Raw genomic sequence first — 56,883 nt, 5'->3', positions numbered from 1 at the left:
CTGAAAATGTAATTACAACATCTCATTTCCCAGGAACAACACTGGATTTAATTGATATTCCATTAGACAAAGAATCTTCTTTATATGATACGCCAGGTATTATTAACCACCACCAAATGGCTCATTATGTTGGGAAGCAAAGCTTAAAGCTTATTACACCAACAAAAGAAATTAAGCCGATGGTATTCCAATTAAATGAAGAACAAACGTTATTCTTTAGTGGATTGGCACGTTTTGATTATGTAAGTGGTGGTCGTCGTGCGTTTACTTGTCACTTCTCGAATCGTTTAACAATCCATCGTACAAAGCTTGAGAAAGCAGATGAATTATATAAAAATCATGCTGGAGATTTACTAAGCCCGCCAACGCCAGAAGAATTAGCAAATATGCCTGAGTTAGTGAAATACGAATTTAATATTCGTGAACCAAAGACGGATGTTGTATTCTCTGGATTAGGATGGGTTACTGTGAACGAACCAGGCGCAAAAATTGTTGCACACGTACCAAAAGGAGTAAGTGTTTCACTACGTAAATCTTTAATTTAATATGGAGAGGGATTTATGAAACAATTATATGGTGTAATCGGAAATCCAATTGGACATTCATTATCACCCGTTATGCATAACGATGCATTTGAACACTTGAATATGGATGCCCATTATCATGCATTCCTTGTTGAAGAGGAAGCGCTAGGGGAAGCAGTAAGAGGTTTAAAAGCATTAGGTATTTCAGGATTTAATGTAACAACTCCGCACAAGGTTGCTATCATGGAGTATTTGGATGAGATTGATCCATTGGCAAGGAAAATCGGTGCAGTAAATACAGTGGTTCATAAGAATGGAAGGTTAATTGGCTACAACACAGATGGAATTGGTTTTGTTCGAGCGCTGCAGTCAATTAGTAATGAACCACTTCAAGGGAAACGTATTTTGTTACTTGGTGCAGGTGGTGCTAGCCGAGCTATTTATTTTTCTCTTGCTGATGTAGGTGTAAAAGAGATTGATGTAGCCAATCGTACAGTAGATAAGGCGAAAGAACTTATTGCTGCACGTACGGCCGATGTTAATTCTGTTGCTTTGTCGTTAGAAAAAGCGACAGAAGAACAAGGAAATTATGATATTATCATTCAGACGACAACGATAGGTATGCATCCACACGTCGAACATACGCCATTACAAATGTGTTCGTTAAAAAAAGGAACGATTGTATCAGATATAATTTATAATCCATTTGAAACGAAAATTTTATGTGAGGCAAAAGAGCAAGGCGCAATCATTCAAAATGGTATTGATATGTTTGTTTATCAAGGAGCACTTGCATTTGAAATGTGGACAGGACGTGTACCAAATATTAATCGAATGAAACAATTAGTTATAGAAAAGCTTGGAGGCTAACATATATGTTAACAGGAAAACAAAAAAGATTTTTACGTGCACAAGCACATCATTTAACACCAATTTTTCAAGTAGGAAAAGGCGGAGTAAATGAAAATATGGTAAAACAAATTGGAGAAGCGTTAGAAGTTCGTGAACTATTTAAAGTGAGCGTATTACAAAACTGTGAATTTGATCGCCGTGAGGTTGCGGAAGAACTTGCAAAAGGTGCACGTGCTGAAATCGTTCAAGTAATTGGAAGCACAATCGTTTTATACAAAGAATCAAGAGAAAATAAACAAATTAAGCTTCCTCGATAAAAAGATTAGCATGCGCTATTTTTTATCGCTGATGCGTAATGATGTAGAGAGCGAAACCAATTGAACTTTTATTAATAGCAACTCTCTTCGTTCCTAACCAAGGAGAGTTGCTGTATATAAAAGGAAGGGGCGTTTCTTTTGAGGAAAATTGGCATCATTGGCGGTACATTTGATCCGCCTCACTATGGACATTTGCTAATTGCAAATGAAGTATATCACGCTTTGAACTTGGAAGAAGTATGGTTCTTGCCAAACCAGATTCCGCCACATAAACAAGGGCGTAATATTACAAGTGTAGAAAGTCGTTTACATATGTTAGAGCTCGCGACTGAGGCAGAAGAACACTTTTCTATTTGTTTAGAAGAGCTAAGTAGGAAGGGCCCATCTTATACGTATGACACTATGTTACAATTGACGAAGAAGTATCCGGATGTGCAGTTTCACTTTATTATTGGTGGGGATATGGTTGAATATTTACCGAAGTGGTATAACATTGAAGCTTTACTTAATCTTGTAACTTTTGTTGGAGTTGCAAGACCTGGGTATACATTGCATACACCATATAAGATTACTACAGTGGAAATTCCGGAATTTGCAGTTTCTTCATCCTTATTACGTGAGAGATATAAAGAGAAGAAAACGTGTAAATATTTACTTCCTGAAAAAGTACAGGTATATATCGAGAGGAATGGGTTGTATGAATCGTGAGAATGCACTGCATATTGTCAAACAACAAATGCATGAAAAACGTTATATACACACAATTGGTGTAATGGAGACAGCGATTGAGCTTGCTAAGTTATACGGTGTGGACGAGAAAAAAGCAGAGATGGCAGCTATATTCCATGATTATGCGAAATGTAGAGCAATTTCAGAAATGGAAGAGATTATTAAACGTGAAGATTTGCCGAAAGATTTACTTTGCTATAACAAAGAGTTATGGCATGCACCTGTTGGGGCATACTTACTAGAAAAAGAAGTAGGCATTACGGATTCTGAAATTTTGCAAGCTATTACATATCATACAAGTGGTCATGAGAATATGACGATGTTAGATAAAGTGATTTATGTAGCTGATTACATTGAACCTGGGCGAAAGTTTCCAGGAGTGGAAGAGGCTCGTAAACTCGCATATACGGATATAAATCAAGCCCTATTATTTGCGTTAAAAAGAACAATTCAATTTTTAATGGAAAAAGATCAGACGATTTATCCATTAACATTCCAAACATACAATGCAGTTATCAAGGAGGAAATGAGTAAATGAACGATAAAGAATTATTAGTATTAGCGGCAAAAGCAGCTGATGATAAGAGAGCAGAAGATATGGTTGTCCTAAATATGCAAGGTATTTCACCAATTGCAGATTATTTCATTATTTGTCACGGAAATTCAGATAAACAAGTGCAAGCAATTGCACGTGAAATTAAATCAAAAGCACATGAGTTCCAAATCGACGTACAACGTATGGAAGGGTTTGACGAAGCACGTTGGGTATTAGTTGATCTTGGAGATGTAGTTGCTCATGTATTCCATAAAGATGAGCGTAATCACTATAATTTAGAGCGTCTATGGGGCGATGTGCCACGTGAAGATATTACAGAAGAGTTAGGACAATGAAATACGAACAATTTGCATTGTTGTACGACGAACTAATGAATGATGTCCCTTATGATAAATGGGTGGAATTTACAGAGGAAAGTTTACAGCAGGCAGGTATGAAAGAGGCAAAAATTCTTGATGTAGCATGCGGTACAGGTAATGTAACCCTGCCGCTTGTGCAAAAGGGTTACGATTTAATAGGTGTCGATCTTTCAGAAGAAATGTTAACAGTCGCTCAGCAAAAACTAGGCGGAGAAGGGCATTTTATTCCTTTTTACCAACAAGATATGCGCGAGCTTGATGTTCCGGGTGAGTTTGACTGTGTAACGATTTTTTGTGATTCATTAAATTATGTATTGCAAGAAGATGGAGTACAAGAAACATTTAGAAGAGTGTTTCACCATTTGCGTCAAGATGGTTTGTTTTTATTTGATGTACATTCTTTATATAAAATACATCATGTATTTCAAAATGAAACGTATACAGTGAATGGAGAAGAAATATCTCTTATTTGGAATTGCTTCCCTGGTGAAGAATCAAATAGTGTAGAGCATGATTTGACATTCTTTGTTCAAGATCCGGAAGAAGATGTGTACCATCGGTTTGACGAATGTCACGTGCAACGTGCATATCAAGTGGAAGAGTTAACGAAATGGCTTGAAGAAGCAGGTTTTACAGTTCTTCGTGTAACAGGTGATTTTGAGCGACTTGAAGTTACAGAACAAACAGAGCGTATTTTCTTCATGGCGAAGAAAAACGGATAAAACAAATAAAACAAAAGCAACCGAGAAGGTTGCTTTTGTTTTATAAAGAAGATGTATTTTTAGTTCTAGCATAATCTGAAGATCGTATGCGTAAAGTGTGGGAATAGTAGTTGAAGTGAAAATGTATTGTAAAAAAGTAAGTATTTATAAAAAGGATTTGGAATGAAAATGACGTATTTATTATGTGTGTTTATTGAATTGCTGATCAACGCATTCTAAATCTTCATCAAATTTTTCATGTGTTCGCTCGATTAACTTATGGAACATATCTCCAACGTGTTCTTCTAAAACCCGAATGCCTTCCCCGGTAACGCCGCCTTTCACGCAAACCTTTTCTTGTAAGGTAGGTAATGTGAAGATTTCTTTTTCAAGTAATTTCCCCATCCCCACGACCATTTCACTTACTAAAGTAGTAGCCTCTTCGTGTGTAATATTTGTTTTATCTACAGCAGCGTTAATGAAGCATTGTAGTAAATAACTAAAGAAAGCAGGACCGCAACTTGCTATATCAGATGAAACACGTGTTATATCTTCTTCTATTACAAGAGGTGTAGAAATATTTTTGAATAGACGAAGTAGTTTTTGTTGCCATTCTTCAGAGCAATTATCTCCAAATGTAAATAGTGAGGCGCCAGAGAGGGCGCGATTTGTGATACTTGGAATGATACGTGCGACGTGGCACGGTACGAGAGTCTCTAATTGTGATGGAGATATTGGACTTGTAATAGAAACTAAGCACGTTTCATCAGAAAAATGTTCAGCGTATTTTTTTAGGATAGGGTATATATCTATGGGCTTAACGCAAATAAAAATAAGTTGTGATTGTTCGATTACTTCCGGGATTGTTTTTGCTATATGAACAGAAGGGTATTTTTCTTTTATATGATATGCTTTGGCAGGCGTCCGATTAATGATTGTAAGGCACGAAGGTTTGACAGCACGGGTTTCTAAAAATGCATCGATTAGTATATTCCCCATGTTTCCTGTCCCTATAATTCCTATGTTCAAAGTTTCATCCCTCCTTCGTAACAGCTTTCTCCTAAACAATATGAATGATGTTATAAATTTATGATTAGAGGTGTAAAATGATGTGGGATTTTCCGAAAAAGTGGTTAGGTTTAGTAGCTATTATTGGAACTTTACTTTTTCTTGTTTTTTGGAAAACAAATCAGAGTGTAGAACGAACGCCTATTACAATGAATGTGCAAGAGAAGGAGATAGAAAAAAAGGGTAAACCGAAAATATCGGATACAAAGGAACAGAAAAGAACAATTATAATTGATGTGAAAGGAGCGGTTAATAAAGAAGGGGTATATGAAATGAAGGAAGGAGATCGCGTAAAGGATGCGGTTCAAAAGGCTGGTGGTTTTTTATCAGAAGTAGATATGAAAAAAGTGAATTTAGCACAAATTGTACAAGATCAAATGCTTCTTTATATACCGAGTAAAAATGAGTCAGAACAAGGGATGTTTACTTCTTCTAAGGAAGATGGCAAGATTCGAATAAATACAGCAGCGAAAGAGCAATTGGAAAAAATTACAGGGATTGGCTCTCGAAAGGCAGAAAGTATTTTGAAATATCGAGAAGAGCATGGTCCGTTTCAGAAAATAGAAGATTTATTAGAGATTGATGGGATTGGTGCGAAGTCTCTTGAAAAGATAAAAGATCAAATTATTATTCCGTAAAAGATTGACGAAGTTTTTCTTCTTTCGCTACACTACAAGTAGACAAAAAAGTAGGTGAAAAATATGGAACGAATTTCATGGGATCAATATTTTATGACGCAAAGCCATCTACTATCGTTACGTAGTACATGTACAAGGCTTGCGGTAGGAGCGACAATCGTTCGCGATAAACGAATTATTGCTGGTGGATATAATGGTTCGATTAAAGGTGGCGTACATTGTATAGATGATGGTTGTTACGTAATCGATAATCATTGTGTTCGGACAATTCATGCCGAAATGAATGCTTTATTACAATGTGCCAAGTTTGGTGCGAAAACAGAGGAAGCAGAAATTTACGTTACGCATTTCCCTTGTTTACAATGTTGTAAGGCAATTATTCAAAGTGGTATTACAGCGGTTTATTATGCGCAGGATTATAAAAATCATCCATACGCCATAGAATTATTTGAACAAGCGAATGTAACAGTGAAGCACGTTCCGCTAGAATATGATATCGCTGCATTAGAGGAGCAAAAACGTTATACGGAGTTAAAAGAATTATTTGCGTCTTTAGAAAAAGATAATTTATCAATGGAAGAATTACAGCATGTATTCACGAAAGCAAAAATGATGCTATAAGGAGTGAGTATAAGTTGCAGGAACAATGGGGGTATGTTGCAATCTCGTTTATAATAGGGATTGCAATTGCCTTTTCCTCGTCACTTTTATTGATAGTTTTTTGCCTCTTTTTAAATGTTTTCTTCTGTTTATATCGCACTTCGCGTAAAACCTTCTTTTTTTGCATTGTAGCGTGCTTTAGTGGCGCTATATACACTTCCTATGTTCAAGGGTGGAATAAGTCTCTAGGAGAGTCCTATGGAGTTACAAGAGGGGTTATACAAAATACACCGCTTGTTAATGGAGATCGCCTATCTTTTCAGTTTGAAGATCACAATAAAAATATAGTGCAGTTAAGTTATAGAATAAAATCAGCCTTGGAAAAGGAAAAAATGCAACAATTATACGCAGGGATATCATGTGTATTCGAGGGTGAGAGGAAAGAACCGCAAACAGCTCGGAATTTTCATGGTTTTAATTACCGTGATTATTTATACAAGCAACATATTCATTTCACATTTGAGGCTACATATATTTCTGAATGCTATAAAACATCACTGTCGCTCATGCAACGGATTCTCCTTTTGAGGCAACAAGTAATCTCGAAAGTTACAGAGATGTTTCCAGAGCAATCAGGTGCTTTTATGAATGCTTTACTATTTGGTGATAGACAACAAATGACGTTTGAAGTGGAAGAGCAATATCAACAGTTTGGTCTTGTACATTTGTTAGCAATTTCAGGTTCGCACATTGTATTGTTAATGGTGATAGTATATTTTATTTTGCTAAGAAGTGGTGCGACGAGGGAGGTAGCAACAATTTGCCTTATCATTTGTATTCCTTTGTATATGGTTTTAGCAGGGGCGTCACCCTCTGTTATAAGGGCTTCTATAACAGGAGTTTTGACGTTGATTGCTTTTATGTGCTCGATTCGTTTATCTAGTTTAGATGCTTTAAGTGTAACAGCTATATGTATGCTTATATATGACCCTTATCTTGTTTTTAATATTGGATTTCAGTTTTCTTTTGTAGGTAGCTTCGCTTTACTTTTGTCTGCTCCGTTATTGTTAGTGAGTAGCAACGGAGTAATCCGAAATTCTATTTATATTTCTATCATTTCACAGCTCGTTAGTACTCCGATTTTGTTATATCACTTTGGTTATTTTTCTCCATATAGCATTTTCCTCAATCTTTTATACGTTCCGTTTTTATCTATCATTGTATTACCATGTAGCATTATTATTTTACTGTGTATGCCAATTGTCCCGTTTCTCGCAAAAGGATTTGCGGATGTGTTATCAATAGGCTTGAGTATGTCTAATGTTTTTCTAAGTTATTGTGAAAGTTTACCATTTAACCAGCTTATTTTCGGGAAAACGTTCTTCAATCTTGTAGCTGTATATTGCGCGAGTATTGTCAGTATATTGATGGTTTGGGAAAGGAGAGCGCCGAAAAAAATGGTTTGTATAGTTGTGAGTATATTTCTTTTTATTAGCACGTGTCATTATGTATATCCATATTTTAGAGGAAGTGGAAGTGTAACATTTATTGATGTTGGACAAGGTGATGCAATATTAATTCGCCTTCCGTATGATAAAGGGGTTTATCTTATTGATACAGGTGGAACGCTTCGTGTCAATAAGGAAGAGTGGCAACAAAAAAAGCATGAATTTTCTGTTGGAAATGATGTTTTAATACCCTATTTACAAAAAGAAGGTATTAAAACAATTGATAAATTAATCGTAACGCATGGAGATGCAGATCATATAGGTGCTGCGCAAGAATTATTATCATATATACCTGTAAAAGAAGTTGTATTTGGCCGAAAGGGAAAAGATGCAGTATTAGAAAAAGTAGTAAAGAAACAGGCATTAGAAAAGGAAATGAAAATAACTGAAGTGGGGGAAGGGGAAAGTTGGAGTGTAAATGAAGCTGAATTTTTCGTTTTAGCTCCAAAAGGAAAAGAAAAAAGTGAAAATAATGCTTCAATTGTAATATGGGCAAAATTTGGAGGATTGACGTGGCTATTTACAGGCGATTTAGAAGAAGAAGGAGAGCAGTTTTTAGTATCTGCTTATCCAGATTTGCGAGTAGATGTTTTAAAAGTTGCTCATCATGGAAGTAACACGTCATCTATAGAGTCTTTTTTGAACGTTATACAGCCCCGTGTAGCGATTATATCTGTTGGTAAGCAGAATAGGTATGGACACCCGCATAAAGAAGTGATAGAGCGTTTTGAGAAGATGGGGAGTGCGATATGGCGCACGGACAAGCAAGGTGCTATTTCCTATGTTTTTAAAGGGGAAAATGGAACCTTTAAAAGTAAAATCACATATGATAAAACACATAATAGATGAAAAAGAGAAGACTGCCATGAAGTGGCAGTCTTTAAGAACCGATAAATTTAATAACAGTTGCAATGATGAAAAGTGTTGCGAAAAAACCAAATGAGACGATAAATCCTACCCCTGAATCAATAGCGTCATTGCGTTTACTTTGAACGTTTTGTTCAAAATCATTCATTTAGAATCCCTCCCCAACATTCCACTTTAGTATAAAATATTGTCAGAAAAAAATCTACAATTTCCATATGAAGAGAAAACGAGCTTTTTTGTTACTTGTAAATCATGAAGTAATGTGAGTTTTTCGTTTCCAAGCATGTTAACAGTTGGCACTTATACTCAAATTTTTATTGCGAATAATAAAGGGAAGGTGATTACCGCACACCAATAAGAAACCCGGGGCTTATTGCGTGGCGTTTAATATAAATAAAGGGACGGGTTATAAAGCCTGTTCCTTTGTACTTGTAAAACAAAAGCTAGGGCATTAGTATAAATATATATTGCCAAGTTAGGGAGTAGGAAAAAGTATGAGTGATATACATAAAAAAATTAAAAAGAAACAGTTTGCTCCGTTATATTTAATATATGGAACGGAAGCTTTTTTTATAAATGAAACGATAAAGCTTATTACGACAGAAGCACTTGAAGAAGAAGATCGAGAGTTTAATGTTGTGACATACGATTTAGAAGAAGCGTATTTAGAAGATGTGGTTGAGGATGCGCGTACGCTTCCTTTCTTTGGAGAACGGAAAGTACTGTTAATAAAATCACCGCTATTTCTGACTTCGCAAAAAGAAAAGTTAGAGCAAAATATAAAAATTTTAGAAGAATACATTGGTGAACCTTCTCCATTTTCTATTCTTGTTTTTGTTGCGCCTTACGAAAAACTTGATGAGCGAAAAAAAATTACAAAACTATTAAAGAAAACAGCAGATGTAGTAGAAGCGAATGCGATGCAAGTGCAGGATGTTCAGAAGTGGATTATTGCTCGTGCAGATGAAGTGCATGTGCACATTGATAACGCGGCTGTTAGTTTGTTGCTAGAGCTTGTGGGAAGTAATGTAACGATGTTGGCGAAGGAAATGGACAAGTTAACGTTATACGTTGGTATGGGCGGAGAGATTACGACGAAACTTGTTGCAGAGCTTGTGCCAAAATCAGTTGAGCAAAATGTATTTGCTTTGACAGAAAAAGTGGTGAAAAAAGATATTGCAGGTGCAATGCAAATTTTGGATGGATTATTTACGCAGCAGGAAGAGCCGATTAAATTGCTTGCGTTATTAGTGAGTCAATTCCGTTTGTTGTATCAAGTGAAAGAGTTACAGCAACGTGGTTATGGGCAAAATCAAATTGCATCTCATATTGGTGTACATCCGTATCGTGTAAAATTGGCGATGAATCAAACGAAATTTTTCTCTTTTGAAGAATTAAAAAAAGTGATTATAGAATTAGCAGAAGCTGATTATAGTATGAAGACGGGAAAGATGGATAAGAAACTTGTGCTCGAGTTTTTCTTAATGCGATTAAATCATATGTGATGACACAAAAAAAGTTCATGTACCTAGTGCATGAACTTTTTTTGTATATAAAAAAACGATCCAAATGGATCGTTTTTTAAACGCCTTACGCGTTTACTTGTTTCGCTAAGCGAGATTTTTGACGAGATGCAGCGTTTTGGTGGATAAGACCTTTACGAGCTGCTTTGTCAAGTTTTTTAGAAGCAGTTTTGAAAGCTTCTTTAGCATTTTCAAGATCGTTATTAGTAACTAAAGCTTCTACAGTTTTAACAGCAGAACGCATGTCAGACTTGATAGAAGCGTTATGTGCACGACGCTCTTCGCTAAGTTTAGCGCGTTTGATAGCAGATTTGATGTTTGCCATACTTTTCACCTCCCTGGTGCAATCGAATGACTCGATTCTTACATAGAACAAGTGATATTCTATCAAACGGTGAAGAGAATTGCAATAGTATATCCATGAAATTTCACGTAAAGGAAAGAATGACCTTATATAACTTTGGGAAATCTAACGATATTTACTATGAATTACGGAGGAGATACGATGAAAGAACCATTGGATTTAAGTAAATATAGCGTTAGAACTGACCTTGCTGTAGAAGCTCATCAAATGTTGCAAGAAAGCCAAGAAGAACAAAAAGGGATACAGGGGGTAATTGTAAAAGAGAGGGAAGAAGAAGGTACTATAATTACAAAAGTAACAATTGATGAAGCTGCCTCTGAAGCGATGGGTAAAAAACCTGGAAATTATTTAACGCTTGAAGTACAAGGTATACGTCAGCAAGATACAGAACTTCAACAAAAAGTGGAGCGTATTTTTGCAAAAGAATTTTCTTATTTCTTAGAAGAGGTTGGTGTTACCAAAGAAGCGAGCTGTTTAATTGTAGGCCTTGGGAATTGGAATGTAACACCGGATGCTCTTGGGCCAATAGTTGTAGAAAATGTATTAGTAACGAGACATTTGTTTCAATTGCAGCCTGAAAGTGTAGAAGAAGGATTCAGGCCTGTTAGTGCAATTCGGCCGGGGGTAATGGGGATTACAGGCATCGAAACGAGCGATGTTATTTATGGGATTATTGAGAAGACAAATCCAGACTTTGTAATTGCGATTGACGCATTAGCTGCCCGTTCTATTGAACGAGTAAATAGCACGATACAAATTTCTGATACTGGAATCCATCCTGGATCAGGGGTTGGGAATAAACGTAAGGAACTAAGTAAAGAGACATTAGGTATCCCTGTTATCGCAATTGGTGTTCCGACTGTGGTCGATGCCGTTTCGATTACAAGTGATACGATTGATTTTATTTTGAAACATTTTGGTCGAGAGATGAAAGAAGGAAACAAACCTTCAAGATCTTTGTTACCAGCGGGATTTTCATTTGGAGAAAAGAAAAAATTAACAGAAGAAGATATACCAGATGAAAAGAGCCGAAATATGTTTTTAGGTGCTGTTGGTACGTTAGAAGAAGAAGAAAAAAGAAGGTTGATTTATGAAGTGCTATCGCCTCTTGGTCATAACTTAATGGTGACCCCAAAAGAAGTAGATACTTTTATTGAGGATATGGCGAATGTAATAGCGAGTGGTTTAAATGCAGCGCTGCATCATCAAATTGATCAAGATAATACGGGAGCGTATACACATTGAGGGAGAAAGATGATAATAGTTTGAGTCGTTTTGCGCTTTTGTGTATATGTAGTGTAGCTTTATGTTTACTTATGATGATAGCAGGAGTGTCACTTGCTAATCATGGTTTGAAAAGTATGAAAGGTTATCGGCAATTGTCGTATGAACAAATAGCTCATATGACAGGGACAGAGAGTACAGGTGCTGAATCAGAAATTTTGGGTAGTTCGTTTTCAGCTTCAGAAAAACAACAACAATTAGAACGTTTAAGAAGTTTTAATGTTGTAGAAGGAATTGGGATGGCGGTAGCAAGTGTAGCTTATGAAATGACGAAGTTCGGAACGGATATAGTTGTTGGGAAAATAAAGGGGATTTTTAGCTAAGAGTAGCATGGGAGATGGTTGTTTTACTGATTTGTAAGACAACCGTTTTAAAATTTGAAAAGGGTTTGTCTCTTATGGTTTATTCGCATAAGATATAGATAGAATGATTTGTATCGTAAGCAGCACGAGTTTTCATTGAATCTTTGTTGCTCTATTGATATAATCAGTGCTAGTGTATATTGGCGAGACTATTAGGAGTTGAGAACATAGATGAACAAAGAAGAAAGAGCAAAAAGACAGTCCAAAATTCGTAATTTCTCTATTATTGCTCATATTGACCACGGAAAATCAACGTTAGCAGACCGTATTTTAGAGAAAACAAATGCGTTAACACAACGCGAAATGAAAGCTCAGTTGCTTGACTCTATGGATTTAGAGCGTGAGCGTGGTATTACAATCAAATTAAACGCAGTTCAATTAAACTATAAAGCAAAAGATGGTGAAGAGTATATTCTTCATTTAATTGATACACCAGGACACGTCGACTTTACGTACGAAGTATCTCGTAGTTTAGCGGCTTGTGAAGGCGCGATTCTTGTAGTAGATGCAGCGCAAGGTATTGAAGCTCAAACGTTAGCGAACGTATACTTAGCGCTCGATAACAACTTAGAAATTTTACCAGTTATCAATAAAATCGACTTACCAAGTGCGGATCCAGAACGTGTACGTCAAGAGGTAGAAGATGTAATTGGTTTAGATGCATCAGAAGCGGTACTTGCTTCTGCGAAAGCTGGAATTGGTATTGAAGAAATTTTAGAACAAATTGTTGAAAAAGTACCAGCTCCGGCAGGTGATTCAGAAGAGCCGTTACAATGTATGATTTTCGACTCTTTATATGATCCGTACCGTGGTGTAATTGCTTATATCCGTGTTGTAAATGGAACGGTAAAAGTTGGCGATAAAGTACGTATGATGGCAACGGGTAAAGAATTTGAAGTAACAGAAGTAGGTGTATTTACACCGAAAACTACGCAACGTGACGAGTTAACAGTAGGTGATGTAGGTTTCTTAGCAGCATCTATTAAAAACGTAGGTGATACACGTGTTGGTGATACGATTACACATGCGAAACGTCCAGCTGCAGAGGCGTTACCAGGTTACCGTAAATTAAACCCGATGGTATTCTGTGGGCTGTATCCAATTGATTCTGCTCGTTATAACGATTTACGTGATGCGTTAGAAAAATTAGAGTTAAACGATTCTGCTCTTGAGTTTGAACCAGAAACATCTCAAGCGTTAGGATTTGGTTTCCGTTGTGGATTCTTAGGACTTCTTCACATGGAAATCATTCAAGAACGTATTGAACGTGAATTTAAGATTGACTTAATTACAACAGCGCCAAGCGTTATTTATAAAGTTTATTTAACAAATGGTGAAGATGTTATTGTTGATAATCCATCTAATATGCCAGATCCACAGTCTATCGATCGTGTAGAAGAGCCGTTTGTGAAGGCTTCAATTATGGTTCCGAATGACTATGTTGGAGCTGTAATGGAAATTTGCCAAGGTAAACGTGGAACGTTTATTGATATGCAATATTTAGATGAAACGCGTGTTACATTAACATATGAAATCCCGTTATCAGAAATCGTATATGACTTCTTCGATCAATTGAAATCAAATACGAAAGGGTATGCATCATTTGACTACGAGTTAATTGGTTATAAACCATCTAAACTTGTGAAAATGGATATTCTTTTAAATAATGAACAAGTGGATGCTTTATCATTTATCGTACACCGTGATTCAGCGTATGACCGTGGTAAAGTAATTGTAGAGAAATTAAAAGAATTAATTCCGAGACAACAGTTCGAAGTACCAATTCAGGCGACTATCGGAAATAAAGTTGTAGCACGTTCTACAATTAAGGCGATGCGTAAAAACGTACTTGCAAAATGTTACGGCGGTGACATTTCTCGTAAGCGTAAACTTCTTGATAAGCAAAAAGAAGGTAAAAAACGTATGAAGTCTGTTGGTTCTGTAGAAGTGCCACAAGAGGCATTCATGGCTGTACTGAAAATGGATGACAACTAATATTTGAAATAAAAAAGAAGTCGTTTGTGCGGCTTCTTTTTTCTGTATAATTACTTTTTAGACATCTGAGCAGCTCTCATTTACAATAATGAGAGAGCTTTTTAGTTCATATAGAGTTAGGAGATTGTTAATGTCCGAAAATATTCGAAAAGATATTCAAGATAAAATACAAAATGGCAATTTTAATTGTGAAAAGGAATTGACGCTTTCTATTATTAGTGGAAAGTGGAAAGTTGTGATACTGTGGCATCTTGGTGTGGAAGGGCCTCATCGTTTTAGTGAATTACAACGGTTATTCCCAAGCATTTCTCATAAAGTTTTGTCGAACCAATTAAAAGAGTTAATGGAAGATGGGATTGTTGATCGAACAGTATATCCCGAAATTCCTCCTCGTGTTGAGTATTATATGACGGAACTAGGCATGTCACTTTTACCGATCGTTGAAATGATGTATGATTGGGGAAAAATGCGAATGGAACAAATTCGTAATACGTTAGAGAAGTAGAGAATCCTCCGGAGTGCGGAGGTTTTCTTTTTAGAAAGGTAGGAGTTATATTTGGTACAAGCTGCATATATTCATATTCCGTTTTGTCAGCACATTTGTCACTATTGTGATTTTAATAAAGTGTTTATTGAACGCCAACCGGTTGATCAATATTTAGATTATTTAGAGAAGGAAATAATAAATACGGTTCAAAAAGTTCCGTTTGATAGTATGAAAACGATTTTTGTGGGCGGTGGAACTCCGACAGCGTTAAATATGGAACAGACAAAAAAATTACTCGAGATTATTAATCGTCATTTGCGTCCGTTTGCTCCGAATTGTGAATTGACATTTGAAGCAAATCCAGGAGATCTACCGAAAGAGAAGTTGAATGTACTACTAGAAGGTGGAGTGAATCGAATTAGTTTTGGTGTGCAAACGTTCCGTGATGAACTGCTTGAGAAAATCGGGCGCAAGCATACGAGGGAAGATGCATTCCTAGCAATTCGAGAAGCTCAGGAAGTAGGCTTTAAAAATATTAATGTAGATATTATTTATGCTTTGCCAGGACAAACGATAGAAGATGTGAAGGAAACATTAGACATTGCTTTTACGCTTGGTGTACAACATTTCTCGGCATATTCATTAATTGTGGAACCTAAAACAGTGTTTTATAACTTAATGAATAAAGGGAAATTGCGTCTTCCGGGTGAAGACCATGAAGCTAAAATGTATGAAATGGTAATGGATGAAATGGAGAAACACGGTTATAACCAGTATGAAATTAGTAATTTCTCAAAAGGTGACAATAAAAGTAGACATAATCTCACATACTGGAATAATGAAGAGTATTATGGCTTTGGAGCTGGAGCTCATAGTTATGTGAATGGGGAACGTATTCAAAATGTAGGTCCGCTGAAGCAATATTTTAATAAAATTGATGAAACAGGATTTCCGTATTTAGATGTTCATAAGGTGACGGAGAAAGAAAGAATGGAAGAAGAACTGTTCTTAGGACTTCGAAAAACAAAAGGTGTTTCTAAAACAGCATTCCGCAATAAATTTAATGTGGAGATGGATCAAGTTTTCGCGAAGCAGTTACAAAGCAATCAAGAACAAGGATTACTTGAAGAGGAAAATGGACATGTGCGTTTAACGCGAAAAGGAAAATTATTAGGGAATGAAGTATTCCAATCATTTTTGATTGACTAATTAAATGTTCCATAGGCGTGAAAAAGTTTCATTATTTCGTGACGTTTCCGTTGACAATTGAATGTCAATTTTGGTAAGTTATTAATAGATTTAGCACTCAAAGACAAAGAGTGCTAACAGAGGTGATGATGAGATGCTTACGGAACGTCAGCTCTTAATTTTACAAACAATTATTGATGACTTTATTGGATCAGCGCAGCCTGTTGGGTCTAGAACGTTGGCTAAAAAAGATGAAATTACATTTAGTTCAGCTACTATTCGAAATGAAATGGCGGACTTAGAAGAATTAGGTTTTATTGAAAAAACGCACAGTTCTTCTGGACGTGTTCCTTCTGAGAAAGGCTACCGATTTTATGTAGACCATCTTTTAGCGCCGCAAAACTTACCGAACGCTGAAATTGTACAAATTAAAGATTTATTTGCTGAAAGAATTTTTGAAGCGGAAAAAATTGCACAGCAATCTGCTCAAATTTTATCAGAACTTACGAATTATACGGCCATTGTTCTTGGACCGAAGTTAAGTACAAATAAACTTAAAAATGTACAAATTGTGCCGCTTGATCGTCAAACTGCAGTCGCTATTATTGTAACTGATACAGGGCATGTACAAAGTAAAACGATTACCGTTCCGGAATCTGTTGATTTATCAGATTTAGAAAAAATGGTTAATGTTTTAAATGAAAAGCTATCTGGCGTACCGATGGAAGAACTTCATAATAAAATCTTTAAGGAAATTGTTACAGTTTTACGTGGGTATGTTCATAATTACGATAGTGCAATAAAAATGTTAGATGGTACATTTCAAGTTCCGTTATCGGAAAAGATATACTTTGGAGGAAAAGCAAATATGCTTTCGCAGCCAGAGTTCCATGACATTCAAAAGGTTAGATCTTTGCTTACCATGATTGATAATGAAGCCGAATTTTATGACATTTTGCGTCATAAACAAGTCGGGATTCAAGTGAAAATTGGTAGGGAAAACACTTCGACGGCTATGGAGGATTGCAGTTTAATTTCTGCAACATATTCGATCGGCGAAGAGCAACTTGGAACAATTGCTATTTTAGGTCCTACGAGAATGCAATATTCTCGTGTAATTAGTTTGTTACAGTTATTTACGAGACAATTTACTGATGGACTTAAAAAGTAAATGAGAGTAATACATTCGCTCAAGTGATGAAATTTTCATTGCTGTGTGTAATATATAATGCTTAGGTAATCATGCTATGCATGATACCTAATACCTTTTAAGGAGGTGAATATTGTGGAAGAGCGTAACGAACAAGTGGTAGAAGAAGTAAAAGAAGCGCAAGTTGAAGAAGCTGTCACGCCAGAAAACAGTGAAGAAACTGTAGAAGAAAAAAGTGAGGCTGCTCTTTTACAAGAAAAAGTAGATGAGTTACAAGCGAAACTAACGGAAACGGAAGGTCGCACATTACGTCTACAAGCTGATTTTGAAAATTATAAGCGCCGTGTCCAAATGGATAAACAGGCTGCTGAAAAATATAGAGCACAAAGTCTAGTTTCAGACATCTTGCCAGCTCTTGATAATTTTGAAAGAGCAATGCAAGTGGAAGCGACTGATGAGCAAACGAAATCCTTGTTACAAGGCATGGAAATGGTGCATCGTCAATTGTTAGAAGCGCTGACTAAAGAAGGTGTGGAAGTGATTGAAGCTGTTGGTAAACAGTTTGATCCTAATGAACACCAAGCTATTATGCAAGTGGAAGATAGTGAATTTGAATCAAACGCGGTTGTGGAAGAATTCCAAAAAGGTTATAAATTAAAAGACCGTGTGATTCGCCCATCAATGGTAAAAGTAAATCAATAATTTACATAAAACTAGGAGGATTCGCCATGAGTAAAATTATCGGTATTGACTTAGGTACAACAAACTCTTGTGTAGCTGTTATGGAAGGTGGAGAACCAAAGGTTATCCCAAATCCAGAAGGAAACCGTACAACACCTTCTGTTGTAGCTTTCAAAAATGAAGAACGTCAAGTTGGGGAAGTTGCAAAGCGCCAAGCAATTACAAACCCAAATACAATCATGTCTGTTAAACGTCATATGGGTACAGACTACAAAGTAGAAGTTGAAGGTAAAGATTATACACCTCAAGAAATTTCTGCAATCATTTTACAAAACTTAAAAGCTTCTGCTGAAGCATACTTAGGTGAAACAGTAACGAAAGCTGTTATTACAGTACCTGCATACTTCAACGATGCAGAGCGTCAAGCAACGAAAGATGCTGGTCGTATCGCTGGTTTAGAAGTTGAGCGTATCATTAACGAGCCAACAGCAGCAGCACTTGCTTACGGTTTAGAAAAACAAGACGAAGAACAAAAAATCTTAGTATATGACTTAGGTGGCGGTACATTTGACGTATCTATCCTTGAGTTAGCAGACGGCACATTCGAAGTTATTTCAACTGCTGGTGACAACCGTCTTGGTGGCGATGACTTTGACCAAGTTATCATCGATCACTTAGTAGCTGAGTTCAAAAAAGAAAATAACATTGATTTAAGCCAAGATAAAATGGCGCTTCAACGCTTGAAAGATGCAGCTGAAAAAGCGAAAAAAGATCTTTCTGGTGTAACACAAACTCAAATTTCATTACCATTCATTAGTGCTGGAGCTGCTGGTCCATTACACCTAGAATTAACGTTAACAAGAGCGAAATTCGAAGAGCTTTCAGCAGGTCTTGTTGAAAGAACATTAGAGCCAACTCGTCGTGCATTAAAAGACGCTGGTTTTGCTCCAAGCGAATTAGATAAAGTTATTCTTGTTGGTGGATCTACTCGTATCCCAGCTGTACAAGAAGCTATTAAACGTGAAACTGGTAAAGAGCCATATAAAGGTGTAAACCCTGATGAAGTTGTAGCATTAGGTGCTGCAGTTCAAGGTGGCGTACTTACTGGTGATGTAGAAGGCGTTCTATTATTAGACGTAACTCCACTTTCTTTAGGTATTGAAACTATGGGTGGCGTGTTCACGAAATTAATCGAGCGTAACACTACAATTCCAACAAGTAAGTCACAAGTATTCTCGACAGCTGCTGATAATCAACCAGCAGTAGACATTCACGTATTACAAGGTGAGCGTCCAATGTCAGCTGACAACAAAACGTTAGGTCGTTTCCAATTAACTGACCTTCCACCAGCACCACGTGGTATTCCACAAATCGAAGTAACATTCGATATTGATGCGAACGGTATCGTTAACGTACGTGCGAAAGACTTAGGAACAAGCAAAGAGCAAGCTATTACAATCCAATCTTCTTCAGGTCTTTCTGATGAAGAAGTAGAACGTATGGTACAAGAAGCGGAAGCAAATGCTGACGCTGACCAAAAACGTAAGGAAGAAGTTGAACTTCGTAACGAAGCTGACCAACTTGTATTCCAAACAGACAAAGTTGTAAAAGATTTAGAAGGTAAAGTAGATGCAGCTGAAGTTGCAAAAGCAACAGAAGCGAAAGAAGCATTACAAGCTGCAATTGAGAAAAACGAGCTTGAAGAAATTCGTGCGAAAAAAGATGCTTTACAAGAAATCGTACAACAATTAACTGTTAAATTATACGAGCAAGCTCAAGCAGCTGCTGGTCAAGCAGAAGGTGCGCAAGGTGCACAAGACGCTGGCACGAAGAAAGACAATGTAGTTGACGCTGAGTTTGAAGAAGTAAAAGAAGACAAGTAATTCAACTGTAAACATAATAAGTAAGATGACAAAAAGTCAAAGTCAAGCGTGCCTTGACTTTGGCTTTTTTCACGAATGAGAAGCGATGTGTGAGGATCTTAAGTTTTTCGCTTTGCATACTGTAAGTGAGGAAACTTTGTTGCAAAGCACTTTCTTTCGGTGTTAAAATTACGTTTATGTGAAAGATTCGGGGGTTGTAAATTTATGAGTAAACGAGACTATTATGAGGTCCTTGGACTTAGCAAGGGCGCTTCAACAGATGAAATAAAAAAAGCGTATCGTCGTTTGGCTAAAAAATACCATCCAGACGTAAGCAAAGAAGAAAATGCAATTGAAAAGTTTAAAGAAGTACAAGAAGCATACGAAGTGTTAAGTGATGATCAAAAGCGTGCGCAGTACGATCAATTTGGTCATGCTGGTGCAAATCAAGGATTCGGTGGATTTGGCGGCGGAGGAGACTTCGGCGGTGGCTTCGGTTTTGAAGATATATTTAGTTCTTTCTTTGGCGGTGGCGGCGGCAGACGTCGTGATCCAAATGCTCCGCGCCAAGGTGCTGACTTACAATATCAAGTCACTTTAGATTTTGAAGAAGCTATTTTTGGTAAGGAATTAAATGTGGAAATTCCAGTAGAAGATCCATGTGATACTTGTAAAGGTAGTGGAGCAAAACCAGGAACTTCAAAAGAAACATGTAAACATTGTTCAGGCTCTGGTCAAGTGAGTGTAGAACAAAACACACCGTTTGGTCGTATCGTAAACCGTCAAGCTTGTGGTCATTGTTCAGGAACTGGACAAATTATTAAAGAAAAATGTACGACATGTCACGGTTCAGGTAAAGTTCGTAAGCGTAAAAAAATCAATGTTAAAATTCCAGCGGGTATCGATAATGGTCAACAAATTCGTGTGTCTGGAAAAGGTGAAGCCGGCGTAAATGGCGGACCAGCAGGAGACTTATATGTTGTCGTTCATGTAAGAAATCATGAATTCTTCGAGCGTGAAGGAGATCACATTATTTGCGAAATGCCATTAACATTTGCGCAAATGGCGCTTGGTGATGAAGTGGAAGTTCCTACTGTTCATGGTAAAGTGAAGCTGAAAATTCCAGCAGGAACACAAACTGGAACAGAATTCCGCTTAAAAGGAAAAGGTGCTCCGAACGTACGTGGATACGGCCAAGGAGATCAATATGTAGTCGTTCGTGTTGTTGTACCGACGAAATTGACTTCACAGCAAAAAGATTTATTACGTGAATTTGCAGGACAAGAAGAGCAGGATGATAGTTTATTCGGAAAGCTTAAACGTGCTTTCAAAGGGGAATAATGGAAATAAAAAATGGAGTTGGTAAATTGTGAAATGGTCAGAAATTAGTATTCATACAACAGAAGAAGCAGTAGAAGCTGTCTCTCATATTTTACATGAAGCTGGTGCTAGCGGAGTTGCGATTGAGGATCCAGCGGAGTTAACGAAAGAGCGCGAGCAACAATATGGTGAAATTTATGCATTGAATCCAGATGAATATCCGGCGGAAGGTGTATTAATAAAAGCATATTTCCCGCAAACGGATTCTTTACATGAAACGATTGCAGGTGTAAAATCATCTATTGATGTGCTTCCATCTTACGACATTGAAATTGGTACTGGAAATATTACCGTTAACGAAGTCAATGAAGAAGATTGGGCTACTGCTTGGAAAAAATATTACCATCCAGTACAAATTTCTGATACATTCACAATCGTACCGACGTGGGAAGAATATACACCATCTTCTCCTGATGAAAAAATCATTGAATTAGACCCAGGTATGGCGTTTGGTACAGGAACTCATCCAACAACAACGATGTGTATTCGTGCTTTAGAAAAAACAGTACAGCCAGGTGACACTATCATTGATGTAGGAACAGGTTCTGGTGTGCTTAGTATTGCAGCGGCAAAATTAGGTGCGTCTTCTGTTCAAGCATATGATTTAGATCCGGTTGCAGTTGAAAGTGCAGAAATGAATGTGCGTTTAAATAAAACAGATGATATCGTGTCTGTTGGGCAAAATAGTCTTTTAGAAGGTATTGAAGGTCCTGTTGATTTAATCGTAGCTAACTTATTAGCAGAAATTATTCTTTTATTCCCTGAAGATGCAGCGAGAGTTGTGAAGTCAGGTGGATTATTTATTACATCGGGCATTATTGCTGCGAAGGAAAAAGTAATTTCTGAGGCGTTAGAACAAGCTGGATTTACAATTGAAGAAGTGTTACGAATGGAAGATTGGGTAGCAATTATTGCACGAAATGCGTAATATAGATTTTAGTCTATAATGAAAAGGGGAGTCTCTCACTATAAGGTGAGGGACTTGCCGTTTGTTATATGAAAAATGATAATGTTTCGTTCTTTTCGTAAGTGTTGACTTACGAAAGGAACGAAACTCTACTAAGGTGATTATATGCAACGTTATTTTGTAGAAGAAAAACATGTAAGTGAAGCAAAGATTCGCATTGTAGGTGATGATGTACATCACATTGCGAGAGTAATGCGTATGACAGCTGGCGATCAAATTTACTGCTGTGTAAACGGAAAAACAGCAGTATGTTCAATTGATGAAATTACCAGTGAATTTATTAATACGGCTATTGTAGAATGGGTAGAGGCGTCAAGTGAACTTCCTGTTTTCGTGACGATTGCAAGTGGACTGCCAAAAGGAGACAAGCTAGAGTTGATTTTTCAAAAAGGAACTGAGCTTGGGGCAGCTGCATTCTTACCATTTCAAGCATCTCGCTCTATCGTAAAATGGGATGCGAAAAAAGCTGATAAAAAAGTTGAGCGTTTAAGAAAAATTGTGAAAGAAGCTGCGGAACAATCACATAGAAGTGAAATTCCGGAAGTACATGCTCCGGCATCATTTAAGCAACTGCTTACAATGAGTGGTGAGTATGATGTTTGTCTTGTTGCTTACGAAGAGGAAGCGAAACAAGGCGAGAAATCTAATTTTGCGAAAGCTTTAACGACAATGAAACCAGGTCAAAAGCTATTGATTGTATTTGGCCCAGAAGGCGGTTTAGCTGAGGAAGAGATTACAGCGCTTCGTGAACATAAATTTGTACCATGTAGTTTAGGACCAAGAATTTTAAGAACAGAAACGGCGCCGTTATACGCGTTAAGTGCTGCTTCGTATCATTTTGAATTGATGGGGTGATGATCAATGTCAACTGTTGCGTTCCATACGTTAGGTTGTAAAGTAAACCACTATGAAACAGAAGCCATTTGGCAATTGTTTAAACAAGGTGGTTATGAAAGAACAGAATATGAAAAGAAAGCTGATGTATATGTTATTAACACATGTACAGTAACGAATACTGGGGACAAAAAAAGCCGTCAAGTAATCAGACGTGCTGTGCGTCAAAATCCAGATGCAGTTATTTGCGTAACGGGATGTTATGCACAAACATCTCCAGCTGAAATTATGGCGATTCCAGGTGTAGATATTGTAGTTGGTACACAGGATCGTGAAAAGATGTTAGGTTACATCGAAGAATTCCGTAAAGAGCGTCAACCAATTAATGCTGTCCGCAATATTATGAAAACACGTGTGTACGAAGAACTTGATGTACCTTATTTCACGGATCGTACACGTGCGTCTTTAAAAATACAAGAGGGTTGCAATAACTTCTGTACATTCTGTATCATTCCTTGGGCGCGTGGTTTAATGCGTTCTCGTGATGGAAAAGAGGTTATTAAACAAGCACAACAATTAGTGGATGCAGGCTATAAAGAAATCGTATTAACGGGTATTCATACAGGTGGATACGGCGAAGATATAAAAGATTATAACTTAGCTGGATTACTTCGTGATATGGAAGCGGAAGTAGGCGGATTAAAACGTCTTCGTATTTCTTCTATTGAAGCGAGTCAAATTTCAGATGAAGTAATTGAAGTGTTAGATAAATCTGAAGTAGTTGTACGTCACTTGCATATTCCGTTGCAATCTGGTTCTAATACTGTATTAAAACGTATGCGTCGTAAATATACGATGGAATTCTTCCAAGAGCGTTTAGATCGTTTGAAAGAAGCGTTACCAGGCCTTGCGATTACATCTGACGTAATCGTTGGTTTCCCAGGTGAAACAGAAGAAGAATTCATGGAAACATACAATTTCATTAAAGAGAACCGCTTCTCTGAGTTACACGTGTTCCCTTATTCAAAACGTACAGGAACACCTGCAGCACGCATGGAAGATCAAGTTCCTGAAGATGTGAAGAACGATCGTGTTCATCGTTTAATTGAGCTATCTAATCAATTAGCGAAAGAATATGCATCAGCGTTTGAAGGTGAAGTGCTTGAAATTATTCCAGAAGAGCAATTTAAAGACGGCGACCGTGAAGGGTTATATGTAGGGTATACAGATAACTACTTGAAAATTGTATTTGAAGGATCAGAAGAATTAATTGGTAAGCTAGTGAAAGTGAAAATTACGAAAGCTGGCTATCCATATAACGAAGCGCAATTTGTTCGTGTTCTTGAAGATGATGTGAAAAATGAATCAGCAAGCGCATAAAAAAGAGCGTGCAACCGGAAACGGTTTGCATGCTTTCTTTATTTGAAGCGGTTAAGGACTAGAAGGTGGAGAGGCGTTTCGTGCATCCCTGTATGAAAAAAGTTGAAATGATAAAAATATAGTTGTCTTCATGAAAGAAGGATACTAGCTACTTGTATAACTTTTGAAAAGGAAATGCTTCTATTCTTCTTTTATTCTGCCAAATAGTTGACCTGAAGTGATAAAATGTATTATAATCGTAAAAGACATGCTGAAGAAGTGTTTCTTTTTGCATGCTGAAGTTAGTATGTAAGTGTGATGTTTCGGAGGGAGGGAAAGAGAATGTCAAAAACAGTCGTTCGTAAAAACGAGTCTTTGGAGGATGCACTTCGCCGTTTTAAAAGATCGGTTTCTAAAACTGGTACACTTGCTGAAGCAAGAAAGCGCGAGTTTTATGAAAAACCAAGTGTAAAACGTAAGAAGAAATCTGAAGCGGCAAGAAAGCGTAAATTCTAAGAGAGGGTGTAAGTTATGAGTCTTCTCGGTCGTTTAAACGATGATATGAAACAAGCGATGAAGAATAAACAAAAAGAAAAATTAACCGTTATTCGTATGGTTAAGGCTGCTTTACAAAATGAAGGTATTAAACTGCAACATACTCTTACTGAAGAAGAGGAAGTAACAGTTTTAGCTCGTGAAGTAAAACAGTATAAGGACTCCCTCCTTGAATTTAAAAAAGCTGGTCGTGAAGACCTTGTTAATAAACTGCAAAGTGAAATTCAGATTTTAAGCGCATATTTGCCAGAGCAATTAACTGAAGAAGAACTAGTTGATGTAATCAAGCAAGTTATTTCTGAAGTTGGTGCGACTTCTAAAGCAGATATGGGTAAGGTGATGACTGCTGTTATGCCGAAAGTAAAAGGTAAAACAGACGGATCACTTGTGAATAAGTTGGTTATCCAGCTATTAGCATAAAAAAACGTCTCATTTCGTATGAGACGTTTTTTTATTGTTCTTATTAAGGAAAAACGCTATATTGCTTAAAAAGCGTTTCTGTAAGTGATAGAAACGCCTCTGGTATGTAAAAAAAGGTAACGGCCTTAGTTATGATTAATCCCACCATAAAAAAAGCTTTTTCGTTTTCTTAATTTCTTCGACTAACTCCTCAATGCTTTCTGTTCCTTGTTCCACTATATCTGGACAAAATTCATACATTTCTTGCGCGAAAGATTGCATTTCTTCGTCTGTAGGTAACGCGCTAAAAATGGCATCAACCCAGTCATGATCTGCACCGATTATGATAAAAGGATAGCGATCATTCCATTTTCTTAGTTTAAAAATAACATCTATATTGCTAACTTCGTAATTAACGCCATTTGTTTGTTGGGTTGTAAGGATATCAAATTGGTCATTTCCTTGTGTAATTGCAATTCTACACTCACTCTTACTTCCTTGACTAAAACTTCTTTCGCAAATAAAAGCTAAGTATCCAAGTTTCTGAACCTCAGATTGAAGTTTTATAACTTGCTGTTCAGCAGAATCCTCAAAGGTAACGAAAGAGACTCCGGCTATTTTAGATTTTGAATCAGTTGCATAAAAGGGCTGGATGCTGCTGTTAGTAACTTGTTTTATAACATTCAAAATTTCTTGACTAAATCCAATTTCCTTTCGTATTTCTTCGCTTATTAATTCATTTTTTTGTTTTTTAATGAATCCTAATATTTTTTTGAAATTCATATAACAACCACCTATAAAATATTCTTACTTACACCGCAAAATTCAGAGTGGAGCAATTTCCTTTTTCGGATTTTATCTCATTTGTCTAATGAATGACAACTACTTATTCTATGGTCAGTATGTCACGTCCAGAACGAATTGTAACAGGTTTTTTCAAGTTTCCAACTTCTTGCTAGGCTCAATTTCTTAATTTAACTTGTACTGATATCCCCTGAGGGCGCATATTCTTGTATTAATACTTCTATTATTATGGGTAACATTCTCTGATCCATCATTGTCCTGATAAATATGATTTCATATAGCGACTGTTTTAATTAACATGAGATGAACTCTTACAGAATATAGTTATGTTAGTGAAGTCGTTATAACACGATAGGCACTTGTGAAGAAATACATATATATGGGATGAGGAGGGGGTCTTTCGAGATGAAGAAATTAGAACAAATGAAAAATTGGTTAACAAAACAAGTAGACCTACCAGTGGATGTATTAATGGATCTGCCTCGGATTACTCTTGTTGGGCAAATACATATTTATATAGAAAATCATCGGGGGCTATTAGTGTTTTCAGATAAAGAAGTGCGATTGCTTTTAAAACATGGTCAATTACTAATTAAAGGACAATCCTTTGTTATTAAAACGATTCTTCCAGAAGAGCTTTTGCTCGAAGGGATAATTGAGCAAGTAACATTTTTAGAAAATGAAAAAAAAGGTGATTGAAGTGAAACTTCCATTTGTGAAGTTTTTCTTCTTTATCCTGTAAAAGTTTCGTTGATAGAGACCGATTACAGTTTTAATTTGTTTCATTTTAGTACGAGCTATTTTAATGCTTCAAATAAAAAGTAGTATATCTACTTTTAGAAAGGCAGTGAAGGTGGTAAATGAAAAATAAATGGTTTATAAAGTGGCTTGGATATGTAAAAGTGCGGATTGAAGGTAGAGGAGCGGAACGGTTTGTTAATGAATGTGTACGGAGGAATTTGTTAGTTTGGGATGTTAAGAAAATAGCTGATGAAACGTTAGTTTTTTGTATGTTGTTACGCGATGTGAAAAAAATAAAACCAATTTATAGAAAAAATGAATGTAAATTATATTTTATTGGACGTTATGGTTTTCCTTTTTGGAATAAGCGTTTAATTAAAAATAGTGGATTTTTAATTGGGTTTTTAATTTTCTTTTTTGGCGTGATTGCAATGTCAAATATGGTTTGGAAAATTGAAATTACAGGAGCAAAACCCGAAACAGAATATATATTGATGAAAGAATTGGATAAAATGGGTATTAAAAAAGGGAAACTACAATTTCAAATGCCGAATGTAGAAGATGTACAACGCCATTTGACAGATAATATTAATGCCATTACTTGGGCGGGACTAGAAGTAAGAGGAACGACGTATCATTTTAAAATTGTTGAAAAAAACGAACCAAAAAAAGAAAAGGAACAAAGGCCGCAAAATTTAGTAGCAAAAAAAGAAGCGATTATTACAAAAACGTTTGTAGAAGTTGGAAAGCCGGTTGTACTGAAGAATGATCATGTAGAAAAAGGGCAGATTCTCGTATCGGGAATATATGGTAATGAGGAAAGTCCGACGATTGTTTCAGCGAAAGGTATTGTGTATGGCGAAACGTGGTATACATCTAAGGTAGATGTTCCGCTAAAGACGCAATTCCAAGTGTATACTGGTAATGTATACAATGAACATTTTCTTAAATTCGGGGATACGAAAATAAAAATATGGGGATTTCAGCATGATAAGTATAAACGCTCTCGTACTGAAAGTGTAAAGCATGATGTGAAATTATTTGGTTTTACACTGCCGATTGCATATGAAAAAGATGTTGTGAGAGAAGAGGAAGAAGCGAATCGAGAATATACAGAAAAGCAAGCGCTGAAAGTAGCGAAGGAGATGGCCGAAAAAGAACTAAAGAAAAAATTGGATGAACATGCTATGATTGTAAGTGATAAGATTTTGAGTAAAGAGGTTGAGGCGGACCAACTAAAAGTCACATTGCATTATACTGTGGTTGAAAATATTGCAGAGCCACAACCAATATCCGAATCCGATATTCAAGGAGACTGAGTAATGGCAGAACAATTAGTAGAAATGAACCAACAATTGGAAAATACTAACGAAGCAATCGCTCTTTTTGGAGTCAATGATGCACATTTAAAAGTAATTGAACGAGAACTGAATGTATCGATCGTAACTAGAGGAGAAACTGTTCATGTATCTGGAGCAGTTGAAACGGTGACACTCGTAGAAAAAATCTTACAGCAATTACTTGTTGTAATTCGTAAAAGTATATCAATTTCAGAGAGAGATGTTGCGTATGCAATTCAGCTCGCGCAACAAGGGAAAATTGCTCAATTTGAAGAGTTATATGAAGAAGAAATTTTTAAGACTGCAAAAGGTAAATCCATTCGTGTAAAAACAATGGGGCAAAGAAGATATATTCATGCGATGAAGAAGAATGATATTGTCTTTGGGATAGGGCCTGCAGGAACTGGAAAAACATACTTAGCTGTAGTAATGGCTGTGAGAGCTTTAAAACAAGGATATGTAAAGAAAATTATTTTAACAAGACCTGCTGTAGAAGCTGGAGAAAATTTAGGTTTTTTACCAGGGGATTTGAAAGAGAAGGTAGATCCATACTTACGTCCATTATATGATGCCTTACATGATATTCTTGGACAAGAATATACGCAGCGTATGATGGAGCGGGGAGTAATTGAAATAGCTCCGCTTGCTTATATGAGGGGGCGTACGCTTGATGATTCATTTGTTATTTTAGATGAGGCTCAAAATACAACGGGTGCTCAAATAAAAATGTTTTTAACAAGATTAGGTTTTAGCTCTAAAATGGTTATTACAGGGGACCCTTCACAAGTAGACTTGCCAAAAGGGGTAAAATCAGGGCTATCTATAGCTGCTAATATTTTATCTGGTGTATCAGGTCTGTCATTTATTACATTAGAACAAACGGACGTTGTGAGACATCCATTGGTGCAACGTATTATTGAGGCATATGATAAAATGGAATGATCCTATTTGTCAGGATCATTTCTTTTTGTATGATAAGGTTGGCGAATGTCATATTTTTTACTATCATGAAAGATAAGGAAAATAAACTATAGGTACTGGTGTGTAAAATGTTGCCTCAAAGTATCGTTGGGTAGAAGAAATGAAAGCTATAAATAGTTTCACTTTATTTCTGGAGAGGAGAAGGTATTGAAATCATGTCAAGATCTCAAGAAATTTCTAAGTGGTTTCGTAATTTACAACATTCGAAAAAACTAAGTTGGATTTCTTACGTTGTGTTAGGAGCAGTGCTGTTTTTTGCGCTTATGAATAATGTAAAACCAGAACAATTAGATGTTAATATGTATTCTATTGCGAAAAAGACAATCCATTCTCCTATAAAAATTGAAGATAAAGTTACAACGGATAAAAAGAAAAAAGAAGCCGCTACAAAAGTTGAAGATCAATATACATATAAAAGTGAGTATAAACAAAACAAAGTTGATATTGTGAATGACGTCTTTGCTAAAGTGGATGAAGTGGTGCAAGAGATTAAAGCTGTTGGACCGGATGATCAAAAAAAGATGACTGATGCTGAGAAAGTGGATAAGTTAAAAAAGAAACTACCCGCTGACTTAACGAAAGAATTATCTGATTCAAACTTACTAAATTTGATTAATGCAGATTCGAGCCAATTAGTATTAGCGAAAGATGCTGCGGTCACAGCGATTAATAGTATCATGACTGAGCATATTAAAATGGACGAATTGAAAGATGCGAAAGAACGATATGTAAGTGAGATGAATAGTGTTAATGTTGATAATGGTTTAAAAGAGTCAATTAAGGCGCTAGGAAGATATGCAATTTCAGCGAACTATTTTTATGACCCGATCTTAACGAAAGAGAAGAGAAAAGCAGAGGAAGATTTAGTTCCACCTGTTTATATTCTTCAAGGACAAGTTCTTGTTAGAGAAGGTGAAACGATTTCAAGTGATGTGTATAATCAGTTGAAATTAGTTGGTTTGTTAGAAAAAGGGAACGGCTTTCAACCTTATGTTGGATTAGCGGTACTCATTGGTGTATTACTATACTTTATGCATAAACAATTTGAATTATTTTTAAAGAGAAAAAGAGAAGATAGACCGTATGTTTTAGCGTATATTACAATTTTGTCTATCACAATCGTCTTAATGAAAATCATTAGTTTGTTTCAAAAACTTGAATACGCAGGGATTGCATATGTTGTCCCAGTTGCGATGGGAACAATACTTGTAAAACTAATGATTGGTGATCGATTTGTCTTTTTAACGAGTATGATTTTTTCTGTATGCGGAAGTATTATGTTTAATGAAGGAGTAACGAGTACATTAAATTATAGTGTAGGGATTTACGTATTGTTAAGTTCATTATCGGTTAGTATTTTCTTGCGAGAAAAAAATCGTCGTACAATGATTTTACAAGCTGGTATACTCGTTTCTGTATTAAATGTAGTCGTATTAGCGGCGCTCTTATTATTACGTAATGGGAATTTTTCGCCTCTTGAAATTGGTACGCAATTATTAATGGCTTCACTTTCAGGGATTATATCATCCGTTTTGGCTATGGGGATTTTACCATATTTAGAAAGTGGACTTGGAATCGTATCAAGTATGAAGCTTATGGAACTATCAAGTCCAAATCATCCGCTTTTACGCAGAATTTTGTTAGAAGCGCCAGGGACATATCATCATAGTGTAATGGTAGCGAATCTTTCTGAGGCTGCTTGTGAAGCAGTTGGGGCAAATGGTGTATTAGCGCGTGTAGGGGCATATTATCATGATGTAGGAAAAACAGTACAACCGCAATTCTTTATTGAAAACCAAATGGGAATTAAAAACCCGCATGATAAATTAGATCCTGTAACGAGTAAAGATATTATAATTGCTCACGTAACGGATGGAGTAAGAATGCTCGAAGAATATCATATTCCACAAGAAATTATTGATATCGCTGGGCAACATCACGGTACAACGTTACTGAAATATTTTTATTATAAAGCTATTAAAGAAGATAAAGAAAAATATACAGAAGAGATGTTCCGTTATCCAGGTTCAAAAGCAACTTCGAAAGAATCGGCAATTGTTGGTATTGCTGATAGTGTAGAAGCTGCGGTACGTTCTATGAATCACCCAACGCCAGAACAAATTAATAATTTGGTGCAAAGTATTATTAAAGATCGACTGCAAGACGGTCAATTTAGTGAATGTGATTTGACGTTTAAGGAACTACAAATCGTTGGAAAAACGTTGTGTGAAACGTTAAATGGTATTTTCCATTCGCGTATTACATATCCGGAACCTCCGGAAGAAAAGGAGAAAGAATGAGTTTGTTAATTGATTTTATTGATGAAACAGAAGAAGTAAAAGAAGAGTATATGAGTTTAATTCGTGAAGTGTTAGAAAAAGCAGCTCAAATGGAAAATATCGAGGATGGTGCGGAGGTATCGGTGACATTTGTAGATAATGAGCGCATTAGAGAAATTAATCGTGATTACCGAGATAAAGATCAACCTACAGATGTAATATCCTTTGCCATGGAAGAGATGGGAGAAGGAGAAATGGAGATTGTTGGTGCAGAGATGCCGCGCATGTTAGGGGATCTTATTATCTCTATTCCAAGAGCGAAAGAGCAAGCTGAAGAGTACGGACATTCTTTCGATCGTGAACTTGGATTTTTGGCGTTACATGGCTTTTTACATTTACTTGGTTATGATCACATGACAGAAGAAGATGAAAAAGAAATGTTCGGAAGACAAAAAGAAATTTTAGAAGCTTTTGGATTAGGACGATGAAAAAAGGAAAACTTATAGATAGTTTTGGATATGCTATAGCTGGTATATTCTTTTGTTTTCGTCATGAACGAAATATGAAAATCCATTATTTAGCCGCAGTCATTGTTATATGCTGCGGCTTTTATTTCCATATTACGAAAATAGAGTGGATGATATTACTTATTGTAATAGGGAGTGTAATGAGTTTAGAGATGGTAAATACGGCTGTGGAAAAAACGGTAGATTTAGCGACTGCCGATATTCATCCGTTTGCAAAAATTGCAAAGGATGTTGCGGCAGGAGCGGTTTTATTGTTTGCAATTATAGCTGTTATAATTGGTGCTATTATCTTTTTACCGTATATGGTATAGTTGCATTCCGAAGCTTTTATTAAGCTTTGGAAGTGCTGTAAGGGCCTTTAATGAGAGAGTGTATCTCTTCATAGCTGTGAACAGGAAGGATGCGGGAATATGAATAGTAAACAATTAATTCTAGAAGCAATCGAAGCGCGTAAACAAGCGTACGTACCATATTCTAAATTTCAAGTAGGTGCAGCATTATTAACGCGCGGTGGAAAAGTATATCGTGGATGTAATGTTGAGAATGCATCATATGGCTTATGTAATTGTGCTGAAAGAACAGCTTTATTTAAGGCGGTTTCTGAAGGAGATAAAGAATTTGTAGCCATTGCGGTTGTAGCAGATACAAAGCGCCCAGTACCTCCTTGTGGAGCATGTCGACAAGTTATGGTAGAATTATGTAAACAGGATACGAAAGTATACTTATCAAACTTACATGGTGACGTTCAAGAGACGACAGTCGGAGAATTGTTACCAGGAGCATTTTTAGCGGAGGATTTACATGAATAGAAAAGGTTATAAATCAGGTTTTGTCTCTATTATTGGCAGACCGAATGTTGGAAAATCTACATTTTTAAACCGTATTATCGGCCAGAAAATTGCTATTATGAGTGATAAGCCACAAACGACTCGTAATAAAATTCAAGGTGTATATACAGAAAATGATGCACAAGTTATTTTCATTGATACACCAGGAATACATAAACCTAAACATAAATTAGGCGACTTCATGGTAAAGATGGCGCAAACGACATTAAAAGAAGTTGATATTGTTCTGTTTATGGTTAATGCAGTTGAAGGATTTGGTCGTGGTGAGGAATTCATCATTGAGAAATTAAAAGAAACGAAACAACCAGTATTTTTAGTCATTAATAAAATTGACCAACTTCATCCAGAGCAATTACTAGAGTTAATTGATCAATATCGTAAACTACATGAGTTTGCAGAGATTGTACCAATTTCTGCGTTAGACGGTAATAATGTGGACGCTTTAATTGGAACAATTAAAAAGTATTTACCAGAAGGACCACAATACTATCCAGAGAATCAAGTAACGGATCATCCGGAGAGATTTATTATTGCAGAGCTTATTCGTGAGAAAGTACTACATTTAACACGTGAAGAAGTGCCGCATTCTGTGGCTGTTGTTATCGATGCGATTCAAAAGCGTGAGGGCGGGGCAGTTTATATAAATGCAACGATTGTTGTTGAACGTGCATCACAAAAAGGAATCATCATCGGAAAACAAGGAAAAATGTTAAAAGAAGTTGGTAAGCGAGCTCGTTTTGATATTGAAGCGCTACTTGGTTCTAAAGTATTTTTAGAAGTATGGGTAAAAGTGCAAAAAGATTGGCGTAATAAAATGTCTCAGCTTCGTGACCTAGGTTTCCGCGAGGATGAGTACTAAAATAGAGTAAAGTTGTAATCAGTGGATGGTTGGTTCATCCACTGATTATTGGTTTTTATGAACTTTGATAAATTAGGAAAAATTTTTCTCACATGAAAATGGACAAAATGGGTCAATTTAATAACAACAAAGGAAATTGGTTTATAGGCTACGCTTATTGAGAAAGGTGGATTCTTATGCTAGATTTTACCTGGAAGTTTTTCTCCAAAACAGGAAGCATTGAAACGTACTTGCTTTTGAAAGAAATGGAAAAAGACGTAAACGATGAGATGGATCAACATGAAGAGGAGCTAGCGCATCTAGACTCTCCAATTTCTTGACCCGTTTTGTTCAAACCTTGGATGGTGACGAACATGTTTCAAAAAGTTGAGGGCATCGTTATCCGTACGACAGATTACGGAGAAACGAACAAGATTGTTACAATATTCTCAAGAGAACTTGGTAAGGTAAGTGCAATGGCAAGAGGGGCAAAAAAACCGAAAAGCCGATTAGCATCTGTGTCGCAATTAATGACACATGGCCATTTTCTTATTCAAATGGGATCTGGGCTTGGAACATTGCAACAAGGCGAGATTATTTCAACTATGAAAGAAATTCGCGAGGATATATTTTTAACTGCTTATGCATCATTTATTGTTGAGTTAACTGATAAAGCAACAGAAGATAAAAAACATAATCCGTATTTATTTGAAATGTTATATCAAACGTTGCATTATATGTGTGAGGGTGTTGATCCAGAAGTATTATCATTAATTTATCAAACGAAAATGCTTCCGGTATTAGGGATGCGCCCGTACTTTGATACATGTGCGATTTGTCATCAAGAAACAGACTTTGTCGCCTTCTCCGTAAGGGAAGGCGGTTTTCTGTGCTCACGTCATGCAGAGCAAGACCCATATCGTATACCGGTAGGAGAAGCTGTTCATAAATTATTACGTCTTTTCTTCCATTTCGATTTACATAGGCTCGGAAATGTATCGGTAAAGGATAGCACAAAAAAACAAATGCGTTTAGTATTGAATACATATTATGATGAATATTGCGGAATTTATTTGAAATCAAGACGTTTTTTAGAACAACTTGATAAGTTTCAAATATAATTTTGGGCCGTATACGGTCCTTTTTACATACTTTCTTTTTCGAATAGCATATTTAGTATATAATATTTAAGAGATAGTATAACTTTTTTCGTTGTGCATTAAAGGTGGTGATTATCATAGAGCTGAATAAACGGCAAGAACATATCATTCAGATTGTAAAAGATCACGGTCCTATTACAGGGGAATCAATTGCAGCGCAATTGGGTCTAACACGTGCGACGCTAAGACCAGACTTAGCAATTTTAACGATGGCTGGTTATTTAGAAGCACGTCCACGCGTAGGTTATTTTTATACGGGTAAAACTGGGGGGCAGCTATTATCTGAAGCTGTTAAGAAAATTAAAGTACAAGATTATCAATCTAGACCGGTTGTAATTGATAAAAATGTTTCCGTATACGATGCAATTTGTACGATGTTTTTAGAGGACGTTGGTACATTGTTCGTTGTAGATCAGATGACTCTATTAGTTGGTGTTGTGTCTCGTAAAGATTTATTAAGAGCGAGCTTAGGAAAGCAGGATTTAACCTCTCTTCCGGTTAATATTATCATGACAAGGATGCCAAACATTGCGATGTGTCGTAGAGAGGATTCTTTATATGATATTGCGATGGAATTAATAGAAAGACAGATTGATGCAATGCCAGTTGTAAAAGATACGAAACAAGGTTTAGAAGTGATTGGGCGAATTACAAAAACAAATATTACACGTGCGTTTGTAAATTTAGTAAATAACGAATAAGTGTAATTTGTTTAAAGTGAGGTAATGTAATGGATAATAAAATCGTATATGTCGTATCTGACTCTGTAGGGGAAACGGCTGATTTGGTTGTTCGAGCAGCAATGGGGCAATTCCCGTTTGCTCCTGATATTAGACGTGTACCGTATGTAGAAGATACAGGGACATTAAAAGAAGTGATTTCGATTGCTAAGAGTAATCAAGCACTTATATGTTTTACGTTAGTTAAGCCTGATATGCGCCAGTATTTAGTAACAGAGGCTGCAAAAGAAGGGGTAGAGGCATACGATATTATCGGCCCTCTTATTGATCAAATTGAAGAAATTACGGGGCAAGTGCCGAGATATGAGCCAGGTGTTGTCCGTAGGTTAGATGAAGAATACTTTAAAAAGATTGAAGCGATTGAGTTTGCTGTGAAGTATGATGACGGCAGAGATGCACGAGGTATTTTAAAAGCAGATATCGTGTTGATTGGTGTTTCGCGTACATCAAAAACACCACTTTCCCAATATTTAGCTCATAACAAACGCTTGAAAGTTGCGAATGTACCACTCGTGCCAGAAGTTGACCCACCTGAAGAACTATATCAAGTGGCAAAAGAAAAATGTTTCGGTTTGAAAATTACGCCAGATAAGTTAAATCATATTCGAAAAGAACGATTAAAATCACTTGGATTAAGTGATGGAGCAACATATGCAAATATTAATCGTATTCAAGAAGAAATTGATCACTTTGAGGAAGTAATTAGTAAAATAAATTGCCAAGTAATCGATGTATCGAATAAAGCGATTGAAGAAACAGCAAATATTATTGTGAATGCAGTGCAAAACCAAAAAATGTTTTAGCACATTTACCAAAGGTGAATGTGCTTTTTTCGCTCGTGTGAAATATGATACCTATGGATTTTGTAATAGATCGTAGTGTAATGGTTATACTTATACTCCTTTGTCTTTTAGTATATTCAAGGTGTGAGTTTGTCATCCTGAAATGTAAGCTGAAAAAATAAAGGGATATGTAGCGTAGTTGAAGAAAATATATTATAATAAAAAATTGTGATAAAAACCTATATTTTACGTTTAGACTTTAATTTTTCAGAATAAACTAGGGATAGGATTTACGAAAAAGACATGTAATTACGTTAAATCGACAAAATCTATACAAGAAAACGCACATTATGGAAGGATTCACAGAAGGGATGTAGAATACAGAAATATGCAAAACATCAACAACATATTAGTTGGTGTAGATGTATATCCCGTGAAGGCTGAAATTGTGCAAGTTGGAGCGGAATTTCATGTCGGAATTTTGTTTGTCGCATCATATGCTCATCCTTTAAGGAAATAGCAAGGCAATTGGATCTTTGTAGATACTGAACAAAATGGAGTTGATTGTTACATGGATCAACATGCAAATGTTACAGATCTCAAGATCAAACAGTATATGTGGCTTGCTACTCTTCTTGTAAAAAGGTGTATATGTATTGTTTCTAAGAGATACATTTGTAACAGATGAGCAAATGTATACAATTTTATATAGCAAGTATGTATATGCGATTTATGCAGATAAAGGACCTATAGGAAAGGTTCAAAATCGTTTATACAATGTAATCGGCAACACTTTCTAACAAGTTTAGAAAAATATTGTCGAATTATAAAGGAATTTTTTAATTTATATCGAATACAAAATACGACACGGAGATGGAGTTATGGGGAACAGAATTCCCGAAGAAGTTGTTGAACAGATTCGGACATCATCCGATATTGTAGAAGTGATTGGTGAATACGTTCAACTTAGAAAACAGGGGCGTAACTATTTCGGCCTTTGTCCATTTCATGGTGAGAATTCTCCTTCATTCTCTGTTTCATCTGATAAGCAAATTTTTCATTGCTTCGGATGTGGAGAAGGTGGAAATGTATTTTCCTTTCTAATGAAAATGGAAGGACTGGCTTTTACCGAGGCTGTTCAAAAGCTAGGCGAAAGAAATGGAATTGCGGTTGCAGAGTATACATCAGGGCAAGGACAACAAGAAGACATATCTGATGACACTGTCATCATGCAACAAGCTCATGAATTATTGAAAAAGTATTATCATCATTTATTAGTAAATACGGAAGAGGGAAATGAAGCACTTTCATATTTATTAAACCGTGGTATTACGAAAGAGATGATTGAGAAGTTTGAAATTGGTTATGCATCACCTGCTTGGGATGCAGCGACGAAAATTTTACAAAAAAGAGGTTTATCGCTGTCTAGTATGGAACAAGCTGGCCTTCTAATAAGAAGTGAGAAGGATGGTAGTCATTACGATCGCTTCCGTGGAAGAGTTATGTTCCCGATCTATACGTTACAAGGTAAGGTGATAGCGTTTAGTGGAAGGGCGTTAGGGGATGACACTCCGAAATATTTAAATAGCCCTGAAACACCGATTTTTCACAAAAGTAAATTGTTGTATAACTTCCACCAAGCAAGACCGTTTATTAGAAAGCGTGGGCAAGTGGTTCTTTTTGAAGGATATGCCGATGTACTAGCTGCGGTAAAAAGTGGTGTGGAAGAAGCTGTTGCGACAATGGGAACAGCTTTAACTGAAGAACAAGCAAAACTTCTGCGACGTAACGTTGAAACTGTTGTTCTTTGCTATGATGGTGATAAAGCAGGGCGAGAAGCGACGATGAAAGCAGGGCAATTATTGCTAAAAGTTGGTTGCCAAGTGAAAGTCACATCCTTGCCAGATAAGCTTGATCCTGATGAATATGTGCAACAATATGGGACTACCGCTTTTGAAAATCTTGTGAAATCAAGTGTGAGTTTTGTTGGTTTTAAAATAAATTATTTGCGTTTAGGGAAAAATTTGCAAGATGAGTCTGGCAAAGAAGAATATGTGAAAAGTGTTTTAAAAGAGTTATCGTTGTTACAAGATGCGATGCAGGCAGAGTCATATTTGAAGTCATTATCGCAAGAATTTTCGTATTCAATGGAAACACTTTTGAATCAATTGCACCAATATCGCAAAGAACAAAAGGTACAGCAAAAACAAATAAAGCAGGTTGCTAAACCATCTCAAGTCGTTCAAACAAAACCGAAGTTAACAGGTTTTGAAAGAGCGGAAAGAGAAATTATTTACCATATGTTGCAAAGTGCAGAAGTAGCTGTTCGTATGGAATCCCATATAGAAGATTTTCATACAGAAGAACATAAAGGGATTTTATATGAACTATACGCATATTATGAAAAGGGAAATGAACCTTCAGTCGGAACATTTTTAAGTTGGCTCTCTGATGAAAAGTTGAAAAATATTATCACTGATATTTCGACGGATGAATTTATTAATCCAGAATACACAGAAGAAGTGTTGCAAGGCCATTTGGAGACGCTTAGACGGCATCAGGAAAAACTTGAAAAGATGGAGATCATCTTTAAAGTGAAACAAATGGAAAAAACAGATCCTGTAGAGGCTGCTAAATATTATGTAGCATATTTACAAAATCAAAAAGCGAGAAAATAGCTTTTTTGATAAAGTTTTAGTATAATGAATGTTTGTATCTCGCGTAAGGAGGGGAACAGATGGCTGACAAACCAGCTCGTTCTAAACAAATTGAAACTGAAATGACCCTTGAGCAAGTGAAAGAACAACTCACTGAGCTCGGAAAAAAACGTGGCGTTCTTACATATGAAGAGATTGCAGAACGCATGAATGGATTTGAAATTGAATCCGATCAAATGGATGAATACTATGAATATTTAGGTGAACAAGGCATTGACTTAGTTGGTGATAATGACAACGAAGAAGGCCCTAATAATCGCCAAATTACAAAAACAGAAGAAGAGTTTGACCTCAATGATTTAAGTGTACCACCTGGGGTTAAAATCAACGATCCTGTTCGTATGTATTTAAAAGAAATTGGTCGTGTAGACTTACTATCTGCAGAAGAAGAAATTCGACTTGCAACGCGTATTGAAGAAGGCGATGAAGAAGCGAAACGTCGTCTTGCAGAAGCAAACTTACGTCTTGTAGTAAGTATTGCAAAGCGCTACGTAGGCCGTGGTATGCTTTTCTTAGACTTAATTCAAGAAGGTAATATGGGTCTAATTAAAGCTGTTGAAAAGTTCGATTATCGTAAAGGTTTCAAATTTAGTACGTATGCAACTTGGTGGATTCGCCAAGCTATTACACGTGCGATTGCGGACCAAGCGCGAACAATTCGTATTCCAGTTCATATGGTTGAAACGATTAATAAGTTAATTCGTGTACAACGTCAATTATTACAAGATTTAGGTCGCGAACCGTCTCCTGAAGAGATTGGTGAAGAAATGGATCTTGCTCCAGAAAAAGTACGTGAAATCTTAAAAATTGCACAGGAGCCAGTTTCTCTTGAAACACCAATTGGTGAAGAAGATGACTCCCATTTAGGTGACTTTATTGAAGACCAAGAAGCAACATCGCCTGCGGACCATGCAGCCTATGAATTGCTAAAAGAACAATTAGAAGATGTGTTAGATACACTAACAGATCGTGAAGAAAATGTTCTGCGTCTTCGTTTCGGTTTAGATGATGGACGAACTCGTACGCTTGAAGAAGTTGGGAAAGTATTCGGCGTAACGAGAGAGCGTATCCGTCAAATTGAAGCAAAAGCACTTCGCAAATTAAGACATCCAAGTCGTAGTAAGCGTCTTAAGGATTTCTTAGAATAGGTTATTTTTTAAGTTTACTTCACCTTTGTGAAGTAAACTTTTTTATTTTGTTAATTTTTGTTAAAATTTAGCTATCGGCAACGATTACAATTTCTTGTAATTTATTTTACAGAATTGTCTTTTGATTTGCAAATGCTCATTTTTCGATTTTTCGATTAATTTTGTTTATTCTATACAAAAATATATGTAGAAAAGCGAAAAATATGATGAGAAACGTTAATAATTATCGAAATAATAAGCTATATGACAATAAAAAACAATAAACTGAATTTATGGAATATTTTTAACAAGTAGTAGTTTTCTCTTTTCTGATAGAGCGTTTTCAAGTACAATGGAAATGACTGAATCATCTAACTATTTAGGGGTATAGAGGGGGGAGAAGAGATATGAAACGTAATCCGCTGATTCCGTTCGCTCTTATTGCAGCATTGGGTATTATCGTTATGTTTGTATTTTCATTTCAGGGGCTAAATAAATCTAAAGAGTTAGCTGATGCAAAAAATGGCGGGAAGCCAGCACAAACAGCATCAAAACCAGAGGATATTGTGAAGCAAAGCTGTACGAGCTGCCACGGTGATCAGTTACAAGGGGCAGTAGGACCTAACTTACAAAAAATTGGTGGGAAACTTTCAAAGGATGAAATTAAAGAAATTCTTTCGAAAGGAAAGGGCAATATGCCTGCTAATATAGTTCCAGCTGATCAAGCCACTAAAGTAGCTGATTGGTTATCGAAGAAAAAATAAAGTTCCGTATGACAAGTCTTTTGCTTATGCAAAGGGCTTGTTTTTCTATATTTTCTAAAATACGATGAATGATAGAGAAGTGAATTGTTGTTATAGGCTTGCAACAACTACTATAAATTCATTATCATGGAGACAGACTGACAAGAGAAGGAGTAATGGAAATACATGAATGAAGTAAAGCTTTCAAAACGATTAGAAGAAGTTGTGCGTGAAATACCGGTAGGATCTACAGTTGCTGATATTGGATCGGATCATGCGTATTTACCGTGTTATACAATTATAAATAATATTGCTACAAAAGCAGTTGCTGGAGAGGTTGTAGATGGACCGTTTCGCTCTGCACAAGCAACTGTAGCTGAAAGTGGCTTGCAAGATAAAGTAGATGTGCGTAAAGGGAATGGATTAGCTGTTATAGCGCCAGGAGAAGTAGATGTAATTACGGTTGCTGGAATGGGCGGAGCGTTAATTCGTGACATTTTAGAAAGTGGTAAAGAAAAATTAGAAGGTGTAACACGTTTAATTTTACAGCCGAATATTGCAGCACATCATATTCGTGAATGGTTTGTTGAAAATGGTTGGGAGCTTATCCATGAAAAAATCGTAAAAGAAGATGGGAAAATTTATGAGATTTTAGTAGGAGAGCGAGGAAATGTCGAAGCACCTTACTCGGAAAATAAACAAGCGGGATTGTTTATGGGGCCATTTTTAATAAAAGAAAAAAGTGAAGCTTTCGTTGAAAAATGGGAAGGGGAATTGAAAAATTTCCAAAATATTTTAAAACAGTTAGAACGTGCGGCTAATTCTGAAGAAACAAAAGCGAAACGTGCAGAAGTAGAAGCGAAAATGAAAATGATAGGGGAGATTTTATCATGAGTAAAATTCCAAACGGCCATGAAATTATTTCTTTATTTGAAAGTATGTATCCGAAGCATCTGGCGATGGAAGGAGATAAAATTGGTCTGCAGATTGGAGCGCTTAATAAATCTGTACAACACGTATTAATTGCATTAGATGTAACGGAGGAAGTTGTGGAGGAAGCGATTCAATTAGGGGCGAATGTCATTATCGCGCATCATCCTTTAATTTTTAATCCGTTAAAAGCGATTCATACAGATAAAGCGTACGGAAGAATTATTGAAACGTGTATTAAAAATGATATTGCCATTTATGCAGCGCATACAAATGTGGATGTTGCCAAGGGCGGGGTAAATGATTTACTTGCTGAGGCGTTAGGGTTGCAAAATACAGAAGTTTTGGCACCGACATATGCAGAAGAAATGAAAAAAGTTGTTGTGTTTGTGCCAGTAACTCATGCAGAGGAAGTACGAAAAGCATTAGGAGACGCAGGTGCTGGTCATATCGGCAATTATAGCCACTGTACGTTTAGTAGCGAGGGTACAGGTACGTTTGTACCTCAAGAGGGGACAAATCCTTATGTAGGGGAAACTGGACAGTTAGAGCGCGTAGAAGAAGTGCGGATCGAAACGATTATTCCAGTTTCACTACAACGAAAAGTGATTAAAGCAATGGTAACGGCACATCCATATGAAGAAGTAGCGTATGATGTGTATCCACTTGATAACAAAGGCGAAACATTAGGGCTTGGGAAAATAGGATACTTAAAAGAAGAAATGACACTTGGACAGTTTGCAGAACATGTAAAGCAATCATTAGATGTAAAGGGTGCACGAGTTGTTGGGAAATTAGATGATAAAGTGCGCAAAGTAGCTGTACTTGGTGGTGATGGTAACAAATACATCAATCAAGCTAAATTTAAAGGAGCAGATGTATATGTAACAGGTGACATGTATTATCATGTTGCTCATGATGCGATGATGCTCGGTTTAAATATAGTTGACCCAGGACATAACGTTGAAAAAGTAATGAAGCAAGGTGTACAAAAGCAATTACAAGAAAAAGTGGATGCAAAGAAACTCAATGTACACATTCATGCTTCGCAATTACATACAGATCCATTTACATTTGTATAAGAAAAATAAAAACCGTTGCTCATATAGGCAACGGTTTTTATTATTGTTCTTTTTTCACTTTTACACGGGGTAATATTTTTTGTAACGGTACTTTTCGAACTCTCTCCCATGTAGCGGGATTCATTGGGTCATATTGATCTAAGAAAGCGATAACTTCTTTTGTAATTGGAGTTGGAGTAGAAGCACCTGCTGTAACAGCTACGTTTTCTACACCTTGTAGCCACTCTAATTTAATCTCACTTACGTCTGCAACGCGGTATGCTTTCGTACCAGCAATTTCTTGTGACACTTGTGCTAAACGGTTTGAGTTGTTACTTTTCGGATCACCGACAACAATTGTTAAGTCTGCAACATCAGCTTGTTTAGCGACAGCTTCTTGGCGAACTTGAGTTGCTAAACAAATTTCTTTATGGAATTCTGCTGTTGGGAATTTTTTTTGAATGTCCTCCATTAAATGTTGAACATCCCATTGACTCATCGTTGTTTGATTCGTTACTAAAATTTTATCTGTTGGGATTTCTAATGTTTTTAAATCATCGGCTTTTTCGATAAGGTGAACGATGTCAGGTGCAATACCAACTGCGCCTTCTGGCTCTGGATGATTTTTTTTACCGATATAAATGACATGATACCCTTCCGCTTTCTTAGCTTCGATAAGGTCATGTGTCTTGGTAACATCTGGACAAGTGGCATCGATTGTTGTTAAACCTTTTTCTTTTGCGCGTTGTTTAACTTCTGGAGAAACACCGTGTGCAGTGAAAATAACAGTACCAGAATCAATTTTATCTAAAATTTCTAAGCGACTTGGACCGTCTAATGTGATGATTCCATCTTCTTCAAAAGCGTCTGTAACATGTTTATTGTGAACAATCATACCTAAAATATAAATGGGTCTCGGCAATGATTTATCTAATGCGGCGTTACGTGCAATTACCATTGCATCGACAACACCGTAGCAATAACCACGAGGGGAAATTTTAACAATTTTCATATGAGTAATCCTCTCCTTCTAAACAAGGGATACTTTTGTGCATAGTCTTTTACATTATAAAGGAGGAGTGGATAGAAAACAAAGGATTGTTACACATATAGTTTTGGTTTTGTTGCTGTTTTTTGAACAGGCTCCTCTCGTAATTCTTTTTCTATGACTGGCTCAATCACTATTTTTTTTCTTTTTCTTTTTTTTTGTGGAGGAGGTGGAGTTGCTACCTCAACCTTTTCTGTTATGTCTTCAGCCTGATTTTTAGTTGAATCTTCTTCCGTACTTTTTCCAGAGGTGAGGATTTTAACAATGCTTGGTAGGTTACGCATAATAGGGCCGTACTGTTCGACGACAGGGCTTACAGATTGAACGACTTGGGATACTTTTTCTATATTGTTTATCATATTAGTTGGATTCGAAATTAAATTCGCAAAAAAACTGCCGATGCCGCTACTGGATGCTGCTGTAGTTGTTGCACCGCCGCGCGTTTCGTTTGATTCGTACATTTGAGGGGGAATCATTTGCTCTGGATGCTGCTGCATGTATGGTTGATATTGCTGTGAGTACTGCTGTGGGTATTGCTGTTGATATTGGGGTTGATATTGTTGCCGATATTGAGGTGGCGGTTGCTGGTGCTGGTGCATCATTGGTGGCGGTCCTTCCATTTGTCGATAAGGCGGAACCATTTGCATGTAAGGTTCGGTTGGATCGTGTTTTTTAAAGAGTTTAGCAAGGAACCCTTTCTTTTTTTGTGCCATTGGTGGTAGTTGTGGAATTGGATATGGTGTATAAGGTTGCTGCCCTTGATTTGGATACATTTGTCTTGTAGGGGATTTTGGAAACATGTGAGAAATCCTCCTTTCTTCAGTTAGGTATATACACATACAATATGCAATAAGGGGGAAGAAGGTTAGTTTTTGAAGGGAAAACCTAAACTAAAGATGGATTTTACTTGTAGATTTCGATATAATGTAGACTTGACTGATTTGTGCGCGCAGTAGAAATTTAGAAAGAAGGTGTAACTTATGACACAACAAACTTTTACACAGTATGATTTTAAACCATTTTTAATAGATGCAGTTCGTGAACTACGCTTTACAGAGCCGACAGGAATTCAGCAGAAAATTTTCCCGGTCGTGAAAAAAGGTGTAAGTGTAATTGGACAATCCCAAACAGGTTCTGGGAAAACACATGCATACTTACTTCCTACATTGAACAGAATTAATGCAAGCCGTGAAGAAGTACAACTTGTTATTACAGCACCTACTCGTGAGTTAGCACAACAAATTTACGAAGAGATTGTGAAATTAACAAAATTCTGTGCGGAAGATCAAATGATTACAGCGCGTTGTTTAATTGGTGGAACTGATAAACAACGTTCAATTGAAAAGTTGAAAAAACAACCTCATATCGTAGTCGGGACACCAGGACGTATTAAAGACTTAGTAGAAGAACAAGCATTATTTGTTCATAAAGCAAATACGATTATTGTCGATGAAGCTGACTTAATGCTTGATATGGGATTCATTCACGATGTAGATAAAATTGCAGCACGCATGCCTAAAAACTTGCAAATGCTAGTTTTCTCTGCAACAATTCCTCAAAAACTAAAACCGTTTCTGAAGAAATATATGGAGAATCCAGAGCATATTCATATCAATCCAAAACAAGTTGCAGCTGGAAACATTGAACACTATTTAGTGCCTTCTAAACATCGTAATAAAATTGATTTAGTGAATAAAATGCTACTTCAATTTAAACCGTATTTAGCAGTTGTTTTCACGAATACGAAAAAAATGGCAGATCAAGTTGCTGATGGATTAATGGAACGCGGCTTAAAAGTTGGACGAATTCACGGGGATTTATCACCACGTGATCGTAAAAAAATGATGAAACAAATTCGTGACCTTGAATTCCAATATATTGTTGCGACTGATTTAGCAGCACGTGGTATTGATATTGAAGGAATTAGCCATGTTATTAACTATGAGCTACCATCAGATTTAGATTTCTTCGTTCACCGCGTTGGAAGAACAGCACGTGCGGGGCATTCTGGTATTGCAGTGACGATTTATGATCCAGCAAACGAAGAAGCATTAGATAGCTTAGAAAAACAACGTCATATCGAGTTTAAACATGTAGATTTACGCGGAGATGAGTGGGCAGATTTAGGTGAGCGTCGTCGTCGTAAGAGCCGTAAAAAACCAAATGACGAACTTGATGTTATGGCAACGAAAGTTATTAAAAAACCGAAAAAAGTAAAACCAAACTATAAACGTAAACTTGCAACAGAACGTGACAAAGTGAAGAGAAAATATAGCAATAAAAAAAGATAAGGGGTTTCCCTTATCTTTTTTTAATCCCGCTAATTTAAATGAAGAGTATAGTCTGTTTAAATACTCATATAAATTTGTGTAGTGCGTCTTTTATGAACAAACAATTCACTACATATTTCTACAAATTATGCTATCATTATATCTATTGTATATTGAAGAGGTGATTGTATGTTAAAGATTGGATCTCATGTTTCCATGAGTGGTAAGAACATGTTATTAGCAGCAAGTGAAGAGGCTGTTTCATACGGTGCAACAACGTTTATGATTTATACAGGTGCACCGCAAAATACACGAAGAAAACCAATTGAAGAATTGAACATAGAAGCAGGAAGAAAACATATGGAGCTGAATGGTATTGAGGAAATTATCGTCCATGCGCCGTATATTATTAATGTTGGGAATACGACGAAGCCAGAAACATTCCAATTAGGTGTAGACTTCCTTCGTATGGAAATTGAAAGAACATCGGCATTAGGTGTAGCGAAACAAATTGTTCTTCACCCAGGAGCGCACGTTGGTGCTGGAGCAGATGCTGGTATTCAACAAATTATTAAAGGGCTTAATGAAGTACTAACGCCAGAACAGACGGTTAACATTGCGTTAGAGACGATGGCAGGAAAAGGAACAGAATGTGGTCGTAGCTTTGAAGAAATTGCAAAGATCATTGATGGCGTAAAATATAATGAAAAGCTATCTGTATGCTTTGATACGTGTCATACGCACGATGCAGGATATGATATTGTAAATGACTTTGACGGTGTATTAAACGAATTTGATAAGATCGTTGGTATAGATCGTTTACAAGTACTTCATATTAATGATAGTAAAAATGTACGCGGAGCAGGAAAAGACCGTCATGAAAACATCGGATTTGGTCACATTGGGTATAAAGCATTGCATCACATTGTACATCATCCACAGTTAATGCATGTACCAAAAATTCTTGAAACACCGTATGTAGGGGAAGATAAAAAAGATAAGAAGCCACCATACAAATTGGAAATCGAAATGCTGAAAAACGGTACTTTTGATGAAGGGCTTCTTGAAAAAATTAAAGCGCAATAAGGAGGGGATTTCCCCTCCTTATTTTAGTAATTGCTGAAATAATGTATTTACTTGTTGGGCAGTGGCAGGGGAAGTTACTTTTGCAATCTGTTTTAAGAGCTCTAGTCGCTCGTTGTTATCGTAAATATTAATATTTTTACCTTTCATAAGTAAAACGATTTGGTCAGCTTGTGCAGTCGTAATAGAAACTTCATATTCTTTGCTATATTTTAATAACTCTTTTGTAGAAATATGATTTAATTTTTTATTAACAATTTGTTTAATGAGGTTCATCTTGTTATCCTCCTTCAGGCGTTCTTCTATCGAAATATATGAGCATATAGCTTGTACATATTCGTATAGAGTTTCTTTTTTCATGAGGAAAAGGAGCGTATGTTATAATATAAGGACAAAACTACAGAAAAAGAGTAAAGGGAGGACCTATGGAGCAAAAGCAACATCGAAAAGAAAGTGTTATTCATCTCATTTATCGTTTAGTTATGATTATTTTTGGGGCAGCATGCGCAGCGGTAGCGATTGAACTATTTTTAATGCCAAATAAAATTATTGATGGTGGAATTATTGGTATTTCTCTTATATTAGATTACCTTACTCCTAATATTTGGTGGTTAAGTTTTTCTACTTTAGTCGTTGTTCTCAATATCCCATTTATGTATTCGGGTTATAAGCAAATTGGAAAAACATTCATGTTATCTTCGGCATTTGGTATTGTAGCGTTAGCATTCATTGAGTCAACGTTACATGCGGTGCCACCGTTTACAACAGAGCCTATTTTAGCGACTGTGTTTGGTGGTCTTATTTTAGGTCTTGGTGTAGGACTTGTAATTCGTCATGGTGGATCGTTAGATGGAACTGAAATTATGGGGATTTTATTAACGAAGAAATTACCGTTCTCTGTTGGTGAATTCGTAATGTTTGTGAACTTATTTATTTTTGCATGGGCAGCATTTGTGTTTGGTGTGGAACAAGCGATGTATTCTGTTATGACGTACTATATTGCATTTAAAACGATCGATACAGTAATTCAAGGGCTAGATGAAACGAAAGCAGTTTTAATTGTATCTGATCAATATGAGGAAGTATCAAATGCGATTTTACATCGACTCGGCCGTGGAACTACAAAGCTTGTAGCAAAAGGTGGTTATACAGATAAAGAAAAAGAAGTTATTTATGCAGTTGTAACGCGTCTAGAAGTGACGAAGTTAAAGTCAATTGTGCATGAAATTGATGAAAATGCGTTTGTTACGATTATGAGCACGCAAGAGACAAATGGTGGTAAGTTTAAATCGGCTATTCACTAAACGTATATAGGAATATTTTTCGAAAGCAGAGAATTTTTCTCTGCTTTTTGTTATAATAGTAAGGTTTCTTGAAAAAATAGATATATTTTAGGCAGATTGGTTTACAACTATAATAAGCTGTACTATAATTCAAATAGATATAAATCGGAATCATTCTGAATTAAAATAGGTGAGATGCTATGAATAATATATTAGAGATTGAAGGTTTAACATTCCGATACGAAGATCGGAATGTGTTAGAAAATATTAATTTGCAAGTTCCGAAGGGAGCTTTTTTAGGTTTAGTGGGACCGAATGGTTCAGGTAAATCAACTTTACTTAAGTGTTTATTAGGCGTTTTAAAGCCGAAAGAAGGAAGCATTCGTGTGTTTGGCGTTGATAGTAAGAAGTTTAAGGAATGGAATAAAGTTGGTTATGTATCCCAAAAAGCAAATAGTTTCAATTCTGGTTTTCCAGCAACTGTTTCTGAAGTTGTGTCAATGGGACTTGTTTCGAAAAAAGGGCTTTTTCGCTTTTTCACAAAAGAGGATAAGAAAAAGGTAGAAAAAGCAATTGCTGATGTAGGGATGAGTGAGTTTCAAGGTCGTAATATTGGAGAGCTTTCTGGTGGACAGCAACAGCGTGTATTTATTGCTCGTGCGCTCGTTAGTGATCCTGAATTGCTTATTTTAGACGAGCCTACTGTTGGAATCGATGTAAAAAATGTGGAAAGTTTTTACGAAATATTAGAGGATTTAAACAAAAGGCTCGGGATCACATTAATTCTTGTTACTCATGATATGGGAGCTGTTACCGAAAAAGTAACACATGTTGCATGCCTAAACCAACATCTACATTTCCATGGAAATGTAGAGAAGTTCCGAGAGTTAGAAGATGCAGAAATGTCCGTCTTATATGGACATCATGTTCATCGTTTAGAACACGAACATGAGCATCACGGGAGGATATAATGATACAAGATTTTTTACAATATGACTTTTTACGTAATTCTTTATACGCAGGTATTTTAATTGGACTTGTTGCACCACTAATAGGTGTGTTTGTTGTTATTCGTCGTTTATCTCTTATTGCGGATGCATTAAGTCACGTGACGTTATCAGGTATTGCAGCAAGTTTATTACTTGAAAAAACCATTTTTACAGGTGGGTTTTTAAACCCCTTATATATGGGGATGGTTTTTTCAATTGGTGGAGCGCTATTAATCGAAAAGTTAAGAACTGTATATAAGCACTATCAAGAATTAGCAATTCCGATTATCCTTTCGGCAGGGATGGGAGTTGGAGTTATTTTCATTTCACTTGCAAATGGATTTAACACAGACTTATTTAGTTATTTATTTGGTAGTGTCAGTGCTGTAACAAGTACGGATTTAATTATTATTGGGATTGTAGCAATTGTTGTTGTTGCGACAATTATTTTATTATATAAAGAGCTGTTTCTACTATCATTTGATGAGGAATACGCAGTATCAACTGGTTTAAGAGCGAAATGGATTCACTTTATTTTCATTATATTAGTTGCTCTTGTCATTGCAGTATCAATGCGTGTAGTAGGGGTTCTTCTCGTATCATCATTAATGACGTTACCAGTTGCAGCAAGTATTCGTATTGCTAAAGGATTTAAACAAACAATTTTCTTTTCCATTTTATTTGGTGAAATTGCAGTAATTGGTGGAATGTTTGCTTCGTATCAACTTGATCTAGCACCAGGTGGTACAATTGTTATGATAGCAGTTCTTATTTTAATCGGTGCGATTTTATGGAAGAAGAAAAAAACTGCATAAAGTAGGGATAGGTATGAATCTAACAGAAGCTTTACGCCTAATGAAGGAAAAAGGATACAAACATACTGGAAAAAGAGAAGAGATGCTCAGATTATTTGCAGCACATAATCGTTATTTAACTGCGAAAGACGTTTTAGAGCATATGAAAGACGATTATCCAGGGCTTAGTTTTGATACGATTTATCGTAACTTAACAGTTTTTGCTGAGATTGGTGTTTTAGAACAAACGGAATTAAATGGTGAAAAACATTTTCGTTTCACTTGTTCTATTATGGAACATCATCATCATTTTATTTGTTTGGATTGTGGTGGGACGAAAGAGATTACTTCCTGCCCAATGGATTTTATGAATAAAGATTTTACTGGTTATGAAGTAACGGGTCATAAGTTTGAAATATATGGTCGTTGTCCAAAATGTGCAAAGTAAAAGCTCGTCGGTTATATAACTGACGAGCTTTTTTACGTAGAAAAGAAGGTTGCTCACAAATATTGTGGCAACCTTCTTTTTATTGTTCTTGTGTCTCTTTTTCTTTTTCTCGTTCAGCAGCCATTTCAGCAGCAATTACGTCGATTTCTTTTTTCAGTTCTTCTACCATTGTTTCTTCTGGTACTTTACGAACGACTTGCCCTTTACGGAATAATAATCCCTCTCCACGTGCACCAGCAATACCGATATCAGCTTCACGAGCTTCACCAGGACCATTTACAGCGCAACCAAGTACTGCAACTTTAATTGGTACTTGAAGTGTAGAGATGTATTCTTCCACTTCGTTAGCGATGCTAATTAAATCGATTTCAATACGACCACAAGTTGGACAAGAGATAAGTGTCGCTGCGTTAGACGCAAGACCGAATGATTTTAATAATTCACGAGCAACTTTTACTTCTTCAACTGGATCAGCACTTAATGAAATACGTAGTGTATTTCCGATGCCTTTACTTAAGATTGCTCCAAGACCAGCGGCACTTTTTACAGTTCCAGCAAACAATGTTCCAGATTCTGTAATACCTAAATGTAATGGGTAATCAAAAGCGCGAGCAGCTTTCTCGTATGCTTCGATTGCTAAGTTAACATCAGAGGCTTTCATAGATACGATAATATCGTGGAAATCTAAGTCCTCTAAAATTTTAATATGATGTAGCGCGCTCTCAACCATACCATCAGCAGTTGGGTATCCGTACTTTTCTAAAATGTGGCGCTCTAATGAACCAGCGTTTACACCAATACGGATTGGAATACCGCGCTCTTTTGCTGCATTTACAACAGCTTCTACTTTATGGCGACGACCAATATTACCTGGATTGATACGTACTTTATCAATGCCACCTTCAATTGCTTTTAAAGCAAGGCGATAATCAAAATGAATATCAGCAACAAGTGGAATGTTGATTTGTTTTTTTATATCAGCAATAGCATTAGCTGCGCGTTCATCTGGAACGGCAACGCGGACGACTTGACAGCCAGCTTCTTCTAAACGCTTGATTTCAGCAACTGTTGCTTCAACATCATGTGTTTTTGTTGTTGTCATACTTTGTATAATTAATTCATTATTACCGCCAATTGTTAAATTACCGACTTTAACTGGACGTGTTTTTGTACGATGAGTCATTTCATTCACGAATAGATCGCTCTCCTTATAAAAGAAGTTTCTTATTTAGTCCCTCATATCAATGATAGTATACGTGATATAGGGCTATAGAAACCGAAGTGCTCGGTTTCACTTTTACTATTGTATCAGCGCCTTTATGTAATTGACAAGGATTAAGTGATGGCTTATTGATATAACGGGAATTTATAAGACTTTCCAATTTGTATTTTTGTAGCAGATGTACTTTTGTTTAATTGTTTAAAGTCGTCAATGACTTTTTCTATGGAAGGAATTTTTTTCTTGTTAATTTGTTCTGTAATAGAAAGAATTGTCTCGCCAGTTTTTACTTCAATTGTTTTATAAGATGTATCCGTTTCTTTTTCTGTTTTATTCTCTTTATTTTGTTGGCTGTCTGTGTTTTCTTTTTTAATCGTTTGGGCAGCAGTTGTTTTTTTATATGAACTTAACATCGGTAAAGTACCGATTTTTATATCGTAATAAAATATATAACCGAGAACAAGCACGAATAGAAATATACCTAACCTCTTCATATTCTTCACTCCTTTGCTAGGAATATATGCTTGTCCAAAAAAAAAATGCCTATTTAGGCATTTTTTTATTTTTCTTTCGGTTGGGGTACCTCTTTAATCGTTAAGTATAGAACGATTAAAACAACAGCGATATAAATGAATGTTGCGCCAGGTACGACGATTTTGAATAAATCCATAATCATGAAGAAAATGGTTGGGATTGTGTAGCTGTATGCAGTTAGTGTCCAAACTTGTTTATAGGATAGTTTACGTTGACCGCTCATAGCAGAACCGATGAACGCAAGTAAAGTCACGCCTACAAAAGTGATGAATAATTGGAATAGGTACACTAAGAATCCAATAACAAATAATAAAATTGGATAAATATTATCGAATAAAGAAATAAATTCTTGTAGATCTTTTTTCTCAAGAGATGCACCTAACAAATCGTTATAAGAATACGTTTGTGTTTGACCATTTCCCATAGAGACTACTTTATCTTTTAAAACAAATAAACCTGTTTTATTTTGATATTTTTCTAGGTCTGTTGAATTTGGATCAAATACGAAAAGTGCATTTCCTTCTTCTTTTTCAATAGGCTGATCAATATCGGCTTTTAGTTCGCCATTTTCAATTTTAAAATCAGGTAAATCTTTATCGATGACTTGATTTACCATGCCTACACCATCTTGGATAAAACTACCGTACAAAAAAGTTCTTGGAATAGTAGTAATTAAGCAAAGTAGCATAATATACAAAATGGTTTTACCGATTTTTTGAAAACGGAATAGCGCCATATCTTTAGGCGAGTATATGCTTTTTACGAATTGGGTAAATATGGACATAGATTCACTTCCTTTATGTATGTATAAAATCATTGTAACGTAGGAATCTAGAGAATCTCAAGATATATTATATTTACATATAGTGGAGATAACTAAATTTCTTTTTATTAACTTTCTTCTTTTAAATAAGAAAAATACAATTGACACTTTTCTTTTCTATATGGTAAATTTATCTTACATTTCTTAAAGGGCATATCCGATAGGAATTCCTTTATTTGATATGTTGTTACATACATAATTGTGGACCCTTAGCTCAGCTGGTTAGAGCAGACGGCTCATAACCGTCCGGTCGTAGGTTCGAGTCCTACAGGGTCCATATCCATTTCGCATGTTTATTATGTTAGCAGGAAGCTTCCTTGTAGAAGGAAGCTTTTTTTACGGAATATATGAGCATTTTAATTGAAAAGAAGTGGGAATTTTGCTACTTTAATGATAGCAAGACAATGTGATTTATTTGTTTGCACCCTATGGCAATTAGGGTAGAATGAAGTTGTATGTCACTTAAGTGGCAATACATAAACTGGGAGGAATATAACAATGGCAAAACACGAATTACCAAATTTACCTTATGCGTATGATGCTTTAGAGCCTCACTTTGACAAAGAAACAATGAACATCCATCATACAAAACATCACAACACGTACATTACAAACTTAAACGCTGCTTTAGAAGGTCATGCAGAATTAGCTGACAAAAGCGTAGAAGAATTAGTTGCAAACTTAAACGAAGTACCAGAAGCAATCCGTACAGCAGTACGTAACAATGGTGGCGGACATGCTAACCATACATTCTTCTGGACAATCCTATCTCCAAACGGCGGAGGACAACCTGTAGGTGAACTTGCAACTGCAATTGAAGCAAAATTCGGTAGCTTCGATGCATTCAAAGAAGAATTCGCAAAAGCTGGCGCAACTCGCTTCGGTTCTGGTTGGGCTTGGTTAGTAGTAAACAATGGTGAGCTAGAAGTAACAAGCACTCCAAACCAAGATTCTCCTTTAACTGAAGGTAAAACGCCAGTTATCGGTTTAGATGTTTGGGAGCATGCTTACTACTTAAACTACCAAAACCGTCGTCCAGACTACATCGGTGCATTCTGGAACGTTGTAGATTGGAACGCTGCTGAAAAACGTTACCAAGAAGCAAAATAATTGTAATAAATATAGAAAAAAGCTAGGGGAGAACCCCTAGCTTTTTTCTATGCTTTCCTTTTACATAATTGGGCTTGTCTTTGGAAGACTAGAACATGAAGTAAAGGAGAGTTGTGTATGAAGTGGAAACATATAATTGGTGACGTTGAAGTGAATCGGGATTTAGTGTTATTGCTCCTTATAGGAGGTTTATACACGCTCGCAATTTCTTTATCGAATACGTTTGTAAATATTTATTTATGGAAACAAACACAAAATTATGTGAATCTTGGCTTGTATAATTTGGCCAGCGTTATATTACAGCCTCTCACATTTCTTGTAGGGGGAAAATTAGCGAAACGTATCGATCGCTCGATTTTATTACGAATAGGAGTAGGAACGCTCGCAATTTTTTTTATTGTTGTCTTAGTAGCGGGGAAAAGTGCTTCTCAGTATATTTTATTAATGGGGGCTCTTTTAGGAGTAGGATACGGTTTTTACTGGTTGGCTTTTAACTTATTGACATTTGAAATTACAGAACCAGAAACAAGAGATTTCTTTAATGGGTTTCTTGGACTTCTTACATCCTTCTCTGGGATGATCGGACCAATAGCAGCAGGATACACAATTTCACGTATGGAGAAATGGAGTGGTTATACTGTTATATTCTTTCTTTCATTAGTTCTATTTGCAATTGCTGTCGTCTTAAGCTTCTTTTTATCTAAAAGAGAATGTGAAGGGCGTTATGAAATCGTGCAAGTATTGAAAGAACGACGGATTGATAAAAACTGGGGAAAGATTACACGAGCTCATTTTTTCCAAGGATTGAGAGAAGGAACGTTTATTTTTGTCATTTCAGTATATGTTTATTTAGCAACTAATAGTGAGTTCGCATTAGGGAAATATAGTTTAGTGAACTCTGCTGTATCCTTTGTATGTTATTACTTAGTTGCTCGTATGTTAAAGAAGGAGTGGCGAAAAAAAGCAATTTTACTTGGAGGCATTATTTTATATGCTGTCGTCTTTTTAGTTATTTTCAATGTTACATACACGAAATTACTTATTTATGCGGCATGTATTGCGATTGCATATCCTATTTTACTTGTTCCGTATGGATCAATGACATATGACGTAATTGGTAGAGCGAAAAATGCGAGAGAATGGCGTGTGGAATATGTCGTTGTTCGGGAGCTGTGGTTAAACGCCGGAAGAATCTGTTCCATTTTAAGTTTTTTATGTGCTGTACTATTCTTTCCACCTGAAAAAAGTTTACCTTACTTATTATGTATTTTAGGTGCTGGACATTTTCTTATTTATTTTGCAGTTAAAAATGTCAAATATGATGAGGGAAATGCGAGTAAAACAAGTGTTGTAACGCAAGGAAACGCGCAAAACCAAACTGAACCAGAAGGTTAACTTCTCGTTTAAATAAGTTGTAGCAATGATTTATGGATTGATGGTAACGTTTTGGGAATAATTATATCAAATCATTCTCCATGAACGCAACTACTTCCGCCTGTTTTGATGGATATAAATGACTATAAGTATTCAGTGTAGTTGATACATTTGAATGACCTAGGCGTTGGGCTACTACAAGTGGACTAACGCCTTTGTTTATTAAATAAGATGCATGAGAATGCCTAAATTCATGAAGTAAAATGGGTTTGACAACTGCTAACTTTAAATATTTTTGGTAATTCCTACGGAGAGTGGAAACAGCAATGCTGTTATAAAAATTTCCAAATACAACGTAATTATTTTTCACAGAAAATTCTTTAGAGTATTCTCTTTTTAATTCTTCTAATAATTGAATGCAGCATGTTGGTAACATAATTATTCGATTAGATGCTTTTGTTTTTGGCTTTGTTGTTTTTCTTTCAAATTCAGTTTTATTAATGTCAATTGTTTTGTCAGAAAAATTAATATCCTCCCAAGTTAAAGCCAACAATTCCCCTTTTCTGGCACCACTATAATAAAGCGTAGAAAAAAAGGCTTTATATAACAGTTCGTTCACGACAGAAATAAATTGTTTGTACTCTTCAAATTCCCAGAAATTCATTCGTTTATTGGATTCTTTTTCAAAATTACCTGTAATTCTTGCGGGGTTATTCGTAAGACCATGAAATTTAATTGAAAAATTAAATATCGCAGATAGTACGGCATGAATCTTCTTTAGATGTTTAGCTGAGTATGTATTTATAACTTTGTTTTGATAATTCATGATATGTTTCGGTACGATATGATCTATCTTTATCTTTCCAAATTCGGGTACTAAGTGATTGTAAATAACATTTCGAATAGTGACTATTGAAGATTCCTTCCTCCTCTGGCAATACCAATCAAAATAGCTATCTGCAACTTGAGCAAATGTTAAACTGGAGTTTGTTTCTTTTTCAACTAACATCTTCGCTTCCGCTTCACGTGCTTCCTTTTTCGTTTTAAACCCACGACGCTTTACTTGCTTTTGAGTACCATCAAATTGACGGACTCTGACAACAAAGAAATAGGTTCCTCGTTCTTTATCCTTATAGATCACCATAAAAAAGTCCTCCCGCGTATATAAAGATTGATAATTC

63 protein-coding genes and 1 tRNA gene (1 of these 64 only partly in view) are annotated in these 56,883 nt (G+C 36.2%); 53 read left to right on the top strand and 11 right to left on the bottom strand.

From position 1 onward, the window contains the following. The 7 genes from yqeH to ATL10_RS14810 form a co-directional block, all read left to right on the top strand. On the top strand, positions 1-545 hold the end of the coding sequence (yqeH, locus tag ATL10_RS14840; protein ID WP_090977046.1) for a ribosome biogenesis GTPase YqeH. 562 nt of this gene lie to the left of the window's left edge; the window shows 545 of its 1,107 coding nt (coding positions 563-1,107); its start codon lies beyond the left edge, outside the window; its stop codon occupies positions 543-545. A gap of 15 nt (positions 546-560) precedes the next feature. Further along, positions 561-1,394: a shikimate dehydrogenase gene (aroE, locus tag ATL10_RS14835; protein WP_053563633.1), complete on the top strand. Its 834-nt coding sequence runs from the start codon at positions 561-563 to the stop codon at positions 1,392-1,394. Between the two features lie 5 nt (positions 1,395-1,399). After that, entirely contained in the window at positions 1,400-1,693 is a 294-nt protein-coding gene (gene yhbY, locus ATL10_RS14830; protein WP_000955227.1) for a ribosome assembly RNA-binding protein YhbY, read from the top strand. Between the two features lie 138 nt (positions 1,694-1,831). Beyond that, entirely contained in the window at positions 1,832-2,401 is a 570-nt protein-coding gene (nadD, locus tag ATL10_RS14825) for a nicotinate-nucleotide adenylyltransferase (RefSeq protein ID WP_001226048.1), read from the top strand. Continuing rightward, positions 2,391-2,960 (top strand): bis(5'-nucleosyl)-tetraphosphatase (symmetrical) YqeK, encoded by a 570-nt coding sequence (gene yqeK / locus ATL10_RS14820; protein WP_075719079.1) that lies wholly within the window; start codon positions 2,391-2,393, stop codon positions 2,958-2,960. The genes nadD and yqeK overlap by 11 nt, the downstream gene beginning before the upstream one ends. Then, entirely contained in the window at positions 2,957-3,313 is a 357-nt protein-coding gene (gene rsfS, locus ATL10_RS14815; protein WP_000998193.1) for a ribosome silencing factor, read from the top strand. Before yqeK ends, rsfS begins: the two co-directional genes overlap by 4 nt. Further along, the gene (locus ATL10_RS14810) at positions 3,310-4,059 is read left to right on the top strand and encodes a class I SAM-dependent methyltransferase (RefSeq protein ID WP_000873074.1); all 750 of its coding nucleotides are present in this window, start codon (positions 3,310-3,312) and stop codon (positions 4,057-4,059) included. Before rsfS ends, ATL10_RS14810 begins: the two co-directional genes overlap by 4 nt. Before the next feature lie 180 nt (positions 4,060-4,239). Here ATL10_RS14810 and comER read toward each other — a convergent pair whose 3' ends face one another. Continuing rightward, entirely contained in the window at positions 4,240-5,067 is an 828-nt protein-coding gene (comER, locus tag ATL10_RS14805) for a late competence protein ComER (protein ID WP_001020554.1), read from the bottom strand. 77 nt (positions 5,068-5,144) lie between these two features. On the opposite strand from comER, the gene ATL10_RS14800 reads away from it, so the two are divergent. From ATL10_RS14800 to ATL10_RS14790, 3 genes are all read left to right on the top strand, one after another. After that, on the top strand, positions 5,145-5,744 hold the full coding sequence (locus ATL10_RS14800) for a helix-hairpin-helix domain-containing protein (RefSeq protein WP_000989936.1): 600 nt from the start codon (positions 5,145-5,147) through the stop codon (positions 5,742-5,744). 63 nt (positions 5,745-5,807) lie between these two features. Beyond that, positions 5,808-6,365, top strand: a complete 558-nt coding sequence (locus ATL10_RS14795; protein ID WP_000439773.1) for a ComE operon protein 2 — start codon at positions 5,808-5,810, stop codon at positions 6,363-6,365. Positions 6,366-6,379: 14 nt separating this feature from the next. Continuing rightward, positions 6,380-8,701, top strand: a complete 2,322-nt coding sequence (locus ATL10_RS14790; RefSeq protein WP_090977048.1) for a DNA internalization-related competence protein ComEC/Rec2 — start codon at positions 6,380-6,382, stop codon at positions 8,699-8,701. A gap of 31 nt (positions 8,702-8,732) precedes the next feature. Here ATL10_RS14790 and ATL10_RS14785 read toward each other — a convergent pair whose 3' ends face one another. Beyond that, positions 8,733-8,867, bottom strand: coding sequence for a YqzM family protein (locus ATL10_RS14785; RefSeq protein WP_000997609.1), 135 nt, complete (start codon positions 8,865-8,867; stop codon positions 8,733-8,735). Between the two features lie 346 nt (positions 8,868-9,213). Here ATL10_RS14785 and holA point away from each other — a divergent pair, with 346 nt between their 5' ends. Further along, a complete protein-coding gene (gene holA, locus ATL10_RS14780; protein WP_075719075.1) occupies positions 9,214-10,224 on the top strand; it encodes a DNA polymerase III subunit delta in 1,011 nt (336 codons plus the stop codon). 85 nt (positions 10,225-10,309) lie between these two features. Here holA and rpsT read toward each other — a convergent pair whose 3' ends face one another. Next, positions 10,310-10,567 carry a 30S ribosomal protein S20 gene (gene rpsT, locus ATL10_RS14775; RefSeq protein WP_001274012.1) on the bottom strand — a complete coding sequence of 86 codons (258 nt, stop codon included), beginning with the start codon at positions 10,565-10,567 and terminating at the stop codon, positions 10,310-10,312. A 180-nt stretch (positions 10,568-10,747) separates the two neighbouring features. Here rpsT and gpr point away from each other — a divergent pair, with 180 nt between their 5' ends. The 14 genes from gpr (at position 10,748) to ATL10_RS14700 (ending at position 25,130) form a co-directional block, all read left to right on the top strand. After that, positions 10,748-11,851 carry a GPR endopeptidase gene (gene gpr, locus ATL10_RS14770; protein ID WP_098250893.1) on the top strand — a complete coding sequence of 368 codons (1,104 nt, stop codon included), beginning with the start codon at positions 10,748-10,750 and terminating at the stop codon, positions 11,849-11,851. Next, positions 11,848-12,213, top strand: a complete 366-nt coding sequence (locus ATL10_RS14765) for a YqxA family protein (RefSeq protein WP_001207094.1) — start codon at positions 11,848-11,850, stop codon at positions 12,211-12,213. The genes gpr and ATL10_RS14765 overlap by 4 nt, the downstream gene beginning before the upstream one ends. Before the next feature lie 210 nt (positions 12,214-12,423). Next, complete coding sequence (lepA, locus tag ATL10_RS14760; RefSeq protein WP_001030948.1) at positions 12,424-14,247, top strand: elongation factor 4; 1,824 nt, start codon at positions 12,424-12,426, stop codon at positions 14,245-14,247. 130 nt (positions 14,248-14,377) lie between these two features. Next, positions 14,378-14,752 carry a winged helix-turn-helix transcriptional regulator gene (locus ATL10_RS14755; protein WP_001293539.1) on the top strand — a complete coding sequence of 125 codons (375 nt, stop codon included), beginning with the start codon at positions 14,378-14,380 and terminating at the stop codon, positions 14,750-14,752. A 51-nt stretch (positions 14,753-14,803) separates the two neighbouring features. Next, positions 14,804-15,943 carry a radical SAM family heme chaperone HemW gene (gene hemW / locus ATL10_RS14750; RefSeq protein ID WP_000249436.1) on the top strand — a complete coding sequence of 380 codons (1,140 nt, stop codon included), beginning with the start codon at positions 14,804-14,806 and terminating at the stop codon, positions 15,941-15,943. A gap of 133 nt (positions 15,944-16,076) precedes the next feature. Further along, entirely contained in the window at positions 16,077-17,093 is a 1,017-nt protein-coding gene (hrcA, locus tag ATL10_RS14745) for a heat-inducible transcriptional repressor HrcA (protein ID WP_000954942.1), read from the top strand. A 114-nt stretch (positions 17,094-17,207) separates the two neighbouring features. Further along, positions 17,208-17,774, top strand: a complete 567-nt coding sequence (grpE, locus tag ATL10_RS14740) for a nucleotide exchange factor GrpE (RefSeq protein WP_000392711.1) — start codon at positions 17,208-17,210, stop codon at positions 17,772-17,774. 26 nt (positions 17,775-17,800) lie between these two features. Further along, positions 17,801-19,636, top strand: a complete 1,836-nt coding sequence (dnaK, locus tag ATL10_RS14735; RefSeq protein WP_000034701.1) for a chaperone protein DnaK — start codon at positions 17,801-17,803, stop codon at positions 19,634-19,636. Between the two features lie 204 nt (positions 19,637-19,840). Beyond that, positions 19,841-20,956 carry a chaperone protein DnaJ gene (gene dnaJ / locus ATL10_RS14730; RefSeq protein WP_000043947.1) on the top strand — a complete coding sequence of 372 codons (1,116 nt, stop codon included), beginning with the start codon at positions 19,841-19,843 and terminating at the stop codon, positions 20,954-20,956. 28 nt (positions 20,957-20,984) lie between these two features. Then, entirely contained in the window at positions 20,985-21,923 is a 939-nt protein-coding gene (gene prmA / locus ATL10_RS14725; RefSeq protein WP_000872103.1) for a 50S ribosomal protein L11 methyltransferase, read from the top strand. A gap of 144 nt (positions 21,924-22,067) precedes the next feature. Further along, positions 22,068-22,817 (top strand): 16S rRNA (uracil(1498)-N(3))-methyltransferase, encoded by a 750-nt coding sequence (locus ATL10_RS14720; RefSeq protein WP_001190142.1) that lies wholly within the window; start codon positions 22,068-22,070, stop codon positions 22,815-22,817. 6 nt (positions 22,818-22,823) lie between these two features. After that, the gene (gene mtaB, locus ATL10_RS14715) at positions 22,824-24,176 is read left to right on the top strand and encodes a tRNA (N(6)-L-threonylcarbamoyladenosine(37)-C(2))-methylthiotransferase MtaB (protein WP_078401053.1); all 1,353 of its coding nucleotides are present in this window, start codon (positions 22,824-22,826) and stop codon (positions 24,174-24,176) included. A 321-nt stretch (positions 24,177-24,497) separates the two neighbouring features. Continuing rightward, complete coding sequence (gene rpsU / locus ATL10_RS14705) at positions 24,498-24,671, top strand: 30S ribosomal protein S21 (protein WP_000048061.1); 174 nt, start codon at positions 24,498-24,500, stop codon at positions 24,669-24,671. Between the two features lie 15 nt (positions 24,672-24,686). After that, positions 24,687-25,130, top strand: a complete 444-nt coding sequence (locus tag ATL10_RS14700; RefSeq protein WP_000054582.1) for a GatB/YqeY domain-containing protein — start codon at positions 24,687-24,689, stop codon at positions 25,128-25,130. Between the two features lie 135 nt (positions 25,131-25,265). Here ATL10_RS14700 and ATL10_RS14695 read toward each other — a convergent pair whose 3' ends face one another. After that, positions 25,266-25,892 carry a DUF4253 domain-containing protein gene (locus ATL10_RS14695; RefSeq protein WP_110497084.1) on the bottom strand — a complete coding sequence of 209 codons (627 nt, stop codon included), beginning with the start codon at positions 25,890-25,892 and terminating at the stop codon, positions 25,266-25,268. Positions 25,893-26,318: 426 nt separating this feature from the next. Between ATL10_RS14695 and yqfC the strand changes: the two genes are divergently transcribed. The 19 genes from yqfC (at position 26,319) to ATL10_RS14600 (ending at position 42,748) form a co-directional block, all read left to right on the top strand. Next, positions 26,319-26,612, top strand: coding sequence for a sporulation protein YqfC (gene yqfC / locus ATL10_RS14690; RefSeq protein WP_000732269.1), 294 nt, complete (start codon positions 26,319-26,321; stop codon positions 26,610-26,612). Between the two features lie 161 nt (positions 26,613-26,773). After that, positions 26,774-27,973, top strand: coding sequence for a sporulation protein YqfD (gene yqfD, locus ATL10_RS14685; protein ID WP_000792498.1), 1,200 nt, complete (start codon positions 26,774-26,776; stop codon positions 27,971-27,973). 3 nt (positions 27,974-27,976) lie between these two features. Beyond that, a complete protein-coding gene (locus ATL10_RS14680; RefSeq protein WP_000840520.1) occupies positions 27,977-28,936 on the top strand; it encodes a PhoH family protein in 960 nt (319 codons plus the stop codon). A 194-nt stretch (positions 28,937-29,130) separates the two neighbouring features. After that, positions 29,131-31,275 (top strand): HD family phosphohydrolase, encoded by a 2,145-nt coding sequence (locus ATL10_RS14675; protein ID WP_000091513.1) that lies wholly within the window; start codon positions 29,131-29,133, stop codon positions 31,273-31,275. After that, on the top strand, positions 31,272-31,742 hold the full coding sequence (gene ybeY / locus ATL10_RS14670) for an rRNA maturation RNase YbeY (protein ID WP_000054684.1): 471 nt from the start codon (positions 31,272-31,274) through the stop codon (positions 31,740-31,742). The genes ATL10_RS14675 and ybeY overlap by 4 nt, the downstream gene beginning before the upstream one ends. Further along, positions 31,739-32,092, top strand: coding sequence for a diacylglycerol kinase family protein (locus tag ATL10_RS14665; RefSeq protein ID WP_000715464.1), 354 nt, complete (start codon positions 31,739-31,741; stop codon positions 32,090-32,092). The genes ybeY and ATL10_RS14665 overlap by 4 nt, the downstream gene beginning before the upstream one ends. Before the next feature lie 99 nt (positions 32,093-32,191). After that, positions 32,192-32,590 (top strand): cytidine deaminase, encoded by a 399-nt coding sequence (locus ATL10_RS14660; protein WP_001086285.1) that lies wholly within the window; start codon positions 32,192-32,194, stop codon positions 32,588-32,590. Then, the gene (era, locus tag ATL10_RS14655) at positions 32,583-33,488 is read left to right on the top strand and encodes a GTPase Era (RefSeq protein WP_001080230.1); all 906 of its coding nucleotides are present in this window, start codon (positions 32,583-32,585) and stop codon (positions 33,486-33,488) included. The genes ATL10_RS14660 and era overlap by 8 nt, the downstream gene beginning before the upstream one ends. A gap of 176 nt (positions 33,489-33,664) precedes the next feature. Next, on the top strand, positions 33,665-33,808 hold the full coding sequence (locus ATL10_RS14650) for a YqzL family protein (RefSeq protein ID WP_000883924.1): 144 nt from the start codon (positions 33,665-33,667) through the stop codon (positions 33,806-33,808). A gap of 33 nt (positions 33,809-33,841) precedes the next feature. Continuing rightward, a complete protein-coding gene (recO, locus tag ATL10_RS14645; protein ID WP_000487009.1) occupies positions 33,842-34,588 on the top strand; it encodes a DNA repair protein RecO in 747 nt (248 codons plus the stop codon). A gap of 107 nt (positions 34,589-34,695) precedes the next feature. Then, positions 34,696-35,328, top strand: a complete 633-nt coding sequence (gene ccpN / locus ATL10_RS14640) for a transcriptional regulator CcpN (RefSeq protein ID WP_000583756.1) — start codon at positions 34,696-34,698, stop codon at positions 35,326-35,328. A gap of 29 nt (positions 35,329-35,357) precedes the next feature. Further along, positions 35,358-36,170, top strand: coding sequence for a pyruvate, water dikinase regulatory protein (locus tag ATL10_RS14635; RefSeq protein WP_000368944.1), 813 nt, complete (start codon positions 35,358-35,360; stop codon positions 36,168-36,170). A gap of 367 nt (positions 36,171-36,537) precedes the next feature. Beyond that, positions 36,538-36,669 carry a hypothetical protein gene (locus ATL10_RS31885; RefSeq protein WP_002024806.1) on the top strand — a complete coding sequence of 44 codons (132 nt, stop codon included), beginning with the start codon at positions 36,538-36,540 and terminating at the stop codon, positions 36,667-36,669. A 136-nt stretch (positions 36,670-36,805) separates the two neighbouring features. Further along, a complete protein-coding gene (locus ATL10_RS31285; RefSeq protein ID WP_000479733.1) occupies positions 36,806-36,949 on the top strand; it encodes a hypothetical protein in 144 nt (47 codons plus the stop codon). 81 nt (positions 36,950-37,030) lie between these two features. After that, positions 37,031-38,827, top strand: a complete 1,797-nt coding sequence (gene dnaG, locus ATL10_RS14620) for a DNA primase (protein ID WP_000528221.1) — start codon at positions 37,031-37,033, stop codon at positions 38,825-38,827. Between the two features lie 59 nt (positions 38,828-38,886). After that, the gene (gene rpoD / locus ATL10_RS14615) at positions 38,887-40,014 is read left to right on the top strand and encodes an RNA polymerase sigma factor RpoD (RefSeq protein ID WP_000764066.1); all 1,128 of its coding nucleotides are present in this window, start codon (positions 38,887-38,889) and stop codon (positions 40,012-40,014) included. Positions 40,015-40,400: 386 nt separating this feature from the next. After that, the gene (gene cccA, locus ATL10_RS14610; RefSeq protein WP_000828142.1) at positions 40,401-40,757 is read left to right on the top strand and encodes a cytochrome c550; all 357 of its coding nucleotides are present in this window, start codon (positions 40,401-40,403) and stop codon (positions 40,755-40,757) included. 165 nt (positions 40,758-40,922) lie between these two features. Then, on the top strand, positions 40,923-41,630 hold the full coding sequence (locus ATL10_RS14605; protein WP_001006547.1) for a tRNA (adenine(22)-N(1))-methyltransferase: 708 nt from the start codon (positions 40,923-40,925) through the stop codon (positions 41,628-41,630). Continuing rightward, positions 41,627-42,748 carry a Nif3-like dinuclear metal center hexameric protein gene (locus ATL10_RS14600; RefSeq protein WP_000036248.1) on the top strand — a complete coding sequence of 374 codons (1,122 nt, stop codon included), beginning with the start codon at positions 41,627-41,629 and terminating at the stop codon, positions 42,746-42,748. Before ATL10_RS14605 ends, ATL10_RS14600 begins: the two co-directional genes overlap by 4 nt. Positions 42,749-42,788: 40 nt before the next feature. On the opposite strand, the gene ATL10_RS14595 is transcribed toward ATL10_RS14600, so the two are convergent. Together ATL10_RS14595 and vrrA are read right to left on the bottom strand one after the other, a co-directional pair. After that, entirely contained in the window at positions 42,789-43,739 is a 951-nt protein-coding gene (locus ATL10_RS14595; protein WP_000706657.1) for a 4-hydroxy-3-methylbut-2-enyl diphosphate reductase, read from the bottom strand. A gap of 89 nt (positions 43,740-43,828) precedes the next feature. Continuing rightward, positions 43,829-44,575: a VrrA/YqfQ family protein gene (gene vrrA / locus ATL10_RS14590; protein ID WP_000484179.1), complete on the bottom strand. Its 747-nt coding sequence runs from the start codon at positions 44,573-44,575 to the stop codon at positions 43,829-43,831. Between the two features lie 180 nt (positions 44,576-44,755). On the opposite strand from vrrA, the gene ATL10_RS14585 reads away from it, so the two are divergent. Together ATL10_RS14585 and ATL10_RS14580 are read left to right on the top strand one after the other, a co-directional pair. After that, positions 44,756-46,066 carry a DEAD/DEAH box helicase gene (locus ATL10_RS14585; protein ID WP_000194023.1) on the top strand — a complete coding sequence of 437 codons (1,311 nt, stop codon included), beginning with the start codon at positions 44,756-44,758 and terminating at the stop codon, positions 46,064-46,066. A gap of 168 nt (positions 46,067-46,234) precedes the next feature. Continuing rightward, the gene (locus tag ATL10_RS14580; RefSeq protein ID WP_000912471.1) at positions 46,235-47,131 is read left to right on the top strand and encodes a deoxyribonuclease IV; all 897 of its coding nucleotides are present in this window, start codon (positions 46,235-46,237) and stop codon (positions 47,129-47,131) included. Between the two features lie 18 nt (positions 47,132-47,149). Here ATL10_RS14580 and ATL10_RS14575 read toward each other — a convergent pair whose 3' ends face one another. After that, entirely contained in the window at positions 47,150-47,404 is a 255-nt protein-coding gene (locus ATL10_RS14575) for a DUF2624 domain-containing protein (RefSeq protein WP_001048958.1), read from the bottom strand. A gap of 149 nt (positions 47,405-47,553) precedes the next feature. On the opposite strand from ATL10_RS14575, the gene ATL10_RS14570 reads away from it, so the two are divergent. The 4 genes from ATL10_RS14570 (at position 47,554) to ATL10_RS14555 (ending at position 50,642) form a co-directional block, all read left to right on the top strand. Further along, on the top strand, positions 47,554-48,432 hold the full coding sequence (locus ATL10_RS14570) for a YitT family protein (protein WP_000435960.1): 879 nt from the start codon (positions 47,554-47,556) through the stop codon (positions 48,430-48,432). Positions 48,433-48,611: 179 nt separating this feature from the next. Further along, positions 48,612-49,382, top strand: coding sequence for a metal ABC transporter ATP-binding protein (locus ATL10_RS14565; RefSeq protein ID WP_001059662.1), 771 nt, complete (start codon positions 48,612-48,614; stop codon positions 49,380-49,382). Then, positions 49,382-50,215: a metal ABC transporter permease gene (locus ATL10_RS14560; protein WP_000613817.1), complete on the top strand. Its 834-nt coding sequence runs from the start codon at positions 49,382-49,384 to the stop codon at positions 50,213-50,215. Before ATL10_RS14565 ends, ATL10_RS14560 begins: the two co-directional genes overlap by 1 nt. A 13-nt stretch (positions 50,216-50,228) precedes the next feature. Then, a complete protein-coding gene (locus ATL10_RS14555; protein WP_001054516.1) occupies positions 50,229-50,642 on the top strand; it encodes a Fur family transcriptional regulator in 414 nt (137 codons plus the stop codon). Positions 50,643-50,721: 79 nt separating this feature from the next. Here the strand turns inward: ATL10_RS14555 and ispG are convergent, their stop codons facing one another. From ispG to yqgB, 3 genes are all read right to left on the bottom strand, one after another. After that, the gene (gene ispG, locus ATL10_RS14550) at positions 50,722-51,825 is read right to left on the bottom strand and encodes a flavodoxin-dependent (E)-4-hydroxy-3-methylbut-2-enyl-diphosphate synthase (protein ID WP_161114734.1); all 1,104 of its coding nucleotides are present in this window, start codon (positions 51,823-51,825) and stop codon (positions 50,722-50,724) included. A 164-nt stretch (positions 51,826-51,989) separates the two neighbouring features. After that, positions 51,990-52,355 (bottom strand): protein YqfZ, encoded by a 366-nt coding sequence (gene yqfZ, locus ATL10_RS14545; RefSeq protein WP_110497081.1) that lies wholly within the window; start codon positions 52,353-52,355, stop codon positions 51,990-51,992. Between the two features lie 65 nt (positions 52,356-52,420). Beyond that, on the bottom strand, positions 52,421-53,179 hold the full coding sequence (gene yqgB, locus ATL10_RS14540; protein WP_000021895.1) for a protein YqgB: 759 nt from the start codon (positions 53,177-53,179) through the stop codon (positions 52,421-52,423). A 242-nt stretch (positions 53,180-53,421) separates the two neighbouring features. On the opposite strand from yqgB, the gene ATL10_RS14535 reads away from it, so the two are divergent. From ATL10_RS14535 to ATL10_RS14525, 3 genes are all read left to right on the top strand, one after another. Continuing rightward, positions 53,422-53,495, top strand: a tRNA-Ile gene (locus ATL10_RS14535). A 221-nt stretch (positions 53,496-53,716) separates the two neighbouring features. Further along, a complete protein-coding gene (gene sodA / locus ATL10_RS14530) occupies positions 53,717-54,328 on the top strand; it encodes a superoxide dismutase [Mn] (RefSeq protein ID WP_001052031.1) in 612 nt (203 codons plus the stop codon). 117 nt (positions 54,329-54,445) lie between these two features. After that, the gene (locus tag ATL10_RS14525) at positions 54,446-55,723 is read left to right on the top strand and encodes an MFS transporter (protein ID WP_023523062.1); all 1,278 of its coding nucleotides are present in this window, start codon (positions 54,446-54,448) and stop codon (positions 55,721-55,723) included. 61 nt (positions 55,724-55,784) lie between these two features. On the opposite strand, the gene ATL10_RS14520 is transcribed toward ATL10_RS14525, so the two are convergent. Beyond that, positions 55,785-56,846: a tyrosine-type recombinase/integrase gene (locus tag ATL10_RS14520; RefSeq protein WP_110497129.1), complete on the bottom strand. Its 1,062-nt coding sequence runs from the start codon at positions 56,844-56,846 to the stop codon at positions 55,785-55,787. Positions 56,847-56,883 lie beyond the last annotated feature (37 nt).

This window comes from Bacillus sp. 196mf (assembly GCF_003217275.1).
In the GTDB taxonomy this organism is placed as follows: domain Bacteria; phylum Bacillota; class Bacilli; order Bacillales; family Bacillaceae_G; genus Bacillus_A; species Bacillus_A thuringiensis_S.
The sequence above is the reverse complement of the archived record's forward strand: the minus strand, read 5'-3'. Positions and strand labels throughout refer to the sequence as shown.

What these genes read in the sequence shown, in the direction of transcription:
- aroE (WP_053563633.1), top strand. Translation starts at nt 561, where the DNA reads ATGAAACAATTATATGGTGTAATCGGAAATCCAATTGGACATTCATTA.
- yhbY (WP_000955227.1), top strand. Translation starts at nt 1,400, where the DNA reads ATGTTAACAGGAAAACAAAAAAGATTTTTACGTGCACAAGCACATCAT.
- yqeK (WP_075719079.1), top strand. Translation starts at nt 2,391, where the DNA reads ATGAATCGTGAGAATGCACTGCATATTGTCAAACAACAAATGCATGAA.
- rsfS (WP_000998193.1), top strand. Translation starts at nt 2,957, where the DNA reads ATGAACGATAAAGAATTATTAGTATTAGCGGCAAAAGCAGCTGATGAT.
- ATL10_RS14810 (WP_000873074.1), top strand. Translation starts at nt 3,310, where the DNA reads ATGAAATACGAACAATTTGCATTGTTGTACGACGAACTAATGAATGAT.
- ATL10_RS14800 (WP_000989936.1), top strand. Translation starts at nt 5,145, where the DNA reads ATGATGTGGGATTTTCCGAAAAAGTGGTTAGGTTTAGTAGCTATTATT.
- ATL10_RS14795 (WP_000439773.1), top strand. Translation starts at nt 5,808, where the DNA reads ATGGAACGAATTTCATGGGATCAATATTTTATGACGCAAAGCCATCTA.
- ATL10_RS14785 (WP_000997609.1), bottom strand. Translation starts at nt 8,867, where the DNA reads ATGAATGATTTTGAACAAAACGTTCAAAGTAAACGCAATGACGCTATT.
- holA (WP_075719075.1), top strand. Translation starts at nt 9,214, where the DNA reads ATGAGTGATATACATAAAAAAATTAAAAAGAAACAGTTTGCTCCGTTA.
- rpsT (WP_001274012.1), bottom strand. Translation starts at nt 10,567, where the DNA reads ATGGCAAACATCAAATCTGCTATCAAACGCGCTAAACTTAGCGAAGAG.
- gpr (WP_098250893.1), top strand. Translation starts at nt 10,748, where the DNA reads ATGAAAGAACCATTGGATTTAAGTAAATATAGCGTTAGAACTGACCTT.
- lepA (WP_001030948.1), top strand. Translation starts at nt 12,424, where the DNA reads ATGAACAAAGAAGAAAGAGCAAAAAGACAGTCCAAAATTCGTAATTTC.
- ATL10_RS14755 (WP_001293539.1), top strand. Translation starts at nt 14,378, where the DNA reads ATGTCCGAAAATATTCGAAAAGATATTCAAGATAAAATACAAAATGGC.
- hrcA (WP_000954942.1), top strand. Translation starts at nt 16,077, where the DNA reads ATGCTTACGGAACGTCAGCTCTTAATTTTACAAACAATTATTGATGAC.
- dnaK (WP_000034701.1), top strand. Translation starts at nt 17,801, where the DNA reads ATGAGTAAAATTATCGGTATTGACTTAGGTACAACAAACTCTTGTGTA.
- dnaJ (WP_000043947.1), top strand. Translation starts at nt 19,841, where the DNA reads ATGAGTAAACGAGACTATTATGAGGTCCTTGGACTTAGCAAGGGCGCT.
- ATL10_RS14720 (WP_001190142.1), top strand. Translation starts at nt 22,068, where the DNA reads ATGCAACGTTATTTTGTAGAAGAAAAACATGTAAGTGAAGCAAAGATT.
- mtaB (WP_078401053.1), top strand. Translation starts at nt 22,824, where the DNA reads ATGTCAACTGTTGCGTTCCATACGTTAGGTTGTAAAGTAAACCACTAT.
- rpsU (WP_000048061.1), top strand. Translation starts at nt 24,498, where the DNA reads ATGTCAAAAACAGTCGTTCGTAAAAACGAGTCTTTGGAGGATGCACTT.
- ATL10_RS14700 (WP_000054582.1), top strand. Translation starts at nt 24,687, where the DNA reads ATGAGTCTTCTCGGTCGTTTAAACGATGATATGAAACAAGCGATGAAG.
- ATL10_RS14695 (WP_110497084.1), bottom strand. Translation starts at nt 25,892, where the DNA reads ATGAATTTCAAAAAAATATTAGGATTCATTAAAAAACAAAAAAATGAA.
- yqfC (WP_000732269.1), top strand. Translation starts at nt 26,319, where the DNA reads ATGAAGAAATTAGAACAAATGAAAAATTGGTTAACAAAACAAGTAGAC.
- yqfD (WP_000792498.1), top strand. Translation starts at nt 26,774, where the DNA reads ATGAAAAATAAATGGTTTATAAAGTGGCTTGGATATGTAAAAGTGCGG.
- ATL10_RS14680 (WP_000840520.1), top strand. Translation starts at nt 27,977, where the DNA reads ATGGCAGAACAATTAGTAGAAATGAACCAACAATTGGAAAATACTAAC.
- ATL10_RS14675 (WP_000091513.1), top strand. Translation starts at nt 29,131, where the DNA reads ATGTCAAGATCTCAAGAAATTTCTAAGTGGTTTCGTAATTTACAACAT.
- ybeY (WP_000054684.1), top strand. Translation starts at nt 31,272, where the DNA reads ATGAGTTTGTTAATTGATTTTATTGATGAAACAGAAGAAGTAAAAGAA.
- ATL10_RS14665 (WP_000715464.1), top strand. Translation starts at nt 31,739, where the DNA reads ATGAAAAAAGGAAAACTTATAGATAGTTTTGGATATGCTATAGCTGGT.
- ATL10_RS14660 (WP_001086285.1), top strand. Translation starts at nt 32,192, where the DNA reads ATGAATAGTAAACAATTAATTCTAGAAGCAATCGAAGCGCGTAAACAA.
- era (WP_001080230.1), top strand. Translation starts at nt 32,583, where the DNA reads ATGAATAGAAAAGGTTATAAATCAGGTTTTGTCTCTATTATTGGCAGA.
- ATL10_RS14650 (WP_000883924.1), top strand. Translation starts at nt 33,665, where the DNA reads ATGCTAGATTTTACCTGGAAGTTTTTCTCCAAAACAGGAAGCATTGAA.
- recO (WP_000487009.1), top strand. Translation starts at nt 33,842, where the DNA reads ATGTTTCAAAAAGTTGAGGGCATCGTTATCCGTACGACAGATTACGGA.
- ATL10_RS14635 (WP_000368944.1), top strand. Translation starts at nt 35,358, where the DNA reads ATGGATAATAAAATCGTATATGTCGTATCTGACTCTGTAGGGGAAACG.
- ATL10_RS31885 (WP_002024806.1), top strand. Translation starts at nt 36,538, where the DNA reads ATGCAAAACATCAACAACATATTAGTTGGTGTAGATGTATATCCCGTG.
- dnaG (WP_000528221.1), top strand. Translation starts at nt 37,031, where the DNA reads ATGGGGAACAGAATTCCCGAAGAAGTTGTTGAACAGATTCGGACATCA.
- rpoD (WP_000764066.1), top strand. Translation starts at nt 38,887, where the DNA reads ATGGCTGACAAACCAGCTCGTTCTAAACAAATTGAAACTGAAATGACC.
- cccA (WP_000828142.1), top strand. Translation starts at nt 40,401, where the DNA reads ATGAAACGTAATCCGCTGATTCCGTTCGCTCTTATTGCAGCATTGGGT.
- ATL10_RS14605 (WP_001006547.1), top strand. Translation starts at nt 40,923, where the DNA reads ATGAATGAAGTAAAGCTTTCAAAACGATTAGAAGAAGTTGTGCGTGAA.
- ATL10_RS14600 (WP_000036248.1), top strand. Translation starts at nt 41,627, where the DNA reads ATGAGTAAAATTCCAAACGGCCATGAAATTATTTCTTTATTTGAAAGT.
- ATL10_RS14595 (WP_000706657.1), bottom strand. Translation starts at nt 43,739, where the DNA reads ATGAAAATTGTTAAAATTTCCCCTCGTGGTTATTGCTACGGTGTTGTC.
- vrrA (WP_000484179.1), bottom strand. Translation starts at nt 44,575, where the DNA reads ATGTTTCCAAAATCCCCTACAAGACAAATGTATCCAAATCAAGGGCAG.
- ATL10_RS14585 (WP_000194023.1), top strand. Translation starts at nt 44,756, where the DNA reads ATGACACAACAAACTTTTACACAGTATGATTTTAAACCATTTTTAATA.
- ATL10_RS14580 (WP_000912471.1), top strand. Translation starts at nt 46,235, where the DNA reads ATGTTAAAGATTGGATCTCATGTTTCCATGAGTGGTAAGAACATGTTA.
- ATL10_RS14575 (WP_001048958.1), bottom strand. Translation starts at nt 47,404, where the DNA reads ATGAACCTCATTAAACAAATTGTTAATAAAAAATTAAATCATATTTCT.
- ATL10_RS14570 (WP_000435960.1), top strand. Translation starts at nt 47,554, where the DNA reads ATGGAGCAAAAGCAACATCGAAAAGAAAGTGTTATTCATCTCATTTAT.
- ATL10_RS14565 (WP_001059662.1), top strand. Translation starts at nt 48,612, where the DNA reads ATGAATAATATATTAGAGATTGAAGGTTTAACATTCCGATACGAAGAT.
- ATL10_RS14560 (WP_000613817.1), top strand. Translation starts at nt 49,382, where the DNA reads ATGATACAAGATTTTTTACAATATGACTTTTTACGTAATTCTTTATAC.
- ATL10_RS14555 (WP_001054516.1), top strand. Translation starts at nt 50,229, where the DNA reads ATGAATCTAACAGAAGCTTTACGCCTAATGAAGGAAAAAGGATACAAA.
- ispG (WP_161114734.1), bottom strand. Translation starts at nt 51,825, where the DNA reads ATGACTCATCGTACAAAAACACGTCCAGTTAAAGTCGGTAATTTAACA.
- yqfZ (WP_110497081.1), bottom strand. Translation starts at nt 52,355, where the DNA reads ATGAAGAGGTTAGGTATATTTCTATTCGTGCTTGTTCTCGGTTATATA.
- yqgB (WP_000021895.1), bottom strand. Translation starts at nt 53,179, where the DNA reads ATGTCCATATTTACCCAATTCGTAAAAAGCATATACTCGCCTAAAGAT.
- sodA (WP_001052031.1), top strand. Translation starts at nt 53,717, where the DNA reads ATGGCAAAACACGAATTACCAAATTTACCTTATGCGTATGATGCTTTA.
- ATL10_RS14525 (WP_023523062.1), top strand. Translation starts at nt 54,446, where the DNA reads ATGAAGTGGAAACATATAATTGGTGACGTTGAAGTGAATCGGGATTTA.
- ATL10_RS14520 (WP_110497129.1), bottom strand. Translation starts at nt 56,846, where the DNA reads ATGGTGATCTATAAGGATAAAGAACGAGGAACCTATTTCTTTGTTGTC.